Annotated in this window: 53 protein-coding genes and 1 pseudogene (1 of these 54 running past the window's edge); 22 read left to right on the top strand and 32 right to left on the bottom strand. The window is 72.0% G+C overall.

The annotated features are described in order from the left end of the window. A protein-coding gene (locus tag ACWEJX_RS03350) for an adenosine deaminase (protein ID WP_403795826.1) crosses the window boundary here: on the bottom strand, positions 1–545 show its beginning. Its footprint begins 610 nt before the window's first position; the window shows 545 of its 1155 coding nt (coding positions 1–545); the start codon lies at positions 543–545; its stop codon lies off the left edge, out of view. A gap of 93 nt (positions 546–638) precedes the next feature. Here ACWEJX_RS03350 and ACWEJX_RS03345 point away from each other — a divergent pair, with 93 nt between their 5' ends. Further along, positions 639–1415 carry a GNAT family N-acetyltransferase gene (locus ACWEJX_RS03345; protein WP_451605835.1) on the top strand — a complete coding sequence of 259 codons (777 nt, stop codon included), beginning with the start codon at positions 639–641 and terminating at the stop codon, positions 1413–1415. An 88-nt stretch (positions 1416–1503) separates the two neighbouring features. After that, on the top strand, positions 1504–2277 hold the full coding sequence (locus ACWEJX_RS03340) for an alpha/beta hydrolase (protein ID WP_451605834.1): 774 nt from the start codon (positions 1504–1506) through the stop codon (positions 2275–2277). A gap of 66 nt (positions 2278–2343) precedes the next feature. Here ACWEJX_RS03340 and ACWEJX_RS03335 read toward each other — a convergent pair whose 3' ends face one another. Next, entirely contained in the window at positions 2344–3297 is a 954-nt protein-coding gene (locus ACWEJX_RS03335) for a LysR family transcriptional regulator (protein ID WP_451605833.1), read from the bottom strand. 62 nt (positions 3298–3359) lie between these two features. On the opposite strand from ACWEJX_RS03335, the gene ACWEJX_RS03330 reads away from it, so the two are divergent. The 3 genes from ACWEJX_RS03330 (at position 3360) to ACWEJX_RS03320 (ending at position 6555) form a co-directional block, all read left to right on the top strand. After that, the gene (locus ACWEJX_RS03330; protein WP_451605832.1) at positions 3360–4658 is read left to right on the top strand and encodes an MFS transporter; all 1299 of its coding nucleotides are present in this window, start codon (positions 3360–3362) and stop codon (positions 4656–4658) included. Positions 4659–4746: 88 nt separating this feature from the next. After that, on the top strand, positions 4747–5481 hold the full coding sequence (locus tag ACWEJX_RS03325) for a L,D-transpeptidase (RefSeq protein ID WP_451605831.1): 735 nt from the start codon (positions 4747–4749) through the stop codon (positions 5479–5481). Between the two features lie 99 nt (positions 5482–5580). Then, the gene (locus ACWEJX_RS03320) at positions 5581–6555 is read left to right on the top strand and encodes a sigma-70 family RNA polymerase sigma factor (RefSeq protein WP_451605830.1); all 975 of its coding nucleotides are present in this window, start codon (positions 5581–5583) and stop codon (positions 6553–6555) included. A 3-nt stretch (positions 6556–6558) separates the two neighbouring features. Here the strand turns inward: ACWEJX_RS03320 and ACWEJX_RS03315 are convergent, their stop codons facing one another. The 13 genes from ACWEJX_RS03315 to ACWEJX_RS03255 form a co-directional block, all read right to left on the bottom strand. Beyond that, positions 6559–6828 (bottom strand): STAS domain-containing protein, encoded by a 270-nt coding sequence (locus tag ACWEJX_RS03315; RefSeq protein WP_451605829.1) that lies wholly within the window; start codon positions 6826–6828, stop codon positions 6559–6561. 52 nt (positions 6829–6880) lie between these two features. Next, complete coding sequence (locus tag ACWEJX_RS03310) at positions 6881–7129, bottom strand: Uma2 family endonuclease (RefSeq protein ID WP_451605828.1); 249 nt, start codon at positions 7127–7129, stop codon at positions 6881–6883. Positions 7130–7246: 117 nt separating this feature from the next. Beyond that, positions 7247–8524 (bottom strand): thymidine phosphorylase, encoded by a 1278-nt coding sequence (locus tag ACWEJX_RS03305; RefSeq protein ID WP_451605827.1) that lies wholly within the window; start codon positions 8522–8524, stop codon positions 7247–7249. A gap of 83 nt (positions 8525–8607) precedes the next feature. After that, positions 8608–9000 (bottom strand): cytidine deaminase, encoded by a 393-nt coding sequence (locus tag ACWEJX_RS03300; protein ID WP_451605969.1) that lies wholly within the window; start codon positions 8998–9000, stop codon positions 8608–8610. A gap of 5 nt (positions 9001–9005) precedes the next feature. Beyond that, on the bottom strand, positions 9006–10268 hold the full coding sequence (locus ACWEJX_RS03295) for an ABC transporter permease (RefSeq protein WP_451605826.1): 1263 nt from the start codon (positions 10266–10268) through the stop codon (positions 9006–9008). Further along, the gene (locus tag ACWEJX_RS03290; protein WP_451605825.1) at positions 10265–11383 is read right to left on the bottom strand and encodes an ABC transporter permease; all 1119 of its coding nucleotides are present in this window, start codon (positions 11381–11383) and stop codon (positions 10265–10267) included. Before ACWEJX_RS03290 ends, ACWEJX_RS03295 begins: the two co-directional genes overlap by 4 nt. Then, positions 11380–13020: an ABC transporter ATP-binding protein gene (locus ACWEJX_RS03285; RefSeq protein WP_451605968.1), complete on the bottom strand. Its 1641-nt coding sequence runs from the start codon at positions 13018–13020 to the stop codon at positions 11380–11382. Before ACWEJX_RS03285 ends, ACWEJX_RS03290 begins: the two co-directional genes overlap by 4 nt. A 198-nt stretch (positions 13021–13218) precedes the next feature. Beyond that, positions 13219–14274, bottom strand: a complete 1056-nt coding sequence (locus tag ACWEJX_RS03280; protein WP_451605824.1) for a BMP family lipoprotein — start codon at positions 14272–14274, stop codon at positions 13219–13221. A 302-nt stretch (positions 14275–14576) separates the two neighbouring features. Further along, complete coding sequence (locus tag ACWEJX_RS03275; RefSeq protein WP_451605823.1) at positions 14577–15809, bottom strand: amidohydrolase; 1233 nt, start codon at positions 15807–15809, stop codon at positions 14577–14579. Positions 15810–15925: 116 nt separating this feature from the next. Beyond that, positions 15926–17299 carry a hypothetical protein gene (locus tag ACWEJX_RS03270; RefSeq protein WP_451605822.1) on the bottom strand — a complete coding sequence of 458 codons (1374 nt, stop codon included), beginning with the start codon at positions 17297–17299 and terminating at the stop codon, positions 15926–15928. After that, positions 17296–18189, bottom strand: a complete 894-nt coding sequence (locus ACWEJX_RS03265; protein ID WP_451605821.1) for an N-acetylneuraminate synthase family protein — start codon at positions 18187–18189, stop codon at positions 17296–17298. The genes ACWEJX_RS03270 and ACWEJX_RS03265 overlap by 4 nt, the downstream gene beginning before the upstream one ends. A 93-nt stretch (positions 18190–18282) precedes the next feature. Beyond that, positions 18283–19476, bottom strand: coding sequence for a cytidylyltransferase domain-containing protein (locus tag ACWEJX_RS03260; protein ID WP_451605820.1), 1194 nt, complete (start codon positions 19474–19476; stop codon positions 18283–18285). Then, positions 19476–20822: a DUF6716 putative glycosyltransferase gene (locus tag ACWEJX_RS03255; RefSeq protein WP_451605819.1), complete on the bottom strand. Its 1347-nt coding sequence runs from the start codon at positions 20820–20822 to the stop codon at positions 19476–19478. Before ACWEJX_RS03255 ends, ACWEJX_RS03260 begins: the two co-directional genes overlap by 1 nt. A 199-nt stretch (positions 20823–21021) precedes the next feature. Here ACWEJX_RS03255 and ACWEJX_RS03250 point away from each other — a divergent pair, with 199 nt between their 5' ends. After that, positions 21022–22017: a glycosyltransferase family 2 protein gene (locus ACWEJX_RS03250; RefSeq protein WP_451605818.1), complete on the top strand. Its 996-nt coding sequence runs from the start codon at positions 21022–21024 to the stop codon at positions 22015–22017. After that, on the top strand, positions 22014–23363 hold the full coding sequence (locus ACWEJX_RS03245) for an alpha-2,8-polysialyltransferase family protein (protein WP_451605817.1): 1350 nt from the start codon (positions 22014–22016) through the stop codon (positions 23361–23363). The genes ACWEJX_RS03250 and ACWEJX_RS03245 overlap by 4 nt, the downstream gene beginning before the upstream one ends. A 58-nt stretch (positions 23364–23421) precedes the next feature. On the opposite strand, the gene ACWEJX_RS03240 is transcribed toward ACWEJX_RS03245, so the two are convergent. The 3 genes from ACWEJX_RS03240 to ACWEJX_RS03230 all read right to left on the bottom strand — a co-directional run bounded on the left by ACWEJX_RS03240 (position 23422) and on the right by ACWEJX_RS03230 (position 26618). Continuing rightward, positions 23422–24243 (bottom strand): MerR family transcriptional regulator, encoded by an 822-nt coding sequence (locus tag ACWEJX_RS03240; protein WP_451605816.1) that lies wholly within the window; start codon positions 24241–24243, stop codon positions 23422–23424. 37 nt (positions 24244–24280) lie between these two features. Then, positions 24281–24934, bottom strand: a complete 654-nt coding sequence (leuE, locus tag ACWEJX_RS03235) for a leucine efflux protein LeuE (RefSeq protein ID WP_451605815.1) — start codon at positions 24932–24934, stop codon at positions 24281–24283. Positions 24935–25037: 103 nt separating this feature from the next. Beyond that, entirely contained in the window at positions 25038–26618 is a 1581-nt protein-coding gene (locus tag ACWEJX_RS03230) for an acyl-CoA mutase large subunit family protein (RefSeq protein WP_403795775.1), read from the bottom strand. Positions 26619–26867: 249 nt separating this feature from the next. Between ACWEJX_RS03230 and ACWEJX_RS03225 the strand changes: the two genes are divergently transcribed. Continuing rightward, positions 26868–27749: a L,D-transpeptidase family protein gene (locus tag ACWEJX_RS03225; protein WP_451605814.1), complete on the top strand. Its 882-nt coding sequence runs from the start codon at positions 26868–26870 to the stop codon at positions 27747–27749. 256 nt (positions 27750–28005) lie between these two features. Here ACWEJX_RS03225 and ACWEJX_RS03220 read toward each other — a convergent pair whose 3' ends face one another. Together ACWEJX_RS03220 and ACWEJX_RS03215 are read right to left on the bottom strand one after the other, a co-directional pair. Then, a complete protein-coding gene (locus ACWEJX_RS03220; protein ID WP_451605813.1) occupies positions 28006–29136 on the bottom strand; it encodes a hypothetical protein in 1131 nt (376 codons plus the stop codon). Further along, positions 29136–29804 carry an RNA polymerase sigma factor gene (locus ACWEJX_RS03215; RefSeq protein WP_451605967.1) on the bottom strand — a complete coding sequence of 223 codons (669 nt, stop codon included), beginning with the start codon at positions 29802–29804 and terminating at the stop codon, positions 29136–29138. Before ACWEJX_RS03215 ends, ACWEJX_RS03220 begins: the two co-directional genes overlap by 1 nt. A gap of 408 nt (positions 29805–30212) precedes the next feature. Between ACWEJX_RS03215 and ACWEJX_RS03210 the strand changes: the two genes are divergently transcribed. Next, complete coding sequence (locus ACWEJX_RS03210; RefSeq protein WP_451605812.1) at positions 30213–30962, top strand: Clp protease N-terminal domain-containing protein; 750 nt, start codon at positions 30213–30215, stop codon at positions 30960–30962. A gap of 5 nt (positions 30963–30967) precedes the next feature. On the opposite strand, the gene ACWEJX_RS03205 is transcribed toward ACWEJX_RS03210, so the two are convergent. The 3 genes from ACWEJX_RS03205 to ACWEJX_RS03195 form a co-directional block, all read right to left on the bottom strand. Beyond that, complete coding sequence (locus ACWEJX_RS03205; protein WP_451605811.1) at positions 30968–31489, bottom strand: hypothetical protein; 522 nt, start codon at positions 31487–31489, stop codon at positions 30968–30970. Positions 31490–31554: 65 nt separating this feature from the next. After that, on the bottom strand, positions 31555–32190 hold the full coding sequence (locus tag ACWEJX_RS03200; protein ID WP_451605810.1) for a DUF4328 domain-containing protein: 636 nt from the start codon (positions 32188–32190) through the stop codon (positions 31555–31557). 142 nt (positions 32191–32332) lie between these two features. Beyond that, positions 32333–33925: a beta-N-acetylhexosaminidase gene (locus ACWEJX_RS03195; RefSeq protein WP_451605809.1), complete on the bottom strand. Its 1593-nt coding sequence runs from the start codon at positions 33923–33925 to the stop codon at positions 32333–32335. A 123-nt stretch (positions 33926–34048) separates the two neighbouring features. Between ACWEJX_RS03195 and ACWEJX_RS03190 the strand changes: the two genes are divergently transcribed. The 6 genes from ACWEJX_RS03190 to ACWEJX_RS03165 all read left to right on the top strand — a co-directional run bounded on the left by ACWEJX_RS03190 (position 34049) and on the right by ACWEJX_RS03165 (position 38952). Next, entirely contained in the window at positions 34049–34756 is a 708-nt protein-coding gene (locus ACWEJX_RS03190; protein WP_451605808.1) for a 2-oxo-4-hydroxy-4-carboxy-5-ureidoimidazoline decarboxylase, read from the top strand. A gap of 203 nt (positions 34757–34959) precedes the next feature. After that, entirely contained in the window at positions 34960–35340 is a 381-nt protein-coding gene (gene sdhC / locus ACWEJX_RS03185; RefSeq protein ID WP_403795758.1) for a succinate dehydrogenase, cytochrome b556 subunit, read from the top strand. An 8-nt stretch (positions 35341–35348) separates the two neighbouring features. Next, the gene (locus tag ACWEJX_RS03180) at positions 35349–35822 is read left to right on the top strand and encodes a succinate dehydrogenase hydrophobic membrane anchor subunit (protein WP_403795756.1); all 474 of its coding nucleotides are present in this window, start codon (positions 35349–35351) and stop codon (positions 35820–35822) included. Positions 35823–35847: 25 nt separating this feature from the next. Continuing rightward, positions 35848–37602 carry a succinate dehydrogenase flavoprotein subunit gene (sdhA, locus tag ACWEJX_RS03175; RefSeq protein ID WP_451605807.1) on the top strand — a complete coding sequence of 585 codons (1755 nt, stop codon included), beginning with the start codon at positions 35848–35850 and terminating at the stop codon, positions 37600–37602. Next, positions 37602–38360, top strand: a complete 759-nt coding sequence (locus ACWEJX_RS03170; RefSeq protein WP_451605806.1) for a succinate dehydrogenase iron-sulfur subunit — start codon at positions 37602–37604, stop codon at positions 38358–38360. The genes sdhA and ACWEJX_RS03170 overlap by 1 nt, the downstream gene beginning before the upstream one ends. Positions 38361–38451: 91 nt before the next feature. After that, a complete protein-coding gene (locus ACWEJX_RS03165) occupies positions 38452–38952 on the top strand; it encodes a hypothetical protein (RefSeq protein WP_451605805.1) in 501 nt (166 codons plus the stop codon). Between the two features lie 31 nt (positions 38953–38983). Here the strand turns inward: ACWEJX_RS03165 and ACWEJX_RS03160 are convergent, their stop codons facing one another. Beyond that, complete coding sequence (locus tag ACWEJX_RS03160) at positions 38984–39514, bottom strand: MarR family winged helix-turn-helix transcriptional regulator (RefSeq protein ID WP_451605804.1); 531 nt, start codon at positions 39512–39514, stop codon at positions 38984–38986. 100 nt (positions 39515–39614) lie between these two features. Between ACWEJX_RS03160 and ACWEJX_RS03155 the strand changes: the two genes are divergently transcribed. Further along, on the top strand, positions 39615–40805 hold the full coding sequence (locus ACWEJX_RS03155; RefSeq protein WP_451605803.1) for an MFS transporter: 1191 nt from the start codon (positions 39615–39617) through the stop codon (positions 40803–40805). A 69-nt stretch (positions 40806–40874) separates the two neighbouring features. Then, positions 40875–41630 carry a TetR family transcriptional regulator gene (locus tag ACWEJX_RS03150; RefSeq protein ID WP_451605802.1) on the top strand — a complete coding sequence of 252 codons (756 nt, stop codon included), beginning with the start codon at positions 40875–40877 and terminating at the stop codon, positions 41628–41630. 90 nt (positions 41631–41720) lie between these two features. Here the strand turns inward: ACWEJX_RS03150 and ACWEJX_RS03145 are convergent, their stop codons facing one another. From ACWEJX_RS03145 to ACWEJX_RS03135, 3 genes are all read right to left on the bottom strand, one after another. Next, entirely contained in the window at positions 41721–43280 is a 1560-nt protein-coding gene (locus ACWEJX_RS03145) for an ABC transporter substrate-binding protein (protein WP_451605801.1), read from the bottom strand. Positions 43281–43501: 221 nt separating this feature from the next. Next, positions 43502–44845: a metallophosphoesterase gene (locus tag ACWEJX_RS03140; RefSeq protein WP_451605800.1), complete on the bottom strand. Its 1344-nt coding sequence runs from the start codon at positions 44843–44845 to the stop codon at positions 43502–43504. A gap of 6 nt (positions 44846–44851) precedes the next feature. Then, a complete protein-coding gene (locus tag ACWEJX_RS03135; RefSeq protein WP_403795728.1) occupies positions 44852–45097 on the bottom strand; it encodes an SCO4848 family membrane protein in 246 nt (81 codons plus the stop codon). Between ACWEJX_RS03135 and ACWEJX_RS03130 the strand changes: the two are divergent. Further along, positions 45036–46073: pseudogene (locus ACWEJX_RS03130) on the top strand (D-alanyl-D-alanine carboxypeptidase); the annotation flags it as partial. The gene ACWEJX_RS03135 and the pseudogene ACWEJX_RS03130 sit on opposite strands and share 62 nt — an antisense overlap. 346 nt (positions 46074–46419) lie before the next feature. Here ACWEJX_RS03130 and ACWEJX_RS03125 read toward each other — a convergent pair. From ACWEJX_RS03125 to ACWEJX_RS03115, 3 genes are all read right to left on the bottom strand, one after another. Further along, positions 46420–47457 (bottom strand): YihY/virulence factor BrkB family protein, encoded by a 1038-nt coding sequence (locus ACWEJX_RS03125; RefSeq protein WP_451605799.1) that lies wholly within the window; start codon positions 47455–47457, stop codon positions 46420–46422. A gap of 110 nt (positions 47458–47567) precedes the next feature. Then, on the bottom strand, positions 47568–48527 hold the full coding sequence (locus tag ACWEJX_RS03120; protein ID WP_451605798.1) for a decaprenyl-phosphate phosphoribosyltransferase: 960 nt from the start codon (positions 48525–48527) through the stop codon (positions 47568–47570). Then, positions 48524–49027, bottom strand: coding sequence for a phosphatase PAP2 family protein (locus ACWEJX_RS03115; protein ID WP_451605966.1), 504 nt, complete (start codon positions 49025–49027; stop codon positions 48524–48526). The genes ACWEJX_RS03120 and ACWEJX_RS03115 overlap by 4 nt, the downstream gene beginning before the upstream one ends. A 351-nt stretch (positions 49028–49378) precedes the next feature. Here ACWEJX_RS03115 and ACWEJX_RS03110 point away from each other — a divergent pair, with 351 nt between their 5' ends. Both ACWEJX_RS03110 and ACWEJX_RS03105 read left to right on the top strand, forming a co-directional pair. Next, the gene (locus ACWEJX_RS03110; RefSeq protein ID WP_451605797.1) at positions 49379–50764 is read left to right on the top strand and encodes an FAD-binding oxidoreductase; all 1386 of its coding nucleotides are present in this window, start codon (positions 49379–49381) and stop codon (positions 50762–50764) included. A 14-nt stretch (positions 50765–50778) separates the two neighbouring features. After that, a complete protein-coding gene (locus ACWEJX_RS03105; RefSeq protein ID WP_451605965.1) occupies positions 50779–51534 on the top strand; it encodes a decaprenylphospho-beta-D-erythro-pentofuranosid-2-ulose 2-reductase in 756 nt (251 codons plus the stop codon). A 50-nt stretch (positions 51535–51584) separates the two neighbouring features. Here the strand turns inward: ACWEJX_RS03105 and ACWEJX_RS03100 are convergent, their stop codons facing one another. Together ACWEJX_RS03100 and trpS are read right to left on the bottom strand one after the other, a co-directional pair. Then, on the bottom strand, positions 51585–52205 hold the full coding sequence (locus ACWEJX_RS03100) for a 2'-5' RNA ligase family protein (protein ID WP_451605796.1): 621 nt from the start codon (positions 52203–52205) through the stop codon (positions 51585–51587). A gap of 101 nt (positions 52206–52306) precedes the next feature. Continuing rightward, positions 52307–53320: a tryptophan--tRNA ligase gene (trpS, locus tag ACWEJX_RS03095; RefSeq protein ID WP_451605795.1), complete on the bottom strand. Its 1014-nt coding sequence runs from the start codon at positions 53318–53320 to the stop codon at positions 52307–52309. 103 nt (positions 53321–53423) lie between these two features. On the opposite strand from trpS, the gene ACWEJX_RS03090 reads away from it, so the two are divergent. Together ACWEJX_RS03090 and ACWEJX_RS03085 are read left to right on the top strand one after the other, a co-directional pair. Next, the gene (locus ACWEJX_RS03090) at positions 53424–54530 is read left to right on the top strand and encodes a serine hydrolase domain-containing protein (protein WP_451605794.1); all 1107 of its coding nucleotides are present in this window, start codon (positions 53424–53426) and stop codon (positions 54528–54530) included. Positions 54531–54760: 230 nt separating this feature from the next. Beyond that, positions 54761–55564: a hypothetical protein gene (locus ACWEJX_RS03085; protein WP_451605793.1), complete on the top strand. Its 804-nt coding sequence runs from the start codon at positions 54761–54763 to the stop codon at positions 55562–55564. The last annotated feature ends 52 nt before the right edge of the window (positions 55565–55616 follow it).

Below are 55616 nucleotides of genomic sequence, written 5' to 3'. Positions count from 1 at the left end.
TCGAAGCCGACCACGCCGGAATCGCGGTAGCGGTTGGCGAGTTCGGCGATCTCCAGGGCGCGGGCGGCGTGCCGCATCGCGGTCAGCAGGGCACCGACCCGGATCCGGTGCCCGTTGGCCCGCGCCTGCCGCTCGCCCTCGCGGAAGCCCTCGTTGACGGCCTCGACGACCTCTTCGAGGGTGAGACCGCCCTCCAGATGCTGCTCGGGGGCGTAGCGCACCTCGGCGTAGACGACGCCGTCCTCGGCGAGGTCGACCGCGCACTCGGCGGCGACGCGGACCAGCGCCTCGCGGGTCTGCATGACGGCGCAGGTGTGCGCGAAGGTCTCCAGATAGCGCTCCAGCGAACCGGAGTCGGCCGCCTCGCGGAACCAGATGCCGAGCTTGTCGGGCTCGGTCTCCGGGAGCGCGTCATAGCCCTGGGCCCGGGCGAGTTCGATGATCGTGCCGGGGCGCAGCCCGCCGTCGAGGTGGTCGTGCAGCAGCACCTTCGGGGCGCGGCGGATCTGGTCCACGGTGGGAGTGGTGGGGATCTGGCTCGTCATTTCGGCACTGTAGCGCCTACGCGCGTAGAGCGCGCCTCTTCGGCACCTGAATTCTCGGTGCGGAAGCCAGGTCCGTCGGCCTAGCCTGCGGGTATGCCCCTCGACGACTCCGACGGCCTCGAACTGCGCCGCATCCAGGCCTTCCTGTCCGCGTTCACCCGCCGGCAGGCCGAGCGGACGGTCGACTTCCGCGGCGGCTTCGCCGCGCTCGACGACACCTACGCACTGTCCCACGGCAACAACCACGTGCTGGTGGACGGCGCGCCCGACCCCGCGACGCTGCCCGCCGTGGTCGACGCGGCCATGGCCCATCTCGCCCACCGCACCGTCTACATCCCGGACGGGGCGGTCGGTGAGGCCTGCGCCGGCCCGCTCACGGCGGCCGGCTACACCCGCGCCACGGTCCTCCTCATGCGCCACACCGGCCCGGTCCCGGAACTCGGCGGTGCCCGCGAGGTGGATCTGCCGGCGCTGCGCGGGCCGGTGGCCGAGAGCTGGCGGCGCCTTCTGCCGGACGCCGCGGACGAGGTCGTCGAGACCCTGGTGGAGCGCCGCGCGGCCCGCCTCCGGGGCGCGGACGACGTGCGCTTCCTCGCCTCCCACGACGAGTTCGGCGAGGTCGCCTCGTGGGCCGACCTCTATGTCGACCGGGCCACCGGCGTGGCCCAGATCGAGGACCTGGTCACGGCCGGCTCGCACCTCGGCCAGGGCCACGCCGGAGTCGTCCTGGACACCGCCCTCCGCCTGGCGGCCGCGGCCGGCGCCACCACGACCTTCCTCACCGCCCTGGCCGACGACTGGCCGCGCCACTGGTACGAGCGGCGCGGCTTCGTACCGGTGGGCGAGGTGCACTGCTTCGAACGGGCCTAGGGATGGCGGCCGTTCGCTCAGCGGGTGATACGTAACAGAGACCGCGCGTACGGCTGTCGTACACCTCGCCTTCTGAGACTGTTCCGTCATGACGCACAACGCACTCGTGGCACCGGCCGGCACCCGGAGACCCCGGCTCGGTCGGCCCGTCGGAGCGACGCAGACGGTCACCGAGGTCGGCGGAGTGGTGCTGCTGCTGCCGGACGGCGAGCCGGTGTCGGGGCGCGGGCCGTCGGCGTGGGCGCACGCGGCGGCGCTGCCGCTCGGGCGGGCGCTGGGACGGGCGGGGCGGGCCGAGGGGCTCGTCGCGCAGGTGGTGCGCTACCGCGGCCGCGGCTGGAACGGGGCGGACGCGCAGCTCGCGGCGGACGCGTCGTGGGCGGTCGCGGAGGCGGTGCGGCGGTACGGGGACGTGCCGGTCTGCCTGGCCGGGCGCGGGATGGGGGCGCGGGCGGCGCTGCACGCGGCCGGGCACGCGGCGGTGACGGCGGTCCTGGCGGTCGCGCCGTGGCTGCCGGAGGACGACCGGGCGGCCGAGCCCGAGCCCGTACGGCAGTTGGTGGGGCGCCGGGTCCTGCTCGTGCAGGGGACGAACGACGCGCGGACGGATCCGGAGCTGTCGTACCGCTACGCCGAGCGGGCCAAGAAGTCGAACCGGGACACCTGCCGCTTCGAGGTGCACGCGGACGGGCACGCGCTGCGGCAGTACCAGGACGAAGTGCACGCCCTGGCGGCCGACTTCGTGCTCTCCTCGCTGTTCGGGCGGCCGCAGAGCCGGCCGCTGGCCGACGCGATGGCGGCGCCGCCGCCGCTGGGCCTGCGGATGCCGCTGGCGGCGGGCTTCGGCTGCTCGCGGCGGTAGCCCGCGCCGGTGGTTCGCGCCGGTGGTTCACTGCGCTGATTCACTGCCGTGCTTCACTGCGCTGATTCACTCCGGCAGCAGGCTGCCCCGCTTGCTCAGCAGGAACTTCTTGAAGGCGGCCACCGGTGGGGTGTCCGGGTGGCCGTCGAGCCAGGCCACGCCGATCTCGCGGACCGCGCGCGGCGAGGTCACGCCGAGTTCGACGACGCCGGGCCGGGCGACGGCCGGGGGCGGCAGGAGGGCGACGCCGAGACCGGCGGCGACGAGGCCGCGGAGGGTCTCGGCCTCCTCGCCCTCGAAGGCGACACGGGGCTTGAAGCCGGCCTGTGCGCACAGGTCGTCGGTGATGCGGCGCAGCCCGTAGCCGGGTTCGAGGGTCACGAAGGTCTCGTCGGCGGCCTCGGCGAGCCGGATCCGCTTGCGGGAGGCGAGCCGGTGGTCGTCGGGGACGACGAGCCGCAGCCGCTGTTCGTCGAGGCGGCGGCCGACGAGGTCGGGCGCGTCGGGGACGGGCGAGGTGAGGCAGAGGTCGAGCTCGCCGGAGCGGAGCCGTTCGATCATGGCCTCGCCGTAGTTCTGCACCAGGGTGAAGCGGACCCTGGGGTGGTCGACGCGGAAGGCGCGGATGAGTCCGGGCACGGTCTCGGAGCCCATGGTGTGCAGGAAGCCGAAGGCGACCCGGCCGGCGGTGGGGTCGGCGTCGGCGCGTACGGTGTCGGCGGCGCGCTCGACCTCGGCGAGGGCCCGCTCGGCGGCGCCGAGGAAGCGGCGGCCGGCGGCGGTGAGCGAGACCGTGCGGCCGCGGCGGGCGAACAGGGCAACGCCGAGGTCCTCTTCGAGTCGGACCATGGCCCGCGACAGCGTCGACTGCGGCACGCCCATCTCCTGCGCGGCCCTGGTCACGTGCTCGTGCCGGGCGACGGCGGCGAAGTACGCGAGCCGCGGCGCGAGCAGCAGTCCCATGTCTTCTTCGTTACTGTTCGGTGACAGCCGATGCTGTGACCTGTACTCATGCATCACGGGAACGATTACAGCAGTTCCGTGCATTGGACGCATGAAACCGGGGGGCCTACGTTCGAGGCATGCCTTCCGCCAGTACCAAGGCGGCCGCCACCCGCGCGGTCGCCGACGCAAGCCTTCCCTCCGAAGACTCCCGGCTCGCCCCCGGCCGCCCCGGCTACCGCCGGATGAGCCTGGCGCTGTTCGCCGCCGGAGTGGCCACCTTCGCCCTCCTCTACTCCACCCAGGCCCTCCTCCCCGCCGTCTCGGCCGAGTTCGGCGCCACCGCGTCGGCCGCCTCCTGGACGGTCTCCGCCGCGACCGGCGCGCTCGCCCTGTGCGTCCTCCCCCTCAGCGCGCTGTCCGAGCGCTTCGGGCGCCGCTCGATGATGACGGCCTCGCTCGCGGTCGCCGTCGCCGTCGGTCTGCTCGTGCCGCTCGCCCCGAACCTGGACTGGCTCGTCGCGCTGCGCGCGGTGCAGGGCGCCGCCCTGGCCGGTGTGCCGGCCTCGGCGATGGCGTTCCTGGCCGAGGAGGTGCGGCCGAAGGCGCTGGTCGCCGCGATCGGCCTGTTCGTGGCGGGCAACTCCATCGGCGGCATGAGCGGCCGGATCGTCACCGGCTGGGTGGCCCAGCTGTGGGGCTGGCGGGCGGGCCTGGCGGCCGTCGGCCTGATGGCCGTGGGCTGCGCGATCGCCTTCCGCGTGCTCATCCCGAAGGCCCGGCACTTCACGCCCGGCACGCTGAACCCGCGGCTGCTCGCGCGGACCGTGCGCGGTCACCTCGCGGACCCGCTGCTCGTGCGGCTCTACGCGATCGGCGCGCTGTTCATGACGGTCTTCGGCGCCGTCTACACGGTGATCGGCTACCGGCTCGTCGAGGCGCCGTTCTCGCTGCCGCAGGGCGTGGTCGGCTCGATCTTCCTGGTCTACCTGGTCGGTACGGTCTCCTCCGCGGCGGCCGGCCGGCTCGTCGGCCGGCTCGGCCGGCGGGGCGCGCTCTACCTGGCCGTCTCCACGACGGCGGCGGGGCTGCTGCTCTCGCTCGCCGACGCGCTGCCCGCCGTCCTCGCGGGCCTGGTCCTGATCACCGCCGGCTTCTTCGCCGGGCACGCGGTCGCCTCCTCCTCGGTGAGCCGCACCGCGAAGACGGGCCGCGCGCAGGCCTCGGCGCTCTACCAGTCGGCGTACTACCTGGGCAGCAGCGCGGGCGGCACGCTCGGCGCGGTCGCCTTCCACGCGGGCGGCTGGGCCGGGACGGTCGTGATCGGCCTGGTGGCGGTGCTCGGCGTCGTGTCGATCACGCTGTACGGGACGCACAGCGCGCGCGTCGAGGCGCGGCGCGACCGGCAGCGGCAGCGGCAGCGGCTCGCGGCGGCCTGACGCTGCGCGATCGCCCGGTCACGGCATTGCAACCGTTCGGCTCCCCCGCGAGTCTTAACTCTCAGGACTCTAGGGGGAGTTGACGATCATGAGTGCGATTCGGAGCACCAATCGGAGCGGCAGCCGGAGCACCGGCCGGAGGAGAGCGGGCGTCGGCCTCGCGGTCACGTCCCTGGTCGTGCCGCTGACGGTGGCCCTCGGCGCCGCCCCGGCGCAGGCGGCGACGTACTGCAACACGACGACCGGCCCGTACCAGAAGCAGGTGGAGAAGTTCCTCGGCCGGCCCGTCGACGGGCGCCAGTCGCTCACCGACTGCCGGACGATCCAGGCGTTCCAGCAGAAGCACGGGATCCTGCCGTCGGCGGGTTACGCCGGTGTGATCACCTGGCGCACCATGTCGACGATGCTCGCGCAGCGGGCCGCCGGCACCAACCCGAACCGTGAGGGCAGGTGTCCGACGAACAAGGGCCGGATCGCCTGCGTCGACCTGACCCGCCAGCTCAGCTGGATCCAGGACGGCGCCCGCCTCAAGTACGGCCCGGTGCCCGTGCGCACGGGCCGGGACGGCGCGGAGACCCGTACCGGCGCGAAGAAGATCTACTGGCGCCACATCAACCACTGGTCGACGCTCTACCACGTGTCGATGCCGTACTCGCAGTTCTTCGACGGCGGGCAGGCCTTCCACTCGACCACCAAGTCCATGTGGAACCCGCCGGGTTCGGGCGGCTGCGTCAACATGCGGCCGGCGGACGCGAAGGCGTACTGGAACCTGCTGCGGACGGGCGACGACGTGTTCGTGTACGGGCGCAAGCCCGGAACGTGACGGAATCCGGCGAACGGGCCCTCGTTGTCAGTGGGCTGCGCTAGCTTCCCCTCATCGGCGTCGAACGGGCGCCGGTGAGGGGCGAGCGGGGTGGACGCGATGGCCATGACGACCGGCGAACCGAAGTCGGACGACCTGGAGAAGTACCGTACGGAGCTGACCGGTTACTGCTACCGGATGCTGGGCTCCGCCTTCGAGGCGGAGGACGCGGTGCAGGACACCATGGTGCGCGCCTGGCGTTCGCTCGACTCCTTCGAGGGGCGCTCGTCGCTGCGGTCCTGGCTGTACCGGATCGCGACCAACGTGTGTCTGGACGCGCTCAGCGCGGGCAACCGGCGGGCCCGGCCGATGGACCTGACGGATCCGACGCCGGTGGCGCAGGCCCGGCTCAACGAGCGCCCGGAGGTCACCTGGCTGGAGCCGGTGCCGGACGGCCGGGTGCTGCCGTCGGTGGCCGACCCGGCGGAGACGGCGGTGTCGCGGGAGACCGTGCGGCTCGCGTTCGTGGCGGCGCTGCAGCACCTGCCGCCGAAGCAGCGGGCGGTGCTGATCCTGCGCGAGGTGCTGGCCTGGAAGGCGGCCGAGGTCGCCGAGCTGCTCGGCCTGACCGTCGCCTCGGTCAACAGCGCCCTGCAGCGGGCCCGCGCGACCATCGCCGAGCAGGCGCCGGCCACCTCGGACGCGGCGGACCCGCTGGACGAGGAGCAGAAGGCGCTCCTGGACCGCTACGTGGCGGCCTTCGAGGGCTATGACATGCAGGCCCTGACGGCCCTCCTCCACGAGGACGCGACGATGTCCATGCCGCCGTACGACCTGTGGCTGCGCGGCCACGACGACATCGTGGGCTGGATGCTGGGCGTCGGCGAGGTGTGCCGCGGCTCCCGGCTGGTGCCGACCGTGGCGAACGGCCAGCCGGCCTTCGCGCACTACCACCCGGACCCGGAGGGCGGCTTCGCGCCGTGGGCCCTGATCGTGCTCCAGGTGCACGACGGGAAGATCGGCGGGATGGACTTCTTCCTGGACACCAAGCGCTGGTTCCCGCTGTTCGACCTGCCGGAGCGGCTGGAGGCCTGACACTCATACGAGATCGCCGAGGCCGACGAGGCCGAGCAGCCCGCGCAGCTCGGCCCGGACGCCCGTGAAGACGAGCCGGTGCCCGCGCCGCCGCGCGGCGAGCCGCAGCCGGGCGAGGGCGTCGACGGCGGCGAGATCGGCCCGCTCCAGCCCGCCGGCCTCGCAGACGACGAGGGTGGGCTCGGCGGCGTCGAGCAGCGCGCAGAGCCGCCCGACGTCGTCGGGGGCGGGCCGCGCGGGCAGCCGCAGTTCGAGGGTGCGCGAGGTGTCCACACGGGGTGGACCGCCGCCGCGCCCGGAACTCATCGCGGCCGGGAGCCGGGGCTCAGCCGACGGGGAACTCGGCGGTGTCGAGGGTGAGGCCGAAGGGGGCGGGGAGGTGGATCTCCTCGCCGAACGGGACCGCGCTCAGAACGCGGTAGACGTCACCCTTCGGCTCGCCGTAGAGGGTGACGGTGGGTCCTCCCGGCGCGAACGGGTCGACGAGGAGGTACAGCGGCACACCGGCTTGGGCGTACCCAGCGGCCTTCGTGATGCAGTCCGTACCCGCATTGGAGACGGTGAGTGCGCTCATGGCGGTCTCCTCTATCGGTGCGTCACCGATCCCAGCATGCCGAACGGGGCCGGTGGAGGTCCACCGGCCCCGTTCGCCCGAAGGTGTCCCTGGCACATGCCAGAGGCGATCAGTGCATCACGCGATGCGGTCCAGCACGATCGGGTTCGGGGTGAACTCCGTGCCCGCCGGGGCGATGTCCCACGCGGCCGTCAGGGACTTCAGCGCGTAGTCGAACTTCTCCGGGGTGTCCGTGTGCAGGGTGAGCAGCGGCTGGCCCGCCGTCACCGTGTCGCCCGGCTTCGCGTGGAGCTCGACGCCCGCGCCGGCCTGGACCGGGTCCTCCTTGCGGGCGCGGCCGGCGCCGAGGCGCCAGGCGGCGATGCCGATGGCGTAGGCGTCCAGGCGGGTGAGGACGCCGGAGGACGGGGCGGTCACGACGTGCTGCTCGCGGGCGACCGGGAGGGTGGCGTCCGGGTCGCCGCCCTGGGCGGCGATCATGCGGCGCCAGGCGTCCATGGCGGAGCCGTCGGCGAGGGCCTTGGCCGGGTCGGCGTCCTTGATGCCGGCGGCGTCGAGCATCTCGCGGGCCAGGGCGATGGTGAGCTCGACGACGTCGGCGGGGCCGCCGCCCGCGAGGACCTCGACGGACTCGCGGACCTCGAGGGCGTTGCCGGCGGTGAGGCCGAGCGGGGTGGACATGTCGGTGAGCAGGGCGACGGTCTTGACGCCGCTGTCGGTGCCGAGCGCCACCATGGTGGAGGCGAGCTCGCGGGCGTCCTCGATGTTCTTCATGAAGGCGCCGGTGCCGACCTTGACGTCGAGGACCAGGGAGCCGGTGCCCTCGGCGATCTTCTTCGACATGATCGAGGAGGCGATCAGCGGGATGGCCTCGACCGTGCCGGTGACGTCACGCAGCGCGTAGAGCTTCTTGTCCGCCGGGGCCAGGCCGTCGCCGGCCGCGCAGATGACCGCGCCGGTGGTGTCGAGGACGTGCAGCATCTCCTCGTTGGAGAGCAGCGCCCGCCAGCCGGGGATGGACTCCAGCTTGTCGAGGGTGCCGCCGGTGTGGCCGAGACCTCGGCCGGAGAGCTGCGGGACGGCCGCGCCGCAGGCGGCGACGAGCGGGGCGAGCGGCAGGGTGATCTTGTCGCCGACGCCGCCGGTGGAGTGCTTGTCCGCGGTCGGCCGGGACAGCGAGGAGAAGTCCATGCGCTCGCCGGAGGCGATCATGGCCGCGGTCCAGCGGGCGATCTCGTCGCGGTTCATGCCGTTCAGCAGGATCGCCATGGCCAGGGCGGACATCTGCTCGTCGGCGACCTCCCCGCGGGTGTAGGCGTCGATGACCCAGTCGATCTGCTCGGGGCTCAGCTCGCCCTTGTCCCGCTTGGTGCGGATGACGGAGATGACGTCCATGTGGTGATGCCTCTTTCTACGCGCATAGAGGTGGAAAGGAGGAGCGGCCCTTCCCATCGTGCCGGAAGGGCCGCTCAGAGGTGTTACTTGGCGAGGTGGTCCGGGCCGAATGCCTGCGGCAGCATCTCCGCCAGGGTGACGAACCCCGCGGGCGTCTCCAGGACGAGTTCGGCGCCCCCGAACTCGTACAGCAGCTGCCGGCACCGGCCGCACGGCACCAGGGACTCGCCCCGGCCGTCGACGCACACGAAGTGCGTGAGCCGACCGCCGCCGGTCGCCTGGAGCTGCGAGACCAGCCCGCACTCGGCGCACAGACCGAGGCCGAACGAGGCGTTCTCCACGTTGCAGCCGGAGACCACCCGCCCGTCGTCGACGAGCGCCGCCGCGCCGACCGGGAAGCCGGAGTACGGGGCGTAGGCGTGGGACATCGCCTCCCGCGCCGTCGTCCGCAGCAGCTCCCAGTCGGTCTCGGACAAGGGCGTCACTTGCCCTGGCCCTTCTGGTACGGCAGACCGTCCGCCTTCGGCATCCGCAGCCGCTGCGCCGACAGGGCGAGCACGAGCAGCGTGGTGACGTACGGAGCGGCGTCGACGAACTGGCTCGGGACCTGGTCGGTGAGGACGTACCAGAAGAAGAAGCCGACGGCGAAGACGGCGCCGAGCGCGGCGACCACCCACTTCTTCCGGTACATCTGCCACAGTGCGGCGATCACCAGGAGCAGCGCGACGAGCAGCAGCAGCGCGTGGACGTTCTCGGCGCCGCCGCGCAGCTTGAGGCTGTCGGTGAAGCCGAACAGGCCGGCGCCCATGGCCATGCCGCCCGGCATCCAGTTGCCGAAGATCATCGCGGCGAGACCGATGTAACCGCGGCCGCCGGTCTGGCCCTCCTGGTAGATGCCGGTGGAGACGATCGCGAGGAACGCGCCACCGAGGCCGGCGAGGCCTCCCGACACCACCACGGCGATGTACTTGTACTTGTAGACGTTGACGCCCAGGGACTCGGCCGCGACCGGGTTCTCACCGCAGGAGCGCAGCCGCAGGCCGAAGGCCGTGCGCCACAGCAGCCACCAGGTGGCCGGGATCAGCAGGACGGCGACGACGGTCAGCAGCGACAGGTTGGTGACCAGGCCGCCGAGGATGCCGGCGATGTCCGAGATCAGGAACCAGTGCTTCTGCTGGAGGTCCTGCAGCCAGTCCGAGAGCCCCGGGATGGTGATGTCGGTGATCTGGTCGATGCGCGGGGACTGCTTGGCGGAGCCGCCCTCGGCCTCGGCGAACGTGAACTTCGACAGGTACTTGGTGAAGCCGAGCGCCAGGATGTTGATCGCCACACCGGAGACGATGTGGTTCACGTTGAAGGTGACCGTGATGATCGCGTGCAGCAGACCGCCGAGCGCGCCGCCGAGGATGCCGACGACGACACCCGTCCACGGGCCCCACTGGTAGCCGGCCCAGGCACCGAACCAGGTGCCGAGGATCATCATGCCTTCGAGGCCGATGTTGACGACGCCCGCACGCTCGGACCACAGACCGCCGAGACCGGCCATGGCGATCGGCACGGCGAGCTGGAGCGCGCCGGAGACCTGGCCGACCGAGGTGAGGTCGTCGGCGCCGGACACGACCCGGACGAAGGAGAAGAGGACGAGACCGGCCGCCACGATCAGCAGGATCCAGGGCCAGGTCAGCTTGCGGCGCGCGGCCTTCTTCGGCGCGGCGCTGGGCTTGGCGACGGTGCCGGTGCTCATGCCGCCACCTCCTTGTCGGTCTTGATGGCGCGGCCGGCGGCCAGCTGTTCGCCGACCTTCTGCTGCTGACGGCGGAGGCCGTAACGGCGGACGAGCTCGTAGGAGACGACCACGGCGATCACGATGATGCCCTGCATGATCTGCGTGATCTCCTTCGGGTACCCGTTGGTGTCCAGCGAGGAGGACGCCTTCTCCAGGAACGCGAAGAGGAGGGACGAGAAGAGGATGCCGACCGGGTGGTTGCGGCCGAGCAGGGCGATGGCGATGGCGGTGAAGCCGACGCCGACCGGGAAGTCGAGGCTGTACGTGTGGGTCTCGCCGAGCAGCGTCGGCATGCCGGACAGACCGGCGAGGCCACCCGAGATCAGCATCGCGGTGAGGATCATCTTCTTGGCGTCGACACCGCTGGCCTGGGCGGCGGACTCGCTGGCGCCGGTGGCGCGCAGGTCGAAGCCGAACTTGGTGCGGTTGAGGACGAACCAGTAGACGACGCCGAGCGCGAGCGCGACGAAGGTGAAGCCGTAGATGACCCCGTTGCCCTCGCCCATGTCGATGCCGGGGAACCAGCCGGACTCGGGGATCTCACCGGTGGTGAGGTTGTTGGAGCCGGCCGGCTGGACGCCCCAGTTCTTCGGCAGGATCAGCCAGGCCACCAGCGAGGTCGTGATGGCGTTGAGCATGATCGTCGAGACGACCTCGGAGACGCCGCGGGTGGTCTTCAGGAGGGCCGCGATGCCGGCCCAGAAGGCACCGACGAGGATCGCGACGAGCACGATCAGCAGGATGTGCAGCGGACCGGGCAGGGTCACGGAGGCACCGACGACGGCCGACACCATCGCCGCGAGGCGGTACTGGCCGTCGACGCCGATGTTGAAGAGGTTCATCCGGAAGCCGATGGCCACGGCCAGGGACGCCAGGTAGTAGATGCCGGTCTGGTTGATGATCAGCACCTGGATGTCGGAGTATCCGGCGTTCTCGATCATCAGCCGGATCGGCTCGATCGGGTCGAGGCCCGTGGCGAGCAGCACCAGCACGGTGAGCACGAAGGAGGAGACCAGCGCGAGCACCGGGCCCGCGGCCCCGATGAGCAGCTTGTCCTTGTCGATCTTCATCATCGGGCGTCACCGTCTTCGGGGTGCTGGTCGTTGCCCTCGAGGCGGCCGGTGGCGGCGCCGGTCATGGCGGAGCCCAGCTCCTCGGGCGTGATGGTGGCGGGGTCGGCGTCGGCCACGAGCTTGCCGCGGTACATGACCCGGAGGGTGTCGGACAGGCCGATCAGCTCGTCGAGGTCGGCGGAGATCAGCAGCACGGCCAGGCCCTCGCGGCGGGCGTCGCGGATGGCGTCCCAGATCTGCGCCTGCGCGCCGACGTCCACACCACGGGTGGGGTGGGCGGCGATCAGGAACTTCGGGGCGTGGCTCATCTCGCGGCCGACGATCAGCTTCTGCTGGTTGCCGCCCGACAGCGAGGCGGCGGTGACGTCGATGCCGGGCGTGCGGACGTCGTACTCGCGCACGATCCGCTCGGTGTCCTTGCGGGCGGCCTTCGGGTCGAGGATGCCGCGCTTGGAGTTGGGCTTCTCGGTGACGTGGCCGAGGATGCGGTTCTCCCAGAGCGGGGCTTCGAGCAGCAGGCCGTGGCGGTGGCGGTCCTCGGGGATGTAGCCGATGCCGCCCTCGCGGCGCTTGCGCACCGAGACCTTGGTGATGTCGTCGCCGTCGAGGGTGATGACGCCCGCGTCGGGGGCGTTCATGCCCATCAGGGCCTCGATGAGCTCGGTCTGGCCGTTGCCCTCGACGCCGGCGATGCCCAGGATCTCGCCCTTGTGGATGGTGAGGGAGATGTCGTCGAGCAGCTTGCGGCCGGCGACCGGCTCCTCGTGCATCGCGGCGGACTGGGAGGGGTCCGCGGGGGCCGCGGTGGTCACCGGGGCGGCGGCCGCGGCGCCGGCCTCGGTCAGGGTGAGGCCCTGGACCTGCAGCATCGGGACGTCCGTCACCGTCGACTCGCGGGTCTCCGGGGAGGGCAGCTCGGTGCCGACCATCAGCTCGGCGAGCTGCTTGGTGGTGGCGGTCTTCGGGTCGGCGGTGCCGACGGTGGTGCCGCGGCGGATGACGGTGATGTCGTCCGCGACCTTCAGGACCTCGCCGAGCTTGTGCGAGATGAAGATGACCGTGAGGCCCTCGGACTTGAGCTCGCGCAGGTTGTCGAAGAGCGCGTCGACCTCCTGCGGGACGAGCACGGCGGTCGGCTCGTCGAGGATCAGGATCCGGGCGCCGCGGTAGAGGACCTTGAGGATCTCCACGCGCTGCCGGTCGGCGACGCCGAGGTCCTCGACGAGGACGTCGGGGCGGACGCCGAGGCCGTACGCGTCGGAGATCTCCTGGATCTTCCTGCGGGCCTTGGCACCGATGCCGTGGAGCTTCTCGCCGCCGAGGACGACGTTCTCCAGGACGGTGAGGTTGTCGGCGAGCATGAAGTGCTGGTGCACCATGCCGATGCCGCGCGCGATGGCGTCACCGGGGCTGGAGAAGGAGCACTGCTCGCCGTCGACGGCGATGGTGCCCTCGTCCGGCTTCTGCATGCCGTAGAGGATCTTCATCAGGGTCGACTTGCCGGCACCGTTCTCACCGATGAGGGCGTGAACGGTGCCCTTCCGGACGGTGATGTCGATGTCCTTGTTGGCGACGACGCCGGGGAAGCGCTTGGTGATGCCGTGGAGTTCTACGGCAGGGGGGCTGGACGCGTTGATGGCGCACTCTCCTTGGCCGAAAGGAGTGGGAGCGGAGTGGGCAGGCGGGGCGGGGCGAAGGTATCGTGCCACTAGGACATCTACGCGCGTAGCACTGCCGAAAATTGAAAACCCGTACGGGAAATGGGCTCGGGGCCCGGCTCGGGTGGACTGCCACCGTCGCCGGGCCCGCGGGCCTGGGTCGTGACCTGGGAGCCGTTACGGCGTGGTCTTGACCGTGATCTTGCCGTCGATGATCGCCTGCTTCGCCTTGTTCACGGCGGCGATGAGGTCGGTCATCTTCTGGTACGCCGGGTTGGAGTCGGCCAGGCCGACGCCGTCCGTCGCGAGGCCGTAGCGGACCTCACCGGTCTGCGGCTTGCCGTCCTTGACCGACTTGATCAGGTTGAAGACGGAGCCCTGGACGTTCTTGGTGACCGACGTCAGGATGTGGTCCTTGTACTGGGCCAGACCCTTCTGGTTGTACTGGTCCGAGTCGACGCCGATGGCCCACTTGCCGGCGGTGGCGGTGGCCTCGATCGAGCCGGAGCCGGCGAGACCGGCGGCGGCGTAGATCACGTCGGCGCCCTTGTCGAGCTGGCCCTGCGCGGCGGCCTTGCCGAGGTCCGGCTTCGAGAAGCCGTCGAAGTTCGGGGGCTGGGTCAGGTACTGGGTGAGCACCTTCGCCTTGGGGTTGGTGTCCTTGACGCCCTGGGTGAAGCCCGCCTCGAACTTCTTGATCAGCGGAACCTCGACACCGCCGATGAAGCCGACCGTGCCGGTCTTGGACGCCTTGGCGGCGGCGACGCCGGCCAGGTAGGAGCCCTGCTCCTCGTTGAAGACGAGGTTGGCGATGTTCGGGCCGGTCTGCGACGTGTCGTCGATCAGGCCGAAGGTGGTCTTCGGGAAGGACTTGGCGACCTTCGCGATGGCCGGGGCGTAGGAGAAGCCGACGCCGATGACCGGGTTGTTCCCGGCGCGGGCCAGGGCGGTCAGGCGCTGCACCTTGTCGGCGTCGCTCTCACCCTGCGACGGCTCGGCCTCGGCACCCTTGGCGCCGAGCTCCTTCTCCGCCTGCTGCAGACCCGCGTAGGCGGCGTCGTTGAAGGACTGGTCGCCACGGCCGCCGATGTCGTAGGCGATGGCGGCCTTGACCTGGCCGGAGGCCGAGGGGTTGCTGGAGCCCGAGGTGGAGGACTTGCCGCACGCGGTGGCGGTAAGCGCGAGCGCCGCGGAGGCGATGCCCACGGTGGTGATCCTGGTGATCCGGCGCAAGAGGAGGGTCCCTTCAAGACTGACCGAAAGCGCCTCTTCCGGCGCTGGTTTCGCGGCGATCGTAACGCGCGTAGATGTCAGTTAAAGACCCGTTCATGAGTCGTTATCGGATCGACGCGAACCGGCCAGGACGGACACCGCCGGCATCCGCCCCGATACGGCCCGTCATACACGCTGGTACGGCCCGAGAGGCCGGGCGCCGGAGGGACACGCCGGGCGCGGAGCCGGACGGGTGAACGACGCCCGACCCCGCATTAAGTCGTACTTAAGTCCGGAATTCGACGTTTCCGCGCGCGCCCTCGTCAGTGCTTCGGGGCGGCGTCGATGAGGGCCGCGGCGGTGAAGAGTTCCACCGCGACCGCGATGGCCCTTTCGTCGACGTCGAAGTCGCCCGCGTGCAGGTCGCGGACCCGGGTGTCGCCGGGCGTGCGGACGCCGAGCCGGGCCATCGCGCCGGGGACGTGCTCCAGGTACCAGGAGAAGTCCTCGCCGCCCAGGGACTGCTCGGTGTCCTCGACGGCGTACGGGCCGCGCCGGGCACTCATCGCGTCGCGCAGCAGCTCGGTGACGACCGGGTCGTTGACGACCGGCGGGACGCCGCGCACGTAGTCGACGGTCGACTTGGCCCGGTGCAGGGTCGCGATCTCGTCGATGGCCGCGTGCACCAGGTCCGGGGCGTCGCGCCAGGCCGGCAGGTCGAGGCAGCGGACGGTGCCGGAGAGCGCGGCGGACTGCGGGATGACGTTGGGGGCGTGACCGGCCTCGATACGGCCCCAGGTGACCGACATGCCGGAGCGGGCGTCGACCCGGCGGGCGAGCACGGCGGGCACGTCGACGGCGACGCGGGCGACGGCGGTGACCAGGTCGGTGGTCAGGTGCGGGCGGGCGGTGTGGCCGCCGGGCCCGTCGAGGGTGACCTCCAGGCGGTCGCAGGCGGAGGTGATCGGGCCGGCCCGCAGTCCGATCTTCCCGGCGTCGACGCGGGGGTCGCAGTGCACGGCGATGATCCGGCCGACCCCGTCCAGGACGCCGTTCTCGATGGCGTCGGCGGCGCCGCCGGGCAGCACCTCCTCGGCGGGCTGGAAGATCAGCCGTACGGCCGCGGGCAGGCGGCCCTGGCGGTCGAGCTCGGCGAGCACGAGCCCGGCGCCCAGGGTGGCGGTGGTGTGGACGTCGTGGCCGCAGGCGTGCGCGCGGTTGGGCTCGGTGGAGCGGTACGGGACGGTCTTGACGTCCGGGATGGGCAGCGCGTCGAGGTCACCGCGGATCGCCAGCATGGGCCGCGCGCGGTCCCAGGTCCCGATGTCGCAGACGAGCCCGGTGCCGGAGGGGAGCACTCTGGGGCGCAGCCCGGCCGCCTCCAGGCGGGCCTTGAGCACGGCGGTGGTGCGGAACTCCTGGTTGCCGAGCTCGGGGTGCATGTGCAAATCCCGGCGGAACGCGATCAGTTCGGCACGCAGGGTTTCGGACAGCGTTCCGGGCAGGGCTGCGGGCGCCGCGTCGGGGCCGGGCTCACGGGACTTCAACTGGTTCACCTTTTGAAGGGTAAGGCCCTTCAAAGATCAACTGGCCCTTGATCGCGAAAAGTTCAGCCCGATAGGGGAAAGAAATCGCGTTCCCCGTGCATGGTGGTCACCCCGTGTGGGTATGCTCAGCCGAATTCGAGCCTCTCGGTGCGCGTCGCGCTGCCGGCCACGCCGGCCAGGAAGCCCTGGGCGCGTGGAGAGGCGTTCTCCTTGATCCATTCGGGCGCGATCTCGCAGACGGCGACCTTCACTCCGGTGCCGGCGAGCGCCAGTGGCAGCGTGTGCACGACCGTGGACGGAAAGCTGACGACGGTGCGGCCGATCGGGCCGCGGCGGGCGATCAGCTCCAGCGGCAGATCGGGACGGACCACTTCGAGGCCGGTCTCGACCGCGATGCGGTGCAGCTTGCCGGTGGCCTCGCGGCGGTGCGCGAAGTAGCGGGTGGCGCCGTGGGTGCGGGCGAGGACGGCGACGGCCCGGAGGTACTCGTCGACGTCGATCACGCCCGTCTCGACGAGCGAGGTGCCGACGAGGTCGGCGCCGCGGGTGATCCTGGGCGGGCCGAAGGCGGCCCTCGTCCACGCGAAGTCGTTGACGGTGACGGTGGTGCCGGGCGGCGGCTCGACCGGCAGCGAGGTGAAGATCTCCACGGTGCGGCGGCGGCCGGGCGCGAGCTTGCGGCGCGCCATCTTCGTCACCGGCGCGAGCACCAGCTCCCGCGGCCCGCGGCTCCCCCGCCGGTGCCAGCGCACCAGGCGCTCGCCTCGCGCGAGTTGGGCGGCGAACTCCATGGTGGCGGTGCCGTCGTCGACGACGGTGACGTTGCGGGGCCCGTACAGCCCGAGCAACAGCTGCACGTAGCGCGAGAACGGATCCCCGACGATCACCCGCTCCGCCGCCCGCAACGGCCCCGCGAGCTCCCGCAGCGTCCGTACCACCGCCCCCTTCCCCTGCCGGGCGTCCTGCCACTTCACCGTCACGCCCTCGTCCCGCGCGATCTGCGCCATCCGGCGCAGCTGGCCGCGGGACATGGGGTCGGTGGGCGAGAGGACGACGACGGTGAGGCGGAGACCGGCGAGGGAGGGGCGGGTGACGGCGCCGGGGCCGCCGGGGCCGCCTTCGGCGGCGGGGGCGGGGACGGGCGCGTCGGCCTGCGCAGGCAGGCGGACCGAGCCCACGGCCTCGGGGCCGGCCGCCGAGGCGGCGTGGACGGTGCTGGCTTCGTCGCCTGCGGCAGGCGCGGCGGCGCTGCCCGAGCCTGCACGCGCCGCGGCGCCGGAGGCCCCGGCAGTCCCCGTGCCGGGCACATGGCCGATGCCCGGCGTGGGCGCCGCGCCGAGCGCGTTGGCGGCGCCCGCCGCTCCGGTCCCCCGCCGGTCCGGCTGGCGGGGGACGGAGTGGAGGCGGGGGCGGGGGTCCCGGAGGGCGGTGGCGTGGGCCCATTCCAGGACGTTCAGTAGCTGGACCGGGCTCTCGACGAACGCCAGCTGGCCGGTCATGCGGTGACGAGCCCCTGGACGCGGCGGAGCTTCTTCATCGGGCCGAGCTCCGACTCGTAGACCTTCTTCACACCGTCGCCGAGCGCGGTCTCGATCGTGCGGATGTCGCGGACCAGGCGCTGCAGGCCCTGCGGCTCGACGGAGGCGGCCTGGTCGGAGCCCCACATGGCACGGTCGAGGGTGATGTGGCGCTCGACGAACGTGGCGCCGAGGGCGACCGCGGCGAGCGTGGTCTGGAGGCCGGTCTCGTGGCCGGAGTAGCCGATCGGGACGTTCGGGTACTCCTCCTGCAGCGTCTGGATGACGCGCAGGTTGAGCTCCTCGGCCTTGGCCGGGTAGGTGGAGGTGGCGTGGCAGAGCAGGATGTTGTCGCTGCCCAGGACCTCCACCGCGTGGCGGATCTGCTTGGGCGTGGACATGCCGGTGGAGAGGATCACCGTGCGGCCGGTGGCGCGCAGCTCGCGCAGCAGCTCGTCGTCGGTGAGCGAGGCGGAGGCCACCTTGTGGGCGGGGACGTCGAACTTCTCCAGGAAGGCGACGGCCTCGGTGTCCCACGGGGACGCGAACCAGTCGATGCCGCGCTTCTTGCAGTGCTCGTCGATCGCGCGGTACTCGTCCTCGCCGAACTCCACGCGGTGGCGGTAGTCGATGTACGTCATCCGGCCCCAGGGCGTGTCGCGCTCGATGTCCCACTGGTCGCGCGGGGTGCAGATCTCGGGCGTGCGCTTCTGGAACTTGACGGCGTCGCAGCCGGCATCGGCGGCCACGTCGATGAGCGCGAAGGCGTTGTTCAGGTCGCCGTTGTGGTTGATGCCGATCTCACCGGTGATGTAGACGGGCCGGCCCGGGCCGGCGGTCTTGCTGCCGAGGGTGCGAAGGCGGTTGCTCATGATGGTGGTTCCTTATGCGTAGGGGTGTAAGGCCCAGAGGCCTCAGGGGGGTGCGGGGCTCAGGGGGGTGCGGGGCTCAGAGGGGTGCGGGGCTCAGGGGGTGCGGGGCTCGGGGACGGTGAGCTCGGGTCCGAGGAGCCAGGCGGCGATCTCGCGGATCGCTCCGGAGCCGCCTGGGGTGTCCGTGACCGCGCGGGCCGCGGCCCGTACGGAGTCGTGGGCGCTGCCCACCGCGACGGGCCAGCCGACGAGGTGGAAGCAGGGCAGGTCGTTGACGTCGTTGCCGGCGTAGAGCACGCGCTGCGGGTCCACGCCCTGCTCGTCGCACCACTGCTTGAGGGCGAGGTCCTTGCGGTCCACGCCGTGCAGCACGGGGATCCGGAGCTTGCGGGCGCGGGCGGCGACGACCGGGTTCTGCTCGGTCGACAGGATCAGCAGCGGCACCCCGGCCTTGCGCAGGGCCGCGATGCCGAGGCCGTCGCCGCGGTGCACGGAGACGAACTCCCGTCCGTCCGCGTCGATGTGCACGCGGTCGTCGGTCTGGGTGCCGTCGAAGTCGAGGACGACCGCGTCGACGTCGGCGACCGTCGGGGTGACGGGCGTGTCGAGCAGCGGGGCGAGGGCGCGGGCCCGGGCCAGGTCGTGCGGGTCGTCGATCTCCAGGACGCGTGCCGGGTCGGTGACGACGAGTTCGGTGCGGCCGAAGAAGCGGTGCTTGTGGGTGCGGAAGCCGTCGGCGGCCATCGCGTAGACGGCGCCGGTCTCCAGGTACTCCGGCTCCCGGTCCTGGCGGCGCGGCCGGTGCGCCTTGTCGTGGTTGACGCCGGTGGCGCCGCCCGCGGTCTCGCGCCAGAGGAAGCCGTGGCTGAGGGCGGCCGTGAACGCGGTGTCGGCGGCGCCCTCGGTGATCCGGCGCGCGGTCTCGTCGACCTCGTCGGCGCCGAGGAACGGGCTGGTGCACTGGACGAGCAGCACGACGTCGGCGGCGCGGCCGTGGGTCGCCTCGAAGGCGTCCATGGCGTGCAGCACGGCCGACTCGCTGCTTGCGGTGTCGCCGGACAGCTCGGCGGGCCGGCGGACCGCCTCCGCGCCGAACGCGCGCGCGGCGTCCGCGATGCCGGAGTCGTCGGTGGAGACGACGACGTCGGTGACGGCGGGCGCGCCGAGGCAGGCCCGGACGGCGCGCCCGACCAGCGGGACGCCGGCGACCGCGGAGAGGTTCTTGCCGGGCACACCCTTGGAGCCGCCCCGCGCGGGGATGACGGCGAGCACGGTCGGAACGGTCATCACAGTTCTCCCAGGCGTCGGATCACAGGGGCCACGCGCTGGACCCCGTGGCGGTAGGCGCCGCGCGCCACCTCGCGGACGATCCGGCGTACGCCGCTCTCGCGGGGCTCGGGGGCGGTCACGTCGAGGCGGTGGCGGGCGAGGATGCCGGGCAGGTAGCCGCCGGCGGTCGCCTCCGTGTAGTACGGGGCGATCGGCGGCAGCGCCGGGCCGTCGAGCAGCTCGGCGACGCGCGCCCGGGCGGCGTCGAAGGCCCTCTCGTACGAACCGTCGGCCCCGACGCCCTGCCGCCCCAGCCACTCCTCGTCGGGCTCGGGCGCGGCGCCCTCGTCGAGCGCGTCGAAGGAGGTGAGCAGGCCGGAGCCGATGAAGTGGTGGTTGCCGAGCACCTCGCGCACGCCGAGGTCGGTGAGGACCGCGGTGGGGATCCGCCGGTGCAGCGCTTCGAGAGCGGCCGTGGAGGAGACGGTGACCAGCAGGTCGGTGCGGTCGAGGACCTCTCCCATGTGCCCGTACACGAGACGGAAGTTGGGCGGCACCTGTCCGTCGGGAAGGTCGCGCACCAGTCGCTGGTACGGGAACTCCTCCAGGTGGGTGGTGTGTTCGCCCGGCTTGGAGCGCAGCTTGAGCAGCACCTCGCGGCCCGGGTGCAGCCGGGCGTGCTCGACCAGCCGGCGCAGCACGTAGGCGCGTTCGGCCTTCGTGACGGGCACGGAGGGCTGCGCGGCGAAGACCAGCGTGTCGCGGCCAGGCTCGGGCTTGTGCGGGGCGCCGCCCAGGAAGGGCAGGGCGGCCTCGACGACCGCGTGCGGGTCGGCGCCGACGCCCTCGTACACGGCGCGGAAACGCTCCGCGTCGTGGCGGGAGTTGGCGAGCACGACATCGGCGCCGTGGCGCAGCAGCAGGCCGTCGGCGAGCTTCTCGTAGACGACGCCGACATAGCCGGTGACGATCACCGGCCGGCGCTCCAGGCCGAGTTCGGCGATGCCCTGGAGGACGGCGCGGACGGTGCCGCCGACGAGGGCGAGCACGATCACGTCGTATCCCTCGCCGCGTGCGCCCGCGTCCCGTACCTCCCGCAGGAACCCCGCGCCCGTCACCTCGCGCGGGGCGGTGTCGGACACCCCGGTCTCGGCGAGCTGGCGGGTGGTGGGGGTGGCGCGGCCGCGCAGGACGAAGCCGGTGACGGCAGCGGATTCGGGAGAGGTCTCGGCAGAGGTCTCGCGGGAGTTCTCGCAAGAGTTCTCGGGAGAGATTCTGCGTGCGGTGAGCACGCCCCATTTCCACCGGGTGTCGGAGTCGGCGAGAACGGCGACGCGCACCGCTCGTTCGGTACGTGATGGCACGTCGAGGACGCTAGGAGGGGCGGGGGATTCGCGGCCCAACTGAGCCACAACAAATGGTTAACAGCGCCAAGACGCCTCGCTGGAAACGGACAGAAAGGGGTCCGGGACCGGGCCGGTTAAGGGGTCCGCCGCTTCGTGTTCACCGGGTGTCCCCTCATCGGTCAGGACGAATGCCGGGGCGGCGCCTAGCGTCCGGTGCGTGGTCAAGCTCTCCGTCGTCGTGCCGTTCTACAACGTGCAGACATACGCCCCCGACGCCCTCAGAAGCCTGCGCGCGAACGCCCGCGAGGACTTCGAGTTCCTTCTCGTCGACGACTGTTCGACGGACGGGACCGCGGAGATCCTGGCGCGCGCCGAGCGCGAGATCCCGGGGGCGCGGCTGATCCGGCACGAGCGCAACGAGGGCCTCGCCACCGCCCGCAACACCGGTCTCGACGCGGCCCGGGGCTCCTACCTGGCCTTTCTCGACGGCGACGACTGGCTGTCCCCCGGCTTCTACGCGCGGCTCGTCGCCACCATGGACGAACGGCCTTGCGACTTCCTGCGCGCCGACCACGTCCGGGTGACCGGCCGGACCCGGTCCGTGCGGCGGGTGCCGGTCGGGCGGCGCGGCGAGGTCCTGCGGCCGCGCGACGCGATCCTGCCGGCCGACCGCACCACCTCCGTGGACTACCCGTACGCGTGGGCCGGGCTCTACCACCGGCGGCTGCTCGACCGCGGACTGCTGCATTTCACGCACGGCCTGCGCACGGCGGAGGACCGGCCGTGGATCTGGCGGCTGCACCGCGAGGCGGAATCCTTCGCCGTCACCGGCGAACTCGGGATCTTCTACCGGCGCGGGGTGGCCACCTCGCTCACCCAGATCGGCGATGTCCGGCAGCTCGATTTCATTCGCGCTTTCGACCAGGTGATCGAAGAAACGCGACGGGATCCGGAAGCGGACCGGCTGCTCCCCAAGGCCGTTCGCACGTATTGCGCGGTGATTTCCCACCACCTCAACACCATGGCGAAATTCGAACCCGAAGTCGGGCGGAAATTGCGGGCGATGAGCGCGGGCGCGCTGCGCAGGATGCCGCAGGACGTCCTCGCCGAAGCCCTGACGGCGATGGGCGAGGACCGGGCGGGTCCGCTGCGCCGGCTCAAGCGCCGCCGCCCCGCACCCGCACCGGCCCCCCTGGAGACGAACGCCGTATGAGCACCACCCCCGTGCCCAGCACCGCCAAGACCACCCAGATCTTCTACGCCTCGACCCTCTACGGCGCCGCCACCCTGGCCGCCGCCCTCGACAGCGGCTGCTTCGGCCCGGCCGACCGGCGGGTGCTCCTGGTCTCCACCAACGCGGCCGTGCCCGAGACCACCACCCCGCTCGACCGGATGCCCGGCTTCGAGCGGCTGCGCGGCCGGTTCGACGAGGTGCTGGACTGGAACGCGACGATCGAACCGCTCCACCCGGGCGGCTGGCGGCCCCGCCCGGACGACCTGCCGATGCTCCAGCGGCATCTGCGGCTGCTGTGGGGGCTCGGCACCGACCGGATCGAGCTCGCCGTGGAGTCCCTCCAGGTCGCCCCCGCGCTCACCATCGCCCAGCTCTTCCCGGACGCGTCCATCAGCGTCTACGCGGACGGCCTGATGAGCTACGGACCGACCCGCAACAAGATCGACCCGCTGGTCGGCGAGCGGGTGCGGCGGCTGCTCCACCTGGACCTGGTGCCGGGGCTCGCGCCGCTGCTGCTCGCCGAGTTCGGGGCGGTCGCCGAGACCGTACCGACGGAGGCCTTCACCAAGGTGGTGGAGGAGCTGGCGGGCGCCGCGGACCCCGCGGCCGCCGAGACCTCCTCGGGACCGGCCCCGGCGCTGCTGCTCGGGCAGTACCTGGCCGCGCTCTCCCTCCTCACCGCCGAGGAGGAGGGCGAACTGCACCTGCGCATGGTCCGCGGCGCGGTCGCCCGCGGCCACCGCCGGCTCGTCTTCAAGCCGCACCCGACGGCACCCGACGCCTGGTCCCGGGCGCTGGTCGCGGAGGCCGAGTCGCTCGGCGCCGAACTGACCGTCGAGGACCGCCCGGTGCTCGCCGAGGTGCTCTACCGGGAGCTGCGGCCCGCGCTCGTGGTCGGCTGCTTCTCCACGGCGCTGTTCACCGCGAGCGCCTTCTACGGGATCGAGACCGCGAAGGTCGGCACCCGGCCGCTGCTCGCCCGGCTCACGCCGTACCAGAACAGCAACCGGGTGCCGGTGGCCCTCGTCGACGCCCTCGTCCCCGACCTGGAGGAGCCGGGCGGCCGGCCGCCCCTGGCCGGGGCCGCGCTCCAGGACCTGGTGGCGGCGGTCGGCTTCGTGATGCAGCCGAGGATCCGGCCGGACCTGCGGGACGCGGCCGTACGCCATCTGTCGGGACCGCTCGCCGCCGACACCCGGCACCACTTCACCCGCCGCCGGCTCACCTCGCTCGGCCTCCCCGGCGGCCTCCCCGTCCCCCGCCACCCCGGCCTGCGCCGCCTCGTCCGCCGCGCCCTGAAGCTGAAGCGACGGGCCCTGGGCTGACGGCGCGCGCCGGCCTCGGGCGCCGCCCCTCAGGCGTGGGCCGGTCGCGCGGGGCACCTCAGGCTCGGCTGACCGGCTCCTGGAGTTCGGTCACCCAGCCTGACTCGTCCGCCGGGCACTCCAGGTACAGCTCGCGGGCGTAGCCGGCCGAGGCGTAGCCGTTGGTGTCGATCCAGCTCGCCAGGGTCTGCGCGGTCGGCAGGATGCCGTCCATCGAACCGCGGTGGACGACCGTGGCCGCCTCCTCGATCCCGGGCAGCACGAGCACCTCCACGCCCTCCACGACCGTGCCCTCGGGCACGGTCGTCGCGGCGTGCACGACGACCGAGCCGTCACCGCGCCCGGCGTCCTCGTAGTACGCGATGCCGGGCCCGAAGCCCTTGACCCCGGCGGCCTCCAGGCGGCCGCACAGCTCCTCGTACAGCGGCCCGATCACCGGGCTGATGTGCTCCGGGCCGAAGCTCGCGGCGATCCCGCTCAGCTCGGCGACCCGGACGGCGGGCACCTTCTTCACGACGACGTCCTGCGTGGACATGCGTCCCTCGCTCTCGATGGCTCGGAGCCGCTCCCCGACCCGGGCGAGCCGGGCCGCCGCCTCCGCGACGGCCGTCTCCAGCTCGGCCTGCCGCAGCCGCAGCATCCCGCGCAGCTCGTCCGGCCCCACCTGCTCGTCGAGGATCGACTGCACCTGTTCCAGGGTGAAGCCGAGCTCCTTGAGCGCGATGACGCGGTTGAGCCGGGCGAGCTGCGCCGCCTCGTAGAAGCGGTAGCCGCTGTGCGGGTCGACGTGGGCCGGGCGCAGCAGTCCGATGGCGTCGTAGTGACGCAGCATGCGGACCGACACCCGCCCGTGCCGGGCGAAGTCTCCGATGGTGAACATGACGCCCCCTACGGAACGGCCTCACACCGTGTCAGGGTCAAGCGCTCGCCAGCGAGAGCTTCGCGGCGAAGCCGAGGAAGAGGGCGCCGGCCGCGGTCGTCGCGCCCGCGGAGAGGCGCTTGCGGCGGCGGAAGGCGGCGGCGAGGCGGGTGCCGCTGAAGATGAGGGTGGTGAGGTAGAGGAAGCTGCCGAGCTGCAGCAGGGTGCCGAGGACCAGGAACGACAGCGCCGGGTAGGCGTAGGAGGGGTCCACGAACTGCACGAAGAAGGAGATCAGGAAGAGGATCGCCTTGGGGTTGAAGAGGCTGATGATCAGCGCCCGGCGGTACGGGCGCTCCACGGTGCCGGTCTCCTGCGGGGCGGGCTCGTCGGCCACCGTCTCGTGCCGCGCGCGCCACATCTCGCGGGCGGCGCGCAGCATCCCGTACGCCATCCAGGCCAGGTAGCCGGCGCCCGCGTACTTCACGATCATGAAGAGCAGCGGCGTGGTCTGGAGCAGCGAGGCCGCACCGAGGGCGGCGAGCGTCATCAGGACCGTGTCGCCGGTGAACACGCCGGCCGCGGCCTGGTATCCGGTCCGGGTGCCCTTGCGGGCGGCGACGGACAGCACGTACAGCGAGTTCGGCCCCGGGAGAAGGATGATGAGGACGAGCCCGGCGAGATAGGTCGGCAGATCGGTGACACCCAGCATGAAGCGGAGTGTCGCACACCGGTACGACACTCCGCTTTAAATTTCAACAGATGGAACGGGAACAGGTCGCGGGTCGTTACCGATCAGGACTGATCAGGGCGGATCAGAACGCGTCGGTCGGGACGTACGTGCCCCACACCTCGCGCAGCGCGTTGCACACCTCGCCCACCGTCGCCCGCGCCTTCAGCGCCGCCTTCATCGGGTACAGGACGTTGTCCGTCCCCTCCGCCGCCTTCTTCAGCTCCGCGAGCGCCGCGTCCACCGCCGCCTGGTCGCGCTCGGCGCGCAGCCGGGCGAGGCGCTCGGCCTGCTGGGCCTCGATCGCCGGGTCGACGCGCAGCGGCTCGTAGGGCTCCTCGACGTCGACGGTGTAGCGGTTGACGCCGACGACGACGCGCTCGCCGGAGTCGGTCTCCTGCGCGATGCGGTACGCGGAGCGCTCGATCTCGTTCTTCTGGAAGCCGCGCTCGATGGCGTGCACCGCGCCGCCGAGCTCCTCGACCTTCGCCATCAGCGCGACCGCCGCGGCCTCGACGTCGTCGGTCATCTTCTCGACGACGTACGAGCCGGCGAACGGGTCGACGGTGGCGGTGACGTCCGTCTCGTAGGCGAGGACCTGCTGGGTGCGCAGCGCGAGCCGGGCCGACTTGTCGGTCGGCAGCGCGATGGCCTCGTCGAAGGAGTTCGTGTGCAGCGACTGGGTGCCGCCGAGGACGGCCGCGAGGCCCTGGACGGCGACGCGGACCAGGTTGACCTCGGGCTGCTGCGCGGTGAGCTGCACGCCCGCGGTCTGGGTGTGGAAGCGGAGCATCAGCGACTTGGGGTTCTTGGCGCCGAACTCCTCCTTCATGACCCGCGCCCAGATCCGGCGGGCCGCCCGGAACTTGGCGACCTCCTCCAGGATCGTCGTGCGCGCCACGAAGAAGAAGGAGAGCCGGGGCGCGAAGTCGTCGACGTCCATGCCGGCGGCGACCGCGGTGCGGACGTACTCGATGCCGTCGGCGAGCGTGAAGGCGATCTCCTGCGCGGGCGAGGCGCCGGCCTCGGCCATGTGGTAGCCGGAGATCGAGATGGTGTTCCACTTCGGGATCTCGGCCTTGCAGTACTTGAAGATGTCCGCGATCAGCCGCAGCGAGGGCTGCGGCGGGAAGATGTACGTGCCGCGGGCGATGTACTCCTTGAGCACGTCGTTCTGGATCGTGCCGGTCAGCTTGTCGGCCGGCACGCCCTGCTCCTCGCCGACGAGCTGGTAGAGCAGCAGCAGGAGCGAGGCGGGGGCGTTGATGGTCATCGACGTGGAGACCTTGTCCAGCGGGATGCCGTCGAACAGCACCCGCATGTCCTCGATCGAGTCGATGGCGACGCCGACCTTGCCGACCTCGCCGTGCGCGATGGGCGCGTCGGAGTCGTGGCCCATCTGGGTCGGCAGGTCGAAGGCGACGGAGAGGCCCATGGTGCCGTTGTCGATGAGCTGCTTGTAGCGGGCGTTGGACTCGACGGCCGTGCCGAAGCCGGCGTACTGGCGCATGGTCCACGGCCGGCCGGTGTACATCGACGGGTACACACCGCGGGTGAACGGGTACGCGCCGGGCTCGCCCAGCTTCTCGGCCGGATCCCAGCCCTCCAGGGCGTCCGGTCCGTAGACCGGTTCGATGGGCAGTCCCGACTCCGACTCGCGCGCCATGTGCTGTGCCTCCGCTGCTTCCCGCTGCCGCTACCGCTACCGCTACCGCTACCGCTGCCCAGTTGTACGGACCCTCGCGACGGACTGTAGCCCCGCCCGTACGACAGGGAGGAGGGCAGCCCGCTGGGACCTTCCTCACAGCATGCCCGTCTCGATTCGGTCACGTGCGCAACCGCGCGCGGCCGGGAATCCATCCCTTGTGTACACACGTCGTCCCGGGGGGCACCGATGAAGCGTTCGTCGTCCGTCATGAACAGAGGAATCCTGGCCGGCACGGCCGTCGCCGTGGTGGTGGCACTGGCCGCCGGCTGCACGCCCGACGGTTCGGGTCCGGGTACGGATCAGGGCAAGGGGAAGGGCACGGCCGGCCAGGCGCCGACCACGTCCTCCCCGTCCGCCTCCGCCACGCCCAGCCCGTCGGCGAGCGCGAGCGCGACGTCCGACGACAAGCCGTCGTCGCCCACGCCGTCGGCGACCGCGACCACCGGCAGGCCGAAGCCCAAGTACCTGATGACCGACGGCGACGAGAGCGCGCAGGTGCGCGAGCTCCAGGCGCGACTGCGGCAGCTCGACTTCTTCGACCGGGCGCCCACCGGCTTCTACGGGACGCTGACGACGGCCTCGGTGAAGAGGTTCCAGTCGCGGCGGGGGCTGCCGGAGACCGGCTCGGTCGACGAGACGACCTGGCGGACGCTGCTCTCCGTCACGCGGAAGCCGACCGCCGAGGAGCTGAAGCCGTCGACCACCAACAAGCTGGACGCGCCCGACCCGCGCTGCCTGACCGGCCGGGTGATGTGCATCAGCAAGGAGACCAGGACGCTGGCCTGGATGATCGACGGCAAGGTCGTGTCGTCGATGGACGTGCGCTTCGGCTCGGAGAACACGCCGACCCGCGAGGGCCTGTTCAAGGTGGAGTGGAAGGCGCGCGAGTGGACCTCGACGATCTACCACACGCCGATGCCGTACGCGATGTTCTTCAGCCGCGGCCAGGCGGTGCACTACTCGGCGGACTTCGCGGCCCGTGGCTACGCGGGGGCCTCGCACGGCTGCGTCAACGTCCGGGACAAGGCGAAGCTGTCGGCGCTGTTCGACCAGGTGAAGGTCGGCGACAAGGTCGTCGTCTACTGGTGACCGGTGAGCCGGTCACCAGTGAGCCGGTGAGCCGGTGACTCGGTGAGCCGGTGACGTAGAGAAGGCGGCTCGGAAGAAGAGAAGAGAGAGGGCGCGGGTGGGACCGGGGGAACGTGCCCCACCCGCGCCGGTGCGCCGAGCCGAAGGTACGGGGGGAACCCCGGCTCCTTGCGCTCGCCGATGACCAGTCGGCTCACTCAGTACTGCGTCGGCGAGCCGAAAAGTGTCACACCTGCTTTTCGGCGCTGGTTCGACGCTATGAACGCGAGCCGTTCCTGCCGTGCGTCGAGGAGGACGCGGAGCCCTTGCCGTGGCCCTTGCCGGCGCCCTTGTCCTGGCCCGCGCCCCTGCCGTGGCCGCCGCCGGAGCCCGCGGAGCCGGCAGAGCCTACGGAACCGGCAGAGCCGCCGGAGCCGCGATCGCGGTCCCGGTCGCCTCGGTCACTCTTGCCGTCGCCGTCACTGTCGCCGTTGCCGCTGTCGGAGCCGGAACCGCTCCCTTTGTCGGTGCCGGACCCTTTGCCGGAGCCGTCGCCCGAGCCTCCGTTCGCGGAGCCGGAGGTCGTGCGGCCGGTGGTGGGCAGCGTGGTCGTGTTGACCGGGACGCCGGAGAGGACGCGGTCGCAGTAGCGCTTGACGGTGTCGCCGCTCTTGAGCGCTTCCGTGAGCCGCTGCCGGCCGCTGTCCGCGAGCTTGCCCGCGCGGTAGTCCTGGCACGCCCTGACGATCCGGTCGCGCTCGGCCGCGTCGCCCGTGACCGGGTCGCCGGTGCCGCCACCGGGGGTGGCCGTGTCGCCGCCGGTGCCCGCCGTGGTGGCGTCCGGGCCGTCGGTGGGTCCGGGCGTGGTGGTCCGGCCGTCGGGGCCGGTCGTCGGCACGCCGGGCACCTCGCTGCCGGTGCCGCCGGAGATCGAGGCGGAGACGCTCGGGTCGGTGATGTTGCCGGCGTCGACCGAACTGCCGGGCCCGGGTTCGTGGGTCAGCGGCAGCACGCCCGTGCCGGCGGCGACGGCGACGCCGCCGACCGTGACGGCCGCGAACGCGGCGGCGAGCCCGTACCGCAGGGAACGGCCCCAGCGGCGCCCCTCGGCGGCCGGGGCGAGCCGGACGGCGCCGAGGTCGGCGTATCCGGAGTGACCCGGCGCGGTCGCGGCCGCGCCGGCCCGCTCGGCGGACGCCTTGCGGAAGGCGGCCAGGGCGGCGGCCTCACCGGGGAGTTCGCCGTCGGGGCCGAGGGCCGGCGCCGTGGCTGTACGGGCCGACTCGAGGGCGCGTGCGAGGAGCCGGGCCTGGTCCCGGGCGGCCTGGTCGCCGGGGTCGACGGCCTCGCCGCGCAGCAACCGCTCCGCGGCCTCCTTGTCGAGCCATGCATACCGCTCGTCGGCCATCACATGTCCTTCTGCGTCCGCGGGCGCGATTGCGTCACACGTCCGGAATCCGGGGCACCGGTCCGCCGGCCGCGCTGCGGCGGTACGCCGTCGAGCGCGGCCGTGTCGGCGTCGGCACCGGCCGCGCCGAGGAGTTCGGCGAGCTTCTTGAGGCCGCGGTGGGCGGCGGTGCGGACGGCGCCGGGGCGCTTGCCGAGGGTCTCGGCGGCGCTCTTGGCGTCCAGGCCGACCACGACGCGCAGGACGACGGCCTCGGCCTGGTCCTGTGGCAGTTGGGCGATGAGGTGCATGGTGCGGCCGGTGGCCAGGGCTTCCATCGCCTCGTCCGCGGTGTCGGAGTCGGCGGGCTTGTCGGTCAGTTCGGTCTCGTCGCCGCCCACGGCGGGGCGGCGGCCGCGCATCCGGATGTGGTCGAGCGCGCGGTTGCGGGCGATCCGGGCGGCCCAGCCGCGGAACCGGTCGGCGTCGCCGTCGAAGCGGTCGAGGTCGCGGGCGATCTGCAGCCAGCTCTCGGAGGCGACGTCCTCGGCGTCGGCGTCGCCGACCAGGGTGCGTATGTAGCCGAGGAGCCGGGGATGCACCGCGCGGTACACGGTACGGAAGGCGTCCTCGTCGCCGTTCTGCGCGGCGAGCACTGCGGCCGTCAGCTCCGCCTCGTCCCCCAGCACTCCCCACACCTGTTCGTCGTCACGCACATCGCGGCTGGTCGTCACCGCGCGCCGCCCTTGGCGCAGCAGAACGCTACGTCCTGTTCGGGCGCCGCGTCCACGCGGGTCCGGTTCTTTGTACAACTCACAACTTCGTCCGGGGTGACGCCGGGCGTGACGCATGGCGGGACACACGGCGGGAACGCGGGGTGTGACAGAAAACGCACGCGCGGCGCTGAAGGGAGTACGGGGCCGTGCTGCGGCTCCGCGGACGACGACCGGGGCCTCTCCTGTGGGGGGTGGCGGCCCCGGTCGTCTTCCTATGGGGCGCCTCCCGAGGGCGCCCTTTTTTCTTTTCCCTCCACCTGCGGAACGGGACTGTCAACCGACCGTTGACACCGCGAGAGGTGTCAACCTAGGGTTGCACTCATGACGAATCCACTCGGCATGAGCAACCCCGTGCGGCTCGACGACCTGATCGACGCGATCAAGAAGTCCCACCCGGACGACGCCCTCGACCAGCTCTCCGACGCGGTCATCGCGGCGGACCACCTCGGCGAGATCGCCGACCACCTCATCGGCCACTTCGTGGACCAGGCCAGGCGGGCTGGCGCCTCCTGGACCGACATCGGCAAGAGCATGGGCGTCACCCGGCAGGCGGTCCAGAAGCGCTTCGTCCCCAAGGACGACAGCGCGGCGGACGCGGCGAAGATGGACCCGAACGCCGGCTTCAGCCGGTTCACGCCCCGGGCCCGGAACGTGGTGGTGGCCGCGCAGAACGAGGCGTCCGCCGCCCGTAACGACAAGACGGGCCCGGCACACCTGGCGCTCGGCCTGCTCGCCGAGCCCGAGGGGATCGCGGCGCGCTGGATCACCGGCCAGGGCGTCACCCCGGAGCAGCTGCGGGAGGCGGTCGGCGCGACGCTGCCGCCGCCCGTCGAGGAGGTGCCCGCGCTCATCCCGTACGACGCGGACGCCAAGAAGGTCCTGGAGCTCACCTTCCGCGAGGCCCTGCGGCTCGGCCACAACTACGTGGGCACCGAGCACATCCTGCTCGCCCTCCTGGAGTTCGAGGACGGCAAGGGCACGCTCGCGGGTCTCGGCCTCGACAAGGCGCGGGCCGAGCAGCAGATCACCGAGGCGATCGACTCGCTGTCGGTCGAGGAGCCCGAGGTCTGATCAGGTCAGGCGGTGCGCGCCCTGCGTGAGACGACCGCGCGCAGGACGCGCCCGCCCTCCGTCGACAGGTCCCGGGCCCGGCGCAGCCCGGTCGGGCCGTGCGCGGCCGACTCCAGGACGGCCTGCTGGCGGCGCAGTTCGCCCGCGAACAGCGGGCCCGCCTCCGTCGCGTCGTACCGCTCGTGGACCGCGAGCGCCGCCCCGGAGCACTCCCGGGCCCAGGCCCGCAGCGGCTCCGCGGCCCACTCGACGGGCGCCCCGGCGAGCATCCCGCGCACGAGCGCGGGCACCTCGTCGCCCTGCGTCCCGTCCGCGTCGAGCTCGACCCGAGCCTTCTCGACCGCCTCGCCCCAGGCCCCGCCGTCCCCGCGCGCCACCGCCGCCCACACCGGCCGCAGCACATCGGCGCGGTCGGGCGCGAACACCGGCAGGCAGCGGTCCAGGCAGGCGAGCCCGGCGGCGGCAAGGCCCCGCTCGTCGGCCCGGTCGATCAGTTCCAGCAGGCTCGTGCTCGTCGCGGACGTCATGGCCGCCTCCTCGCCACCGATGCGGACGCAGTACTTCCCCTACTGCGCCGAGGGGCGCTTTTTCGTCACTGCGCGGCCGGAATCATGCCAGTGGCCTTCGCGTGCTGCATAGAGGTCAGACGGCGTACGACGAGAATCGCGAGAACGGCGGCGACGACGTCGAGCCCGTCTCCGGCGAGGGACCACTGGGTCGCGGTGACGTAGCCGTCGGCCGTGTCCGCGGCCCTGGACAGCCGGGCGGAGACCTGGTCCGCCAGCGAGCCGGCGATCCAGAACGTCCACCAGAAGTTGATGAGCGTGAAGTCGCCGCGGCCGTCGGCGGCGTACGCGTCCGGGCGGCTGGCCCGCCAGATGTCGGTGGCGACGCCCCGAGGGATCCACAGGGTGCCGATCGGGATGAACCAGCCGCCGATGGCCCAGCCGACGCCCCGGCTGTGCGTGTCGGGGGCCCACACCTCGGTGTTCCGCCGCAGCCGGTGGAACCAGACGATGAAGACGACGGCGGTCGCCAGGAACACCAGTGAGCTCACTCCGTAGAGCGGGCTGAGGTCGAGGCCGCCGACCATGGCCGGGTTCAGGTCGGACGTCGTGCCGGCGGCCAGCGCGTGGACGTCGATCAGGCCGAGCACCACGTCGAAGACGATGTTCACGGCGAGCAGGGCGACAACGGCGCGTGACAGGCCGGTCGGATTGCGGAGCATGAAGATCGGTTCCCCCCAGATACGCGGCGCCCCTCCCCAGAAGCACCGGTGCGGCTCGTCGGCCGCGACAGACGACGGAACGTACGTCACCCGGGCCCCGTCCGTCCACGGGAAAACGACACGGACGGCGTCACGGGAGACGTCAGCGCACCCGGCCCGCGAGCCCCTGGAACGCCTCCCAGCTCAGGCGCGGCTGCCGGGCGTCCCACAGCTTCTGGGCCGTCGCCGTCAGCGGCATCCGGATGCCGTCGGCCACCTGTGCCTCGGTCTGGGCGCCGGCGAGGTCGCACCAGACGGCGAAGCTGCCGCCGAGGACCTGGGCGTCGTAGCGCGCCGGCACCGGGGTGGTGCCGCGCAGGACGAGGGGGGTCCACTCCGCGTAGATGCGCCGGCCGGTGGGATAGGTCTGCCCGCGCGGCTGACCGAGGATGTAGTAGAGGTACTTGTCGTTGTAGTTGATCAGCTTGCGGCCGGCGCTCAGGTACGAGGTCGGCGTGCGGGCGCCGTTCTCGGCGCCGGTCCAGTAGGCCACCTGGAGGTCCTCGGCCGGGCTGGTCACGCCGCCGGTGAAGAAGCCGTCGTTCCAGGCGCGCAGCGCCTTGCCGGTCGGGCGGACCACGGCCGCGCGGGCGTTGAGCCAGTCGGTCGCCAGGTCCTGGACGCGGCCGGAGGGGCCGTACCGGGCGGTGGCGGCGCGGGCGAGCTGCGGATAGGTCGCCTCGGGGTTGCTCGACATGAGGGCCACGTACTCGTCGCCGCCGAGGTGCCAGTACGCGCCGGGGAACAGGCCCGTGTACTCGCGCAGCAGCTCGTCGACGATCTTGGCGGAGGCCGGGTTGGAGATGTCGACGGTCCCGCGCGGCCTGCGGCCCGTCGCGCTGACGAGCTGGAGGTCCGGGTGCGCGTCGATGACCGCGCCGAGGTGTCCGGGCGAGTCGATCTCGGGCACGACCGCGATGTGCAGGCTCTGCGCGAGGGCGACGATCCGCCGCACCTCCGCCTTGCTGAGGTGCCGGGCGGACACCACCTCGGGGTGGCTGTCCGAGGCGATGCGGAAGCCCTGGTCGTCGGAGAAGTGCAGACCGAGCTCGTTGAGCTTGAGGTCGGCCATCTCGCGCAGCCGGGCCTCGATCCAGCCGGCGGTGAAGTACTTGCGGGCGATGTCGACCATCAGGCCGCGCCGCGGCTTCGCGGGCGCGTCGGTGACCGTGCCCTCGGGTATCGCGCCGGTCGACCTGACGGACTGTTTCAGCGTCCGGGTGCCGTAGAAGACGCCGGCCTGGCCCGGCCCGGTGATGCGCACCCGGCCGCCCTGGACGGCGAGCGTGTACGACTCGCTCCCGCCCTGCCCGCCGAGCGCGAGGCTCACGTCGCCGGGCCCCGCGGCGGCCGTGCCGCGGTACGGGATGCCCAGCTCGCCCGCGATCAGCCGGGCCTCGTCGGCGAGCGCGCCCTCGTCCTTCGCGGCGACGACGACGCCGGTGCCGGGTCCGGGCTTCCAGCCGGGGCCGCGGGCCGCCTGGTGGGCCCGGACCGCCGGGATGACCTGCGGAGTGGTGGAGAGCGGATACGTCCTGGTGGGCGTCGGGCTCGGCGGGGGCGCCGAGGTCGGCGGCGCCGAGCCGGTGACCGTACCGCCCGGGACGCTGCCCGACGGGGAGACGGGGGCGGGCGGCCCGGCGGAGGAACCGTTCGAGCAGGCCGCCACGGTGACCAGTGCCACCGCGGCCGCCATCAGTGCGGGGCCCCTACGGGGCCCTCGTATGGAGTACCGCATCACCCGGAATCCTCCCTCATCGCATGAACCCCGGCATCTCGGGCTTTCTGTCTACGTCGATGACGAAACCCACTCGTCCAGGTGAAATTCGCGCATCCGTCGGACACTTCCCTCTTCCCGTCGATACCGTGGAGTCACATCCACCCCACCACTCCCTCGCAGCACCTCCACGCCTACCTCCACGTCACGCTCCCGGAGTCCCCGCTGACCAGCGACATCCACGCCGCCCCCTGCCGGACCCTGGAACCCCCCGCCATACCTGCCCAGCAGGCCGCACCCCGGCACCCGGCAGGGCGCCACGACGGGCTCGTCGACGGCGGGCCGGCCGACCGCGGACTCGCCCGCTTCAACGCCGCCCCGCCCGCCGCCGCCGAGGCCCTGCTGCTCGACTGCTGCGGCAGCCGTCGCTGGGCCGAACGGGTGACGGCGCACCGCCCGTACCCGACGCTCGACGCACTGCTCGCCGCCGCCGACGAGGCCGGTTACGACCTCGGGCGCGCCGATCTCACCGAGGCCCTGGCCCGCGAGACCCCCGCCCCGCCGCACCCGGACGCGCCGCCGGCCGCCCGTACGGCGCTCGGCGCCGCCCTCGCCGCGTACGAGGCCCGGTTCGGGCACGCCTTCGTGATCAGTCTCGACGGGGTGCCGGCGGGCGAGCGGCTCGACCGGGTGCTCGCGGTGATCCGGTCACGTCTCGGCAACGAAAGGGAGGAGGAACGGGTCGTCGCCGCCGAGGAACTGCGCCGACTGGCCCGCACCCGGCTCACACGTTCGATTCTGGCGTGGTGAGTTCGTCCGCAATGCGGCTGAATGAGGCTGTTTCGGCGCACGGTGATAGCCCGTCCGTGCCTGTTTGATCACACCTATGGACCCCGCGCGAGCGAACCGACAAGTCGTCGCTACGATGACCGGGGCCGGTGGACCGTACCCGGCCGGGTCAGACCGACACTGAAGCCGGCAGACCCCGATCCCCGCTCCCGGAGGGTATTTCCGTGCCGGCTGGAACGCTGTACCGCGGCCGGGAAGGAATGTGGTCCTGGGTGGCTCATCGAGTCACCGGCGTCCTCATCTTCTTCTTCCTGTTCGTACACGTGCTGGACACCGCTCTCGTCCGCGTCTCCCCCGAGGCGTACGACGACGTCGTAGCGACGTACAAGACGCCGATCGTCGCACTCCTCGAGTACGGCCTCGTCGCCGCCATCCTCTTCCACGCGCTCAACGGCCTCCGGGTCATCGCCGTGGACTTCTGGTCCAAGGGCCCGCGCTACCAGAAGCAGATGCTCTGGTCCGTCGTGGGCATCTGGGTCGTGCTGATGGCGGGCTCGCTGTACCCCGTCCTCGGCCACGCCGCACGTGAACTGTTCGGGAGCTGACGCCAGACATGTCTGCTGACACCACTTCCGCCATCGGTCCCGTCGAGGGCGCTGCCTACGACGTGGACAACCCGGCCCCGTACATCGAGGCCCCCCGCAAGCGCACCGGCAAGACCCCCCGGGCGACCCGGGGCAACTTCGAGATGGCCGCGTGGCTCTTCATGCGCCTCTCGGGTGTCGTCCTCGTCGTCCTGGTCCTCGGCCACCTGCTGATCCAGCTCTTCCTGGACGGCGGCGTCTCCAAGATCGGCTTCGCCTTCGTGGCCGGCCGCTGGGCGTCCCCGTTCTGGCAGGTCTGGGACCTGCTGATGCTGTGGCTCGCCATGCTGCACGGCGCCAACGGCCTCCGCACGGTCGTCAACGACTACGCGGAGCGCGCCAACACGCGCCTGTGGCTCAAGGGCCTGCTGTACACCGCCACGGTGTTCACCATCCTTCTGGGCACGCTGGTGATCTTCACCTTCGACCCGAACATCCGCTAGGCACGGGGCTGAGGTAATCCACGTCATGAAGATCCACAAGTACGACACCGTCATCGTCGGCGCCGGCGGCGCCGGCATGCGCGCCGCCATCGAGGCGACGAAGCGCAGCCGCACCGCCGTGCTGACGAAGCTGTACCCGACCCGCTCCCACACGGGCGCCGCGCAGGGCGGCATGGCCGCCGCGCTCGCCAACGTGGAGGAGGACAACTGGGAGTGGCACACCTTCGACACGGTCAAGGGCGGTGACTACCTGGTCGACCAGGACGCCGCCGAGATCCTGGCGAAGGAGGCCATCGACGCCGTCCTCGACCTGGAGAAGATGGGTCTCCCGTTCAACCGCACCCCGAACGGCACCATCGACCAGCGCCGCTTCGGCGGTCACTCCCGCAACCACGGCGAGGCCCCGGTCCGCCGGTCCTGCTACGCCGCGGACCGCACCGGTCACATGATCCTCCAGACGCTGTACCAGAACTGCGTCAAGGAGGGCGTGGAGTTCTTCAACGAGTTCTACGTCCTGGACCAGCTGATCACCGAGGTCGACGGCGTCAAGCACTCCGCCGGTGTGGTCGCCTACGAGCTGGCCACCGGCGAGATCCACGTCTTCCAGGCGAAGGCGGTCATCTACGCCTCCGGCGGCACCGGCAAGTTCTTCAAGGTGACGTCGAACGCGCACACCCTGACCGGTGACGGGCAGGCCGCCTGCTACCGCCGTGGCATCCCGCTGGAGGACATGGAGTTCTTCCAGTTCCACCCGACGGGCATCTGGCGCATGGGCATCCTGCTGACGGAGGGCGCCCGCGGTGAGGGCGGCATCCTCCGCAACAAGGACGGCGAGCGCTTCATGGAGAAGTACGCGCCGGTCATGAAGGACCTCGCGTCCCGTGACGTCGTCTCCCGCTCCATCTACACGGAGATCCGCGAGGGCCGCGGCTGCGGTCCCGAGGGCGACCACGTCTACCTGGACCTGACGCACCTGCCGCCGGAGCAGCTGGACGCCAAGCTCCCGGACATCACCGAGTTCGCCCGTACGTACCTCGGCATCGAGCCGTACACGGACCCGATCCCGATCCAGCCCACCGCGCACTACGCCATGGGCGGCATCCCGACCAACGTCGAGGGTGAGGTCCTCTCGGACAACACCACCGTCGTCCCGGGCCTGTACGCGGCCGGCGAGGTCGCCTGTGTCTCCGTGCACGGCGCCAACCGCCTCGGCACCAACTCGCTCCTCGACATCAACGTCTTCGGCAAGCGCTCCGGCATCGCCGCCGCCGAGTACTCCGCCAAGCACGACTTCGTCGAGCTCCCGGAGAACCCGGAGGCCATGGTCGTCGCGCAGATCGAGAACCTGCGCAACTCCACGGGCAACGAGCGGGTCGCCGACCTGCGCCGTGAGCTCCAGGAGACGATGGACGCCAACGTGATGGTGTTCCGTACGGAGCAGACCATCAAGACGGCCGTCGAGAAGATCGCCGAGCTGCGCGAGCGCTACAAGAACGTGTCCATCCAGGACAAGGGCAAGCGCTTCAACACCGACCTCCTGGAGGCCATCGAGCTGGGCAACCTGCTTGAGCTGGCCGAGGTCATGGCCGTCTCGGCCCTGGCGCGCAAGGAGTCCCGCGGCGGTCACTACCGCGAGGACTACCCGAACCGCGACGACGTCAACTTCATGCGCCACACCATGGCGTACCGCGAGGTCGGCGAGGACGGCTCCGAGACCGTCCGTCTCGACTACAAGCCGGTCGTCCAGACCCGCTACCAGCCGATGGAGCGTAAGTACTGATGGCTACCCCCGTTCTGGACAAGGTGGAGAAGGACTCCGCCGCGTCCCCGTACATCACGGTCACCTTCCGGATCCGCCGCTTCAACCCCGAGGTCTCGGACGCGGCGGTCTGGGAGGACTTCCAGATCGAGATCGACCCGAAGGAGCGCGTGCTCGACGGTCTCCACAAGATCAAGTGGGACATCGACGGCACGCTGACCTTCCGCCGCTCCTGCGCGCACGGCATCTGCGGCTCGGACGCGATGCGGATCAACGGCAAGAACAGGCTCGCCTGCAAGACGCTGATCAAGGACATCAACCCCGAGAAGCCGATCACCGTCGAGGCCATCAAGGGCCTCACGGTGATGAAGGACCTCGTGGTCGACATGGAGCCCTTCTTCCAGGCGTACCGGGATGTCATGCCGTTCCTGGTCACCAAGGGCAACGAGCCGACCCGCGAGCGCCTGCAGTCCGCCGAGGACCGCGAGCGCTTCGACGACACCACCAAGTGCATCCTGTGCGCCGCGTGCACGTCGTCCTGCCCGGTCTTCTGGAACGACGGCCAGTACTTCGGCCCGGCCGCGATCGTCAACGCGCACCGCTTCATCTTCGACTCGCGTGACGAGGCCGGCGAGCAGCGCCTGGAGATCCTGAACGACAAGGACGGCGTGTGGCGTTGCCGCACGACGTTCAACTGCACGGACGCCTGCCCGCGTGGCATCGAGGTCACGAAGGCGATCCAGGAAGTGAAGCGCGCGCTGATCACGCGTCGTTTCTGACACCTGGTCATTGCGCGAAAGCCCGCTTCTGTACGCTGCGACGTGCAGAGGCGGGCTTTCGCGTGTGTACGCAGATGGAGGACGGGGACTGATGAGCGAGCCGAACCCTTACAAGGCCGAGGACACCGGGGCTGCCGGGGGTTACGAGTGGGGGCCGGGCGGCCAGCAGCCGGCCGGCGCGCCGGTGCCGCCGCAGTACCCGCCGGTGCCGGCGCAGCTGCCGATGGGCGCGCCGGGCATGGGCGCGGGCGCTCCGGTGCTTTCGCTCGGGGACATCACGGTGGTCGGCGACCAGATCATCACGCCGGCCGGGCCGATGCCGTTGAAGGGCGCGGTGTGGAACGCGATGGACATGTCGCGGACCGAGGAGAAGATGCCGACGGTGGCGGTCGTGCTCGCGGTCGTCTTCTTCCTGTTCTGCCTGCTGGGCCTGCTCTTCCTGCTGATGAAGGAGAAGCAGACGACCGGCTTCATCCAGGTCACGGTGACGAGCGGCGGCCGGCACCACGCGACGATGATCCCGGCGACCGGCCCGGACACCATCCACTGGGTCATGGGCCAGCTCAACTACGCCCGCTCGCTGAGCATGTGACTCCTTGGCGGCCCGGCGCCGGGGCGGCGGGCTAGCCGTGCCAGTGGTCGCCCGTGACGCCCTCCTCGGCCGCGAGCATGACGCGGCGCAGGAGGTCGTTGAGGGTGGCGCGCTCCTCGGGGGTGAGGACGCCGAGGAGGCGGTACTCCTCGTGGCCGAGGACGTCCATCGCGCCGAGCCAGGTCTCACGGCCCGAGGCCGTGAGTTCGACGATCACGCGGCGGCGGTCGGTGGTGGACGGGGTGCGGCGGACGAAGCCGCGCTTCTCCAGGGCGTCGAGGCGGCCGGAGACGGAGGCGGGGGCGAGGTCGAGGTCCTGGGCGAGGTCGGAGGGGGCGGCGCTGCCGCCGCGGCCGGCCAGCTTGTGGAGCGTGTCGAACTCGTGGCGTTCGAGGTCGAAGTCGACGAGGGACTGCTCGCGCACCCGGCGGAGGTGGACGGAGAGCTTCTTCATCCGGGTGACGGCGCCCTCGACGAGCGGGTCGAGGTCGGGCAGCACGGGCTGCCAGCGGGCGACGTGCCCGTCGGTCCAGTCCTGCGGGGTCTCCTCGGTGGGTGCCATGGAGTGATCGTACGTCGGCGGGCGGGACCGGACCCGACAAGTGTTTCGGCACCGAGTATTTCGTTGACGAATTATTCGGTACCGAAATAACCTCCTGGTCATGCATCCCCTTCGCCTGCGTTCCTTCCGGCTGCTCTTCGTCGGTCGCACCCTCTCCCTGGTCGGCGACGCCCTCATACCCGCCGCCCTCGCCCTCGCCGTCCTGAAGGCGACCGGCTCCACCTCGGCGCTCGCGCTCGTGCTCGCCTGCTCGATGGTGCCCAAACTGCTCCTGCTGCCGCTGGGCGGCGTCGTCGGCGACCGATTCGACGCGCGGACGGTCGCGCTCGCCATGGACCTGGTCCGCTGCGTCAGCCAACTGTGCGTCGGCATCCAGCTGTTGGGGGCTTCGCCCTCGCTCGCGGTGATCGCCGCGGCCGGGGTGGCCGGGGGCGCGGCCGGGGCGTTCGCGCAGCCGACGTCCGCGCCGCTGGTCAAGGGCACGGTGCCGACGGAGGCGCTGCAGCGGGCCAACGCGGCGATGGCCGTGGCGCACAGCGCGAGCCGGGTCGGCGGGCCGGCGCTCGCCGGGACGCTGATCGTGACGGTCGGGCCCGGGTGGGCGTTCGTCCTGGACTCGGCGAGCTTCGCGGTGAGCGCGGCGCTGCTGTGCGCGGTGCGGGTCACCCGGGTCACGGCCCCGGCCCGGCGGTCGGTGCTCGCCGACCTGAAGGAGGGCTGGCAGGAGGTCCGCACCCGGGACTGGTACTGGACCAGCCTCGTCGGGCACAGCGCCTGGAACGGCGCCGCCGCGGTCCTGATGACGCTCGGCCCGGCCATCGCCGTGGAGCGGCTCGGCGGCGAGCTCGCCTGGGCGGCCTTCCTCCAGGTGGGCGCGATCGGGCTGCTGCTCGGCTCGCTGCTCGCCGACCGGGTCCACCCCCGGCGCCCGATCCTGGCCGCGAACACGGGCCTCGCCACGTACGCGCTGCCGCTGCTGCTCCTGGCCTACGGGGCGCCCGGGCCGGTCGTCATCGGGTCGTACGGGATCGCGATGGCGGGCCTCGGCTTCCTGACCCCGGTCTGGGAGACGGCCGTCCAGCGGGCGGTGCCCGAGCACGCGCTGGCCCGGGTCACCTCGTACGACTGGCTGCTGTCCCTGGCCGCGATGCCGCTCGGCTACGCCCTGGCCCCGCTCGCCACCGCGCACTGGGGGCCGGAACCGGCCCTGGTGGCCGCGGCGGTGGCGGTGGGCGGCTGCTGCCTGGGCACGGCGTTCGTGCCGGGGGTGCGGAGGTTCAAGGCGGCCTAGATCGCCCGGGGGCGGGCGGTACGGGACACACAGCTCGCCCCAGTAGGCTCGGGCCCTGTGAAGGACGCGATGGAAGAGAAGCACGCCGAGAAGCAGGATGAGAAGGCCGCCAAGGCTCCCAAGAGCGAGCAGACGCGCGCGCTCATCCTGGAGACCGCTCTCCGGCTGTTCCAGGAGCGCGGCTACGACAAGACCACGATGCGGGCCATCGCCCAGGAGGCCGGAGTCTCGGTCGGCAACGCGTACTACTACTTCTCCTCCAAGGAGCACCTCGTCCAGGGCTTCTACGACCGGATCGCCGAGGAGCACCAGGCGGCCGTCGAACCGATCCTGGAGGGCGGCGAGAAGGACCTGACGGCCCGGATCCGCGGGGTGCTGCTCGCCTGGCTCGACATCGCCGCGCCCTACCACGAGTTCGCCGCCCAGTTCTTCAAGAACGCCGCCGACCCGAGGAGCCCGCTCAGCCCCTTCTCGCCCGAGTCGGAGGGCCCGCGCGAGGCGGTGATCGACGTGCACCGGCGGGTCATCGCCGGCTCCTCGGTGAAGGTCGACCCCGAGCTCAGGGAGGCGCTGCCGCGGCTGCTCTGGCTCCAGCAGATGGGCCTGGTGCTGTTCTGGGTGTACGACCGCTCGGAGGACGCCGCCAACAGCCGGCGTCTGGTGGAGCGCCTCGCGCCGGTGACCGCGCGGGCCATCTCGCTGTCCCGCTTCCGGATCCTGCGCCCGCTGGTGAAGGAGACCCACGAGCTGCTCGCCGACTTCATGCCGACGGCGGCGGGGATGGCGGCCTCGGGCAAGCCCAAGCGGCCCACCCGCAAGTCCTGAGGCACGCGCTCCGAGGCAGCCGGCCCGAGACAGCCGGCCCGAGACACGTGAAAGGGGCCCCGGATCGGGGCCCCTCTCACGTGCGCCGGATCAGATCCAGCTGAGTTCCCAGAGGCGCCAGATGCCCGTACCGTCCGTCAGGTACTGCGATCCGGCGACGGCCTCCGTCGACAGCACGTAGTCCTTCTTCTGCCACAGCGGCACCAGCGGCACGTCCTTGGCGACCTCGGACTGGATGGACTCGAAGTCGGCGGCCGCGCGGCCGCGGTCGCTGTACTGCTGCGTCGAGGCGATCAGGTTGTCGACCGTCTTGCTGGAGTAACCGCTGTGCAGCGCGTTGCCCGTGCCGACGAGCGGGGCGGTGAAGTTGTCGGAGTCGGCGAAGTCGGGGAACCAGCCGATCGGGTAGGCGTCGAACTTGCCCGCCGCGTACTCCTTCTGGAAGTCCTGCCAGTCCACCGACTTGACCGTCACCTTGAACAGCCCGGTCGCCTCCAGCTGCTTCTTCAGCTCAGCGGCCTCGGCGTCGTACGTGGCGTCCTTGCGGTGGCCGAGCGTGAACGACACCGGGGTGCTGACGCCCGCCTCGCGCAGCAGGCGCTTGGCCTTGGCGGCGTCCGGCTCCGGGTCGGTGTCGTAGAAGGGCGTGCTGTGGCCGACGAAGCCCTGCGGGATCAGGGAGTACAGCGGCTCGACCGTGCCCTGGTAGGGGCCGGTGGCGATGGCCGGGCGGTCGATGACCGCGGCGACGGCCTGGCGGACCGCCCTCTTCGACATCACCGAGCCGGAGCGGGTGTTGAAGTTGAGGTTGCGGATCTCGGCGCTGGCCGCCTCCGTGATCCGGGTGCCGTCCTTCGTCTCGTCGCCGAGCGCGTTGAGGAACGCCGGCGGCATCTGCCGGTGCGTCACCTGCACCTGCTTGTTCTTCCAGGCGTCGGCGAGCTGCTCGGACTCCTTGAAGTACTTCACGATGACCGTGTGGCCGGTCTTGGTGACGGCGCCCCGGTAGTTGGGGTTGGGCTCCAGACGGGCCGACACGCCCGCCACGTACTCCTTGAGGACGTACGGACCCGAGCCGTCCACGGCGTTGCCCGCGCGCAGTGCCTTCGCCGGATAGGCGGTGTGGTCGACGATCGCGCCGGCGCCGGTAGCGATCTTCAACGGGAAGGTGGCGTCCCGGGCGTTGAGGTGGAAGGTGACCTTCTGGCCCTCGGCCTCGACGTTCTTCAGGGTCGGGAAGAGCGGCGCGGGGCCGACGTCCGCCTTGATCGCGAGCATTCGCTCGAACGAATAGCGAACGTCCTCGCCGGTGATCTTGTGACCGTTGGAGAAAGTCAGGTCGTCGCGGAGCGTGCACTCGTACGTGGTCAGCTTCGTGCCGATGAAGTGGCAGTTCTGGGCCGCGTCCGGGACCGGGGTGACGAAGCCCGGCTTGAAGGTCAGCAGCGACTGGTAGATGTTGCTGTAGATCGCCCAGGAACCGGCGTCGTAGGCGCCCGCGGGATCCAGCGAGGTGACCTCGTCCGTCGTGCCGACGGCGATCGGGTCGGTCCGATCCTCGTCGGAGGGGAGGAATTGCCAGCCGCCGATTCCGGCCGCGAGAACAACTCCACAAATGATCAATATGCGCAGACGGACCGTCGACCGCATGAGACGTGCTTCCCTTTTTTCGTGCCCACCCCGCTACCGCGGCGGCATTCACGCGGCCGCGATGGCGACACCCAATCACACGCCCCACACAAGTGGAAGAGTAAACCTTCACAGGGCACGTATATGTCCAGGGATAAGGGATTTCAGGGATTTCGGGTGACTGAACAGTACGTACCCGGTACGGCGCGCTGCGTCACACCGGATGCGTACTGTTCACCGCCTCACGCCTGACGGGAAGCCAGCTGCACGATCGTGATGTCCGAGGGCGCGCCGACCCGTACGGGCGGCCCCCACGCGCCCGCGCCGCGCGACACGTACAGCTGGGTGTCGCCGTAGCGCTCCAGGCCCGCGACGGTCGGGTTGGCGAGCTCCGCGAGGTAGTTGCCGGGCCAGAGCTGGCCGCCGTGGGTGTGGCCGGACAGCTGGAGGTCGACCCCGTGGCGTACGGCGTCGTCGATGACGATCGGCTGGTGCGCGAGCAGCACGGCGGTACGCGACCGGTCCCGGTCCCCGAGGGCCTTGGCGAAGTCGGGCCCCTCGCCGATGCTCTCGCCCGCCACGTCGTCCACGCCCGCGAGGTCGAAGCCGGCGCCGATCTCCACGCGGGCGTTGCGCAGCGGGTGCAGGCCGAGTTCGCGGACGTGCTCGACCCAGGCGTCGGCGCCGGAGAAGTACTCGTGGTTGCCCGTCACGAAGAACGCGCCGTCGCGCGCCCGGAGCCGCGCGAGGGGCTCGGCGGCCGGGCCCAGGTTGGCGACGGTGCCGTCGACCAGGTCGCCGACGACGGCGACGAGATCGGGCTGGGTGGCGTTGATCGTGTCGACGATCCGCTGGGTGTGGGCGCGCCCCAGGATCGGCCCGAGGTGGATGTCCGACACCACCGCGATGCGGTAGCCGTGCGCCGCCCGCGGCAGCTTGGCCAGCGGCACGGTCACCCGCTTCACCCGGGGCCCGCGCAGCACCCCGTACGTCCCGTAGCCGACGGTCCCGAGGGCGACGGCGGCGGCGGTGCCGGAGACGAGCCGGTTGACGAGGAGACGGCGGGAGAGGTCGGGGGCGCCGCCGACGGCCGGTGCGGACGGGACGGACGGAGCGGGGGCCTCGGCCGGGGCGGACGGGACGGACGGAGCGGGGGCGTCGGCCGGGACGGACGGAGCGGAGGCGTCGGCCGGGACGGACGGGGCGTCAGCCGGTACGGAGACGGCGCCCCGGTCCCCGGTGGCGGCGGCGGCCGCGACCGCCGCCGCACGCCGCGCCAGGGCCCTGCGCAGCAGCGGCCGCAGCGGTTCGGTCACCACCAGCGCGAGCACCACGTAGAGCAGCACCGCGAGCCACAGGAAGCCCGGCCAGGCGGTGGCCTTCTGGAGCAGGAAGGGCGCGTCGGCGCGGCCGGTGACCAGGGCCGCGACCGAGAGGAGCGGCAGCACGATCACGGCGGCCGTGCCGAGGCGGCGGGGCGTGCCGCCGGGCGCCGTGACGTCGCGCACCAGGCGCCGCCACACGTACCAGTGGACCGCGCCGAGGACGGCGAGGACCAGCAGGAGCAGGACCACCACGAGGAGCATCCCGCGCTACCTCCGCTCGCGCGTGAGGGCGCGCACGCCACGCAACCCGATCACGCCGATCACCGTCCCCAGAACAAAGGACGTGACGGCCAGCATCAGGTGCACCCAGAAGTAGGCCGTCGGATCGCCGGCGTCGTCGAAGGCGAGCCCGCTCGCGTCGTGCCAGAGATTTTTCACGAAAGTTACCCAAATGAACCAGCTCCAGACGCCGAACGCGAGCAGGAACCAGGAGACGGGGCGGCTGAGCTTCATGGCCCCAGTATCACCACCCGCGCCAAAGGCCCCGCCGACGCCCCTGCGGACGGGTGGACGAGCGGGCACCAACCGCCCCGCGGGGTTCGGAACGCGCTTGCGGGCATGTACGTTCTCGATCGTGTCCCCTTCGAAGATGACCGCGAAGGCCGCCCTTGCGGCGACCGCCGCCGCCACCCTGCTCCCCCTCCTCGCCGCCGCTCCCGCGCACGCGGACGACAAGGCCCCGCAGCCCCAGCCGCCGGCCCGGATGTCGGGCGTCGGCGGCGCTCTGCTCGCCCAGCCCGGCACCCAGGTGCAGCTGCTGCCGGGCGCGCCGGTGCTGCCGAAGGAGCTCAGCGCCCGTTCGTGGATCGTGGCGGACGCGGAGACCGGCCAGGTCCTCGCGGCGCACAACGCGCACTGGCCGCTGGCCCCGGCGTCGACGCTGAAGATGCTGTTCGCGGACACCCTGCTGCCGAAGTTCCCGAAGACGCTCAACCACACGGTGGCCGCCACCGACCTGGCCGGCATGGGCGCGGGCTCCAGCCTGGTCGGCATCAAGGAGAAGCAGACCTACAGCGTCCACGACCTGTGGCTGGGCGTCTTCCTGCGCTCCGGCAACGACGCCGTGCACGTCCTGTCCGCCATGAACAACGGCGTCGGGCAGACCGTCGCGGACATGCAGGCGCACGCCGAGGACCTGCAGGCCCTCGACACCCACGTCAAGTCCCCGGACGGCTACGACGAGCCGGGCCAGGTCTCCTCGGCGTACGACCTGACGCTCATCGCCCGCAGCGGCATGCAGAAGGCGGACTTCCGCGAGTACTGCTCGACCGCGCGGGCCGCCTTCCCCGGCGAGCAGAAGCCCGGCGACAAGAAGCGCCCGACCTTCGAGATCCAGAACACCAACCGGCTGCTGACCGGCGACATCGGGGTCGCGCCGTACCAGGGCATCGCCGGGGTCAAGAACGGCAACACCACGCACGCCGGGGCGACCTTCACGGGTGTCGCGGAGCGCAACGGCAAGGTGCTCCTCGTCACGGTCATGAACCCGTCGTCGAAGGAGCAGCACGCCGTCTACAAGGAGACCGCGCGGCTGCTCGACTGGGGCTTCGCGGCGACCGGCAAGGTGACGCCGGTCGGCGAGCTCGTGGCGCCGCGGTCGGTCCTCGCGACCCCGGCGGCCGGCACCAGCGCGGGCAGCACGCCCGCCCCCGGCAAGAACGCCCCGGCCGACACCGCGCACGCGGCCGCCGTGCAGGAGCGGTCGGGCGGCGTGGGCATCGCCCTCGCCATCGCCGGCGGCGCGATGGTGCTGCTGGCGGGTGCCGTGTTCCTGGTCAACCGGCGCTGGCCGCTGGGGGCTTCGGCGCGTCGCCCCCGTCCTGAGCCGGCTTCTTCGACGACGTCCCCGATGGTCGGGGCTTCTCCGACGACTTCTCCGACGGACGAGGCTTCTCCGACGACTTCCCCGACGGACCGGACGGAGCCGACGGCTCCTCCGGTGGAGGAGAACCCGAGTCGCTGACCCCCCGGCCCGTCGCCGTCCAGGCCGCGCAGAACAGCAGCAGCTTCGTGGAGATGTTGATCCACAGCAGCAGGGCGACCGGCACGCCGAACGCCCCGTACATCGACTTCGCCGCGACGCCCCTTATATAGCCGCCGAGCAGCAGCTTGAGCAGCTCGAAGCCGACCGCGCCCATGAGCGCCGCGACCACGACGTCGCGGCGCTGCGGCTCGACGCCGGGCAGCAGCGTCAGCACGTACGACAGGATCAGGAAGTCGGCGACGACGGCCACCAGGACGGCGGCGACCTGGAGCAGGATCCCCTCGGCGCCGCTGTGCGAGAGCCCGATCCGGTCGGCGCTCCAGCCGACGGCGGTGGAGCCGAGCCAGGACGCGGCCAGCGAGCAGACCATGACCCCGCCGAGGCCGAGCAGCACGAGCGCGTCCTTGCCCTTGCGGGCGAACGGGTTCCCCTCGTCGACGTCGTCGAGGCGCCAGACGGCGCGCAGGCACTCGCGCATGGACCCGATCCAGCTGATGCCCGTGAAGAGCAGCACGGCACCGGCGACGAGCCCGACGGTGGCCGCGTTGGCGACGAGGCCGCCGATGTCCAACTGGTCGGAGATGCCGGGTACCTGGTCGGCGAGCTTCGCCTCGATCTTGTGCAGCTGCTCCGGGGTGAGCAGCGCGGCGCCGATCGCGGCGGCGACCGTGATCAGCGGGAAGAGGGAGAGGAAGCTGATGAAGGTGATGGCGGCGGCGAGCCGGGCCCAGTGCACCTCGTCGAGGCGTTCGTAAGCGTGCCAGGCGTGGGTGCGCATGAAGCGGACGACCCAGGGGCCGACGACGGGGAGCTTGGTCAGCCAGTCCATGGCGTACGCGTTCTCCTCAGGTGGTCAGGCACGGGCGGTCACGCGCGGGCACGGGCGGTCACGGGCGTCGGAACCCAGAATCGCAGACCCGGCGCCCGTCCCCCAGCACCTCACAGGTCCGCGACCGCCATGCCGTACATCGCCGCCCACACCAGCCCGATGACCGCGAGCGGCCGGTCGCGCAGCACGACGTCCTCCGGCTCGCCCGCCGTACCGCGGTCGGCGAAGACGGCGTAACGGAGCACGGCGAGCACGAAGGCGACGACGGAGAGCTGACGCCACGGCAGCAGCGAGCCGCCGGCCACACCGCCGCTCTCCAGGGCCCACAGGCAGTAGCCGAGCACGGCGACGCCGGCCGCCAACTGCCAGACGAAGCGCAGGTATCCGGTGGTGTACTGGGTGAGCAGCGCGCGGGTCGCACCCTCGGCGGCCGCCATCTGCACGGCCTCGGAGTAGCGTTTCGCCGCCACCATGAAGAGGGCGCCGAAGCCGGTGGTGATGAGGAACCAGCGCGAGAGCGGGATCCCGAGCGCGATCCCGCCGCTCATCGCCCGCATCAGGAAGCCGGTCGTGACGACGGCGAGGTCGACGACCAGGACGTGTTTCAGGCGTACGCAGTAGGCGAGTTGCATCGCCAGGTAGGCGGCGACGAGCAGCGCCGTCATCGGGTTGCACAGCGTCGCGCCGAGCGCGGCCGCGCCGAGCCCGAGCGCCCCGCCGACGGCGTACGCCAGCGGTACGGGGACGAGTCCGGCGGCGACCGGCCGGTGCCGTTTGACGGGGTGGGCGCGGTCCGCCTCGGCGTCGCGGGCGTCGTTGACCAGGTAGACGGCGGAGGCGGCGGCCGTGAACAGCGCGAAGACCAGGGCGAGTCGGACCGCGCCGGACCAGGAGCCGATCCGCCCGGCGGCGACGGGCGCGGCGACGACGAGCGCGTTCTTGACCCACTGACGCGGCCGCGCGGTGCGCACCAGCCCGACCGCGACCGCGAACGTCCGGCGCCGGACGGGCAGCGGGGGCGGGGCCGACGGCCGGGTGGCCGCGGTGAGCAGGGCCACGGGATCGGTCACGGTCGTCCCCTCTCGGTGACGGCGCGGAGCCGGCCGCGGCCCACGGCCGCGGCGGCCGCGCCGAGCAGGGCTCCGGCGGCGACGTCGGTCGGGTAGTGGACCCCGGCGACGAGCCGGGCGAGGCACATCGCGGCGGCGGCCGGGACGGCGAGGTGCCGGGCCGGCGGGTGCAGGGCGGTGAAGGCGACGGCGGCCGCGGCGGCGGAGCAGGCGTGGCAGCTGGGGAAGGAGTGCCGGCCGGCGGTGCGGACGAGCGGCGCGTACGTCTCGGGGCGCGGCCTCGGGCGCCGCACCACCCGCTTGACTCCCATGCCCGTCAGATGCGCGGCGGCGACCAGGGCGGTGCCGTGCAGCCAGCCGGCGCGGCGCGGCGGGTCGAGGGCGGCGGCGGTCAGGCCGGTGGCCAGCCAGAGCGCCGCGTGTTCGCCGGCGGCCGAGAGCGCGCGGGCGGCGCCGGCCACGGCGGGGCGGCGCCCGTGGGCGCGCAGCGCGGCGAGCAGCCGGTGGTCGGCCGCGGCCCACCCCTGGGGCCGGTCCCGGGCCCATCCCCGGGCCCAGTCGTGGGAACCGTCACCGGCCCGGTGACCGACCCCGTCCCGGCCCCGGTCACCATCCCCGCCCCGACCCCGGTCACCGACCCGACCCCGGTCACCGACCCGGCTCCGGTCACCGTCCCCGTATCGCATGCTCCTCGCCCGCCTCCCCGGTTCACCGACAGCCACGGGCGACTCTGACGCGCCGAGGTGACCTACGGGCCGGGTCGCTTTCCTGACACTCGTTTAATCACCCATTTCGACGAACCGCCCGCCAATCCCGGCATAAGCGACACTCGCGGCTATACGGTCACCTCCATGGCAGCCGAGACCGACGTCGTGACGGACATCGACACCCTCACCGGCTGGGGTCGCACCGCCCCCACCCTCGCGTACGTGATCCGTCCCCGGACGTACGAGGAGGCCGCCGCGGCCGTCCGCGCGTACGGCGCCCCGGGCTCGCGCGGCTCGATCGCGCGCGGTCTCGGCCGGGCCTACGGAGACGCCGCGCAGAACGCCGGCGGCGCCGTCCTCGACATGACCGGCCTCGCCCGGATCCGCGCCGTCGACGCCGAGGCCGGGCTCGTCGTCTGCGACGCGGGCGTCAGCCTGCACCACCTGATGGAGGTGCTGCTGCCGCTCGGCTGGTTCGTTCCGGTCACCCCCGGCACCCGTTACGTCACGGTCGGCGGGGCCGTCGGCGCCGACATCCACGGCAAGAACCACCACGTCTCCGGCTCCTTCTCCCGGCACGTCGTCTCCCTCGACCTGCTCACCGCCGACGGCCAGGTGCACACCGTCCTGCCCGGCACCCCGCTCTTCGACGCCACCACCGGCGGCATGGGCCTGACCGGCGTGATCCTCTCCGTCACCCTGCGCCTGCTGCCCGTCGAGACCTCCCTGATGTGCGTCGACACCGAACGCGCCACCGACCTCGACGACCTGATGGCCCGGCTCACCGCGACCGACCACCGCTACCGCTACTCCGTGGCCTGGATCGACCTCCTCGCCCGCGGCGCCGCCACCGGCCGCGCCGTCCTCACCCGCGGCGACCACGCCCCGTACGACGCGCTGCCCGTCCGCGAACGCCGGGCCCGCCGCGAGCCCCTCGCCTTCCGCCCCGGGCGGCTGCCGGCGGCCCCCGCGTACGTCCCCGAGGGGCTGCTCGGCCGCACGAGCGTCGGCCTCTTCAACGAGCTCTGGTACCGCAGGGCCCCGCGCCGCGCCACCGGCCGGCTCCAGCGGCTCCCCGCGTTCTTCCACCCCCTCGACGGCGTCCCGCACTGGAACCGGGTGTACGGGCGCGGCGGCTTCGTGCAGTACCAGTTCGTCGTCGGCCACGGCCAGGAGGAGACCCTGCGCCGGGTCGTGCGGCGCATCGCGACCCGCGGCTGCCCGTCCTTCCTCGCCGTCCTCAAGCGCTTCGGCGAGGCCGACCCCGGCTGGCTGTCCTTCCCACTGCCCGGCTGGACCCTCGCCCTCGACATCCCGGCCTCGCTGAGCGGCCTCAGCGCCTTCCTCGACGAGCTGGACGAGGAGGTCGCCGCGGCCGGCGGCCGGGTCTACCTCGCCAAGGACTCGCGGCTGCGGCCCGAGGCGCTGGCCACGATGTACCCGAGGCTCGACGACTTCCGCGAGCTGCGGGCCCGTATCGACCCGGGGTCGGTCTTCGTCTCGGACCTGGCCCGCCGTCTCGCCCTATGAGGAGCGTGAACGCCATGAAGGACGCCTTCGGCGCGCCCCAGTCCCTGCTCGTTCTCGGCGGCACCTCCGAGATCGGCCTCGCCACGGCCCGCCGTCTGATCGCCCGCCGCACCCGCACGGTGTGGCTGGCCGGCCGCCCCTCCCCCGCCCTCGACGAGGCCGCCGAGTCGCTGCGCGCGCTCGGCGCCGACGTGCGCACCGTGCCCTTCGACGCCCTGGACACCGAGACCCACGAGGAGCGGCTCGGGAAGCTCTTCGCCGAGGGCGACATCGACCTCGTCCTGCTGGCCTTCGGCGTCCTCGGGGACCAGACGCGCGACGAGGCCGCCCCGCTCGCCGCCGTCCGGGTCGCCCAGACCAACTACACCGGCGCCGTCTCGGCCGGCCTGGTCTGCGCCCAGGCCCTCCAGGCGCAGGGGCACGGCTCGCTGGTGGTGCTGTCGTCGGTGGCCGGCGAGCGGGCCCGCCGGGCCAACTTCATCTACGGCTCGTCCAAGGCCGGGCTCGACGCCTTCGCGCAGGGGCTGGGGGACGCGCTGCACGGCACGGGCGTGCACGTGATGGTGGTGCGGCCCGGGTTCGTGCGCTCGAAGATGACCGAGGGTCTCGCGGAGGCGCCGCTCGCGACCACGCCGGAGGCGGTCGCCACGGCGATCGAGCTGGGGCTGCGGCGCCGCTCGGAGACGGTGTGGGTGCCGGGCGCGCTGCGGGTGGTGATGTCGGCGCTGCGGCATGTGCCACGGCCGCTGTTCCGGCGCCTGCCGGTGTGACTCCGGCCAGACCGTGGGAGTCGAACCGGCGCCTGCCGGTGTGACTCCGGCTAGACCGTGGGAGTCGGCTCGTCGACCGGGCTGCCGCCCTGCGCCGGTACGGCGGTGATCGTGGCCGGGGGCACGGCCGGCGCCGGGACCGTACGGCCGCTGCCGAACTCGTAGTCGTACAGCTTGCGCCACACCTCGTCGGCGCCCTGCTCGTACAGCGCGAAGGAGCGGCAGGTCCACTCCGCCGCGTAACCGGCCAGCTCCTCGAAGGCGCGGTCCATCGCCTCGTCCGGGATGCCGTGCGCGACGGTGACGTGCGGGTGGTACGGGAACTGCAGCTCGCGCGGTACGGGTCCGGCGGCGTCCCGGATGCGCTCCTGGAGCAGGTCGCAGCCGGTGGCGCCCTCGACGAGCTTCACGAAGACGACCGGGGAGAGCGGACGGAAGGTGCCGGTGCCGTCGAGGCGCATCGCGAACGGCTCGCTGACCGCGGCGATCGCGGCGAGGTGCGCCTCGATCTCCGGCAGCCGGTCCGCGTCGACCTCGGTGGGCGGGAGCAGGGTGACGTGGGTCGGGATGCCGTGCGCGGCGGGATCCCCGAAGCCCGCGCGCCGCTCCTGGAGCAGGCTGCCGTGAGGCTCCGGGACCGCGATCGAAACGCCGAGCGTTACGGTCCCCACGTCGTTCTCCTCCGTCGATCCGTCGATGCGTCGATATGTGTACAGGTGGTGCAGGCGCCAGTGTGCGGCCTGCACCACCGTTTCGGCCAGCCTTCCGGGAGTCAGTGCTTGGCGGGCAGGAAACCGATCTTGTCGTACGCCTGCGCCAGCGTCTCCGCCGCGACCGCCCGGGCCTTCTCCGCGCCCTTGGCGAGCACGGCGTCCAGGGTCTCCGGGTCGTCCAGGTACTCGTTGGTGCGGGTCCGGAACGGGGTGACGAAGTCCACCATGACCTCGGCGAGGTCGGTCTTGAGGGCGCCGTACATCTTGCCCTCGTAGCTCTTCTCCAGGTCGGCGACCGACGTGCCGGTGAGCACGGACATGATGCCGAGCAGGTTGGAGACGCCGGCCTTGTTCTCCGGGTCGAAGCGGATCACCGTGTCGGTGTCGGTGACCGCGCTCTTCACCTTCTTCGCGGTCGCCTTCGGGTCGTCGAGGAGGTTGATCAGACCCTTCGGCGTGGACGCCGACTTGCTCATCTTGATCGACGGGTCCTGGAGGTCGTAGATCTTCCCCGTCTCCTTGAGGATGTACGGCGACGGGATCGTGAACGTCTCTCCGAAGCGCCCGTTGAAGCGCTCCGCGAGGTCGCGGGTCAGCTCGATGTGCTGGCGCTGGTCCTCGCCGACCGGGACCTCGTCCGCCTGGTACAGCAGGATGTCGGCGACCTGGAGGACCGGGTACGTGAAGAGGCCGACGGTGGCGCGGTCGGCGCCCTGCTTGGCGGACTTGTCCTTGAACTGCGTCATGCGGGACGCCTCGCCGAAGCCGGTGAGGCAGTTCATGACCCAGCCGAGCTGGGCGTGCTCGGGCACGTGGCTCTGGATGAAGAGGGTGCACCGCTCCGGGTCGAGGCCGGCGGCGAGCAGCTGGGCGGCGGCGAGCCGGGTGTTGGCGCGCAGTTCCGCGGGGTCCTGCGGAACCGTGATCGCGTGCAGGTCCACCACCATGTAGAAGGCGTCGTGGGACTCCTGCAGCGCGACCCACTGGCGCACCGCGCCGAGGTAGTTGCCGAGGTGGAACGAGCCTGCGGTGGGCTGGATTCCGGAAAGCACACGGGGTCGGTCAGAGGCCATGCTCATCATTCTCTCAGGTGTGACCCCCGGAACCGGACGTGGCATTGTGCCCCGTGAGACGAGAAACACACATCGCACGCGAAGTGCTCGCAAGGGGGAACTGATGGCGGACATACAGGCACGCGTCGAGGACATGGTCCGGCGGCTGGTCGACTCCGGCCGGGAGTCGGCCGTGCAGGTGGCCGCGTACCGGCACGGGGAACTGATCGTCGACGCGTACGCGGGCGAGGGGGCCGCCGGCCGGGGGGTGGACTCCGACTCCCTGTTCCACAGCTACTCCACCGGCAAGGGCGTCACGGCGACGCTGGTCCACGTCCTCGTCGAGCGCGGCCTGCTCGACTACGACACGCCCGTTGCCCACTACTGGCCGGAGTTCGGCGCCCACGGCAAGGACCGCGCCACCGTCCGCGACGCGCTGACCCACCGCACGGGCGTGCCGCAGCTGCCGCCGGCGATCACGGCGGAGGAGCTGTTCGACTGGGACGGCATCTGCGCCGTGATCGCCGCGCAGGAGCCGCTGTGGGAGCCGGGCACGGCCACCGGGTACCACGGCTGGACCTTCGGCTGGATCCTCGGCGAGCTGGTGCGCCGGGTGACCGGGCTCGGCGTCTCCGAGGCGCTGCGCCGTCACGTCACCGACCCGCTCGGCATCGCGGACTCCCTCTTCTACGGAGTGCCCGACGAGCACGCGGGCCGCGTCGTCCCCCTCCAGGCGGGCACCTGGGAGGAGATGCTCGACGGCATCCCCGCGGCCGCCCCGTTCTTCCTCGCCCTGCCCAACGCGGACGTGCGGCCCACCGCCCGTCTGGCCAACCGCCCCGACTACCTCCGCGCCGACGCCCCGGCCGGCGCCACCCTCACCGCCCGCGCCGCGGCCCGCATGTACGCGTCCCTGCTCGCCGAGGTCGACGGCGTCCGCCTCCTCCCGGCCGAGCGCCTGCCCCTCCTCCTCAAGGTCCAGACCCGCGAACCGGACCGCATCCTGGGCGCGCCCGTCGCCAAGGGCCTCGGCTACTTCATGGACCTGCCCCCGATGGGCGGCGAGCCCACCGCCTTCGGCCACAACGGCAGCGGCGGCAGCATCGCCTTCGCCGACCCGAGCCGCGGCCTCTCCTTCGCCTTCACCCGCAGCCGCCTGGCCGCGGGCGCGGAGGACACGAGCGCGGTGGACCTCGCGAACCTGATCCGGGCGGCGGTCGACGAGGGCTGAGGGGTTTCCCTGGGTGTGGCCGGCCGGCCACACCCAGGGCAGTCGTCGGTGTGGGGGGTGGCGCGCGGCGAAGTCCTGGGGATGGACGCCTCGGCAGGCGCGGCTCGGCACGCGCATGCCCCTGCGTACGGAGTACGGGGGGCCCGCGCTCCGGCGCGGCGCCCCCATTTATCCGGTTTATCCGGTTCACACTGCACAGGCCGGGCCCCCCTCCACTACTGGAGTTCTCCATGCCACGCACGAACCGCGTCGTCCGTCTCACCCTGCACGCCGCCGCCACGTCCGTCGTCATGACGGCGTCGCTGGCCGCCTCCCCCGCCCAGGCGGCCGCGGATCCCCTGCCCTCGCACTGGTGCTTCGTCAACGGGGTCGAGGCCCCACCCGGAAACGTGTACGGCACGTCGGGCAACGACACGATCCTCTGCGAGAACGACGTCGTGAACGTGATCATCTACGGCGGCGGCGGCACCGACAACATCCGCGTCAAGGGCATGATCATCGACTCCCAGGTGCTCGGCGGCGACGGCGACGACATCATCCAGGTCAACAACCTCTACCCGCGCAACGGCGAGTCGTCGGTCCGCGGCGGCGCCGGCAACGACATGATCACCACCGCGCTGGTCGTCGGATCGGCGGAGCACGGCGCGACGGTCTACGGGGACCACGGCAACGACACCATCACGACGGGCAGCGTGATGGGCCAGCCGGGCGAGTACGAGCGCGGCGGCGGCCAGGTCCTCGGCAACGACGACGACGACGTCATCCGCACCAGCCGGGTGGACCTCGGCGGCCGGGTGCTCGGCGGCAGCGGGAACGACACCATCGAGCCGAAGTCCGTCGGCGACGAGTCGTCCGGCGTCATCATGGGCGGCCCCGGCAACGACACGATCCGCGGCCAGGGTGACACCCAGCTGGTGATCGGACCGGGATACGCCCAGGTCGACGGCGGGCTGGGCGTCAACAAGTGCAAGGTCAGGCACTTCTCGACCGGCGACCGGGTCCGCAGCTCGGTCGCCAACTGCGCCGTCTCCTGACCGGGGAAGGTCTCTCGATCTGACGCGCCTCCGCGTCGCGGACGTCCGCGAC

The organism is Streptomyces sp. NPDC004788 (genome assembly GCF_053601115.1).
This window is presented reverse-complemented; position numbering and strand designations above follow the sequence as displayed.

Excerpts from the sequence above, each read along its gene's own strand:
- ACWEJX_RS03345 (WP_451605835.1), top strand. The coding sequence starts at position 639 with ATGCCCCTCGACGACTCCGACGGCCTCGAACTGCGCCGCATCCAGGCC.
- ACWEJX_RS03340 (WP_451605834.1), top strand. The coding sequence starts at position 1,504 with ATGACGCACAACGCACTCGTGGCACCGGCCGGCACCCGGAGACCCCGG.
- ACWEJX_RS03330 (WP_451605832.1), top strand. The coding sequence starts at position 3,360 with ATGCCTTCCGCCAGTACCAAGGCGGCCGCCACCCGCGCGGTCGCCGAC.
- ACWEJX_RS03325 (WP_451605831.1), top strand. The coding sequence starts at position 4,747 with ATGAGTGCGATTCGGAGCACCAATCGGAGCGGCAGCCGGAGCACCGGC.
- ACWEJX_RS03320 (WP_451605830.1), top strand. The coding sequence starts at position 5,581 with ATGGCCATGACGACCGGCGAACCGAAGTCGGACGACCTGGAGAAGTAC.
- ACWEJX_RS03310 (WP_451605828.1), bottom strand. The coding sequence starts at position 7,129 with ATGAGCGCACTCACCGTCTCCAATGCGGGTACGGACTGCATCACGAAG.
- ACWEJX_RS03305 (WP_451605827.1), bottom strand. The coding sequence starts at position 8,524 with ATGGACGTCATCTCCGTCATCCGCACCAAGCGGGACAAGGGCGAGCTG.
- ACWEJX_RS03295 (WP_451605826.1), bottom strand. The coding sequence starts at position 10,268 with ATGAGCACCGGCACCGTCGCCAAGCCCAGCGCCGCGCCGAAGAAGGCC.
- ACWEJX_RS03290 (WP_451605825.1), bottom strand. The coding sequence starts at position 11,383 with ATGATGAAGATCGACAAGGACAAGCTGCTCATCGGGGCCGCGGGCCCG.
- ACWEJX_RS03270 (WP_451605822.1), bottom strand. The coding sequence starts at position 17,299 with ATGACCGGCCAGCTGGCGTTCGTCGAGAGCCCGGTCCAGCTACTGAAC.
- ACWEJX_RS03265 (WP_451605821.1), bottom strand. The coding sequence starts at position 18,189 with ATGAGCAACCGCCTTCGCACCCTCGGCAGCAAGACCGCCGGCCCGGGC.
- ACWEJX_RS03260 (WP_451605820.1), bottom strand. The coding sequence starts at position 19,476 with ATGACCGTTCCGACCGTGCTCGCCGTCATCCCCGCGCGGGGCGGCTCC.
- ACWEJX_RS03245 (WP_451605817.1), top strand. The coding sequence starts at position 22,014 with ATGAGCACCACCCCCGTGCCCAGCACCGCCAAGACCACCCAGATCTTC.
- ACWEJX_RS03240 (WP_451605816.1), bottom strand. The coding sequence starts at position 24,243 with ATGTTCACCATCGGAGACTTCGCCCGGCACGGGCGGGTGTCGGTCCGC.
- leuE (WP_451605815.1), bottom strand. The coding sequence starts at position 24,934 with ATGCTGGGTGTCACCGATCTGCCGACCTATCTCGCCGGGCTCGTCCTC.
- ACWEJX_RS03230 (WP_403795775.1), bottom strand. The coding sequence starts at position 26,618 with ATGGCGCGCGAGTCGGAGTCGGGACTGCCCATCGAACCGGTCTACGGA.
- ACWEJX_RS03225 (WP_451605814.1), top strand. The coding sequence starts at position 26,868 with ATGAACAGAGGAATCCTGGCCGGCACGGCCGTCGCCGTGGTGGTGGCA.
- ACWEJX_RS03220 (WP_451605813.1), bottom strand. The coding sequence starts at position 29,136 with ATGGCCGACGAGCGGTATGCATGGCTCGACAAGGAGGCCGCGGAGCGG.
- ACWEJX_RS03210 (WP_451605812.1), top strand. The coding sequence starts at position 30,213 with ATGACGAATCCACTCGGCATGAGCAACCCCGTGCGGCTCGACGACCTG.
- ACWEJX_RS03205 (WP_451605811.1), bottom strand. The coding sequence starts at position 31,489 with ATGACGTCCGCGACGAGCACGAGCCTGCTGGAACTGATCGACCGGGCC.
- ACWEJX_RS03200 (WP_451605810.1), bottom strand. The coding sequence starts at position 32,190 with ATGCTCCGCAATCCGACCGGCCTGTCACGCGCCGTTGTCGCCCTGCTC.
- ACWEJX_RS03195 (WP_451605809.1), bottom strand. The coding sequence starts at position 33,925 with ATGGCGGCCGCGGTGGCACTGGTCACCGTGGCGGCCTGCTCGAACGGT.
- ACWEJX_RS03180 (WP_403795756.1), top strand. The coding sequence starts at position 35,349 with ATGTCTGCTGACACCACTTCCGCCATCGGTCCCGTCGAGGGCGCTGCC.
- sdhA (WP_451605807.1), top strand. The coding sequence starts at position 35,848 with ATGAAGATCCACAAGTACGACACCGTCATCGTCGGCGCCGGCGGCGCC.
- ACWEJX_RS03170 (WP_451605806.1), top strand. The coding sequence starts at position 37,602 with ATGGCTACCCCCGTTCTGGACAAGGTGGAGAAGGACTCCGCCGCGTCC.
- ACWEJX_RS03165 (WP_451605805.1), top strand. The coding sequence starts at position 38,452 with ATGAGCGAGCCGAACCCTTACAAGGCCGAGGACACCGGGGCTGCCGGG.
- ACWEJX_RS03160 (WP_451605804.1), bottom strand. The coding sequence starts at position 39,514 with ATGGCACCCACCGAGGAGACCCCGCAGGACTGGACCGACGGGCACGTC.
- ACWEJX_RS03155 (WP_451605803.1), top strand. The coding sequence starts at position 39,615 with ATGCATCCCCTTCGCCTGCGTTCCTTCCGGCTGCTCTTCGTCGGTCGC.
- ACWEJX_RS03150 (WP_451605802.1), top strand. The coding sequence starts at position 40,875 with ATGGAAGAGAAGCACGCCGAGAAGCAGGATGAGAAGGCCGCCAAGGCT.
- ACWEJX_RS03145 (WP_451605801.1), bottom strand. The coding sequence starts at position 43,280 with ATGCGGTCGACGGTCCGTCTGCGCATATTGATCATTTGTGGAGTTGTT.
- ACWEJX_RS03140 (WP_451605800.1), bottom strand. The coding sequence starts at position 44,845 with ATGCTCCTCGTGGTGGTCCTGCTCCTGCTGGTCCTCGCCGTCCTCGGC.
- ACWEJX_RS03135 (WP_403795728.1), bottom strand. The coding sequence starts at position 45,097 with ATGAAGCTCAGCCGCCCCGTCTCCTGGTTCCTGCTCGCGTTCGGCGTC.
- ACWEJX_RS03125 (WP_451605799.1), bottom strand. The coding sequence starts at position 47,457 with ATGGACTGGCTGACCAAGCTCCCCGTCGTCGGCCCCTGGGTCGTCCGC.
- ACWEJX_RS03110 (WP_451605797.1), top strand. The coding sequence starts at position 49,379 with ATGGCAGCCGAGACCGACGTCGTGACGGACATCGACACCCTCACCGGC.
- ACWEJX_RS03105 (WP_451605965.1), top strand. The coding sequence starts at position 50,779 with ATGAAGGACGCCTTCGGCGCGCCCCAGTCCCTGCTCGTTCTCGGCGGC.
- trpS (WP_451605795.1), bottom strand. The coding sequence starts at position 53,320 with ATGGCCTCTGACCGACCCCGTGTGCTTTCCGGAATCCAGCCCACCGCA.
- ACWEJX_RS03090 (WP_451605794.1), top strand. The coding sequence starts at position 53,424 with ATGGCGGACATACAGGCACGCGTCGAGGACATGGTCCGGCGGCTGGTC.
- ACWEJX_RS03085 (WP_451605793.1), top strand. The coding sequence starts at position 54,761 with ATGCCACGCACGAACCGCGTCGTCCGTCTCACCCTGCACGCCGCCGCC.